Genomic DNA, 57,671 nt, shown 5'->3' on the forward strand with positions numbered 1-57,671 from the left:
AACTAAGCAATGAGGTGGGGAGCCCCTCTACACACGAAGTCAGAAAAACTGCTTCAAGGAGCGGGCGGCTTCCCCAGAAACGATTACCAATGATAAATAATCGTTGAGACTAAACATACAAGGAGCCTCTTCTAGAGGCGATAAGGCGCAGTAAAAAACAAACCGCACCGATACCATTACACAGTTCTCGCCGCCATAGGCGGCTCCCACACCAGAATTCTATCCGGCATGAAAAAGCCGCATCCAATCACATGGCGACGCTAACCGCTTATTCGTACTCTTGATAACCCATCGGTGCTAGGTTTTCAAACTTGGTAAACTGACCGATAAAGGCCAAACGGTTACTACCGATCGGGCCGTTACGCTGCTTACCAATAATAATCTCGGCAATACCCTTATCCGGCGAATCCTCGTTATACACCTCATCCCGATAGATAAACATGATCACATCGGCATCCTGCTCAATCGCACCCGATTCCCGCAAGTCAGAGTTAACCGGCCGCTTATTGGGCCGTTGCTCCAACGCACGGTTCAACTGCGACAATGCCACCACCGGACACTCCAACTCTTTCGCTAATGCCTTAAGCGATCGAGAGATCTCGGAGATCTCCGCGGTACGGCCTTCACTGTTGCCGCCTTTGAGCTGCATCAACTGAAGATAATCCACCATGATCATCGCGATATCGCCATGCTCACGCACAATCCGGCGGGCACGGTTACGCATTTCGGTTGGGCTAATACCGGCGGTATCATCAATAAATAGCGGCTTATCCCGTAACATATTCACAGCGGTCGTCAGACGGGGCCAATCATCCTCTTCCAACTTACCGGAACGCACTTTAGTCTGGTTAATCCGTCCTAAAGAGGAGAGCATCCGTGTCACTAGCTGATCGGCTGGCATCTCCAAACTAAACACCAACACCGGCTTATCCTGCGCCATCAAAGCGTTTTCGACGAGGTTCATTGCAAAGGTGGTTTTACCCATGGATGGACGCGCCGCCACAATGATCAAATCCGAAGGCTGAAGCCCACCAGTCGCATTATCAAGCTCATCAAAGCCCGTGGTGACACCGGTCATCGCCCCTTCCGAGTTAAACAATTCATCGATCTTATCCACAGCCTTCTTCAGCAATGGATTCACGCCAATCGGCCCACCTTCATTCGGTCGGTCTTCAGCGATCTGAAAAATCTTCTGCTCGGCTTCGCTTAGAATATCGGTACCGGCACGCCCTTCAGGCATAAAGGCATTTTCAGCGATCTCATGGGCCACGGTAATCATCTTGCGCAACAACGCACGATCACGCACAATCTCAGCATAGGCACGAATATTGGAAGCACTCGGCGTATTTCGCGCCAGTTCGACCAGATAATCCAACCCACCAGCAGCATCTAGATTACCGGTGCGATCGAGCTCCTCAGAGATGGTTACCACATCGATCGGCTGCATGTTACTGACCAGCTTCTCAATCGTGCGGAATATCAGCCGATGATCGTGACGATAAAACTGATCTTCCAGCACGATCTCTGAAACCGCATCCCAGGCATTATTGTCTAGCATCAGCCCGCCTAGCACCGATTGCTCTGCTTCCTGTGAATGGGGAGGGATTTTCACACCTTCCATATCGGCAGCGTTGGGATCCGGATAGTCCATAAACTCTTTTACCTCAACAAACAAAATACCAGCAACACCATCGCACTGGCCTAAAACGAAAAAAGCACTGCGCAGTATAATACTACGCAGTGCTTTTTAACTCATCTCTGACTTACGCCAGATTAAAGCAATACTTATTCGCCAACAACAATGATGCCGACAATAGCGGTAACTTCAGGGTGAAGCTGAATAGAAACTTCGAATTCACCTGTTGTGCGCAATGCACCTTCTGGCAAACGAACTTCACTTTTCGCAACTTCAATACCAGAAGCACTGATCGCATCAGCGATATCAGAAGTACCGATAGAACCGAACAATTTGCCTTCTTCGCCAGCTTTCGCAACGATAGACAGTTCGATTTCGTTCAGTTGATCAGCACGAGTCTGAGCACTGTTCAGTTTTTCATTTGCAGCAGATTCCAATTCAGCACGACGTGCTTCAAAGGTTTCTAGGTTAGCTGCAGTAGCAGGAACCGCTTTCCCAAAAGGAAGAAGGTAGTTACGACCGTAACCACGCTTCACGGTAACCTTGTCACCCAGGCTACCCAGTTTGCCAATTTTCTCGAGCAGGATAACTTCCATCTCGCAAACCTCTATTTTTACGCTTGCCCATCAACGTTATACACCGATGGGCTGAAACTTGTTTACTCACCTACACACATCGACTTTTATTAAGTCTAAACAGTGCGTAGGTTAACCGTGATTACTGGTGGCTGTCAGTGTATGGCAGCAGTGCTACGTAACGTGCACGTTTGATAGCAGTTGCCAGCTGACGCTGGTAACGAGCTTTAGTACCAGTGATACGGCTAGGAACAATTTTACCGGTTTCAGTAATGTAACCTTTCAGGGTATCCAGATCTTTATAATCGATCTCAGTAACACCTTCAGCGGTAAAACGGCAGAATTTTCTACGACGGAAAAAACGAGCCATGGTATATCTCCTCTAAATAAATATTAAACCGATTACTCGGCAGCAGCTTCAGCAGCCGGTGCATCCGCAGCAGGCGCTTCTGTAGCAGCAGGTGCTTCAGTTGCTGGTGCAGCAGGCTTATCGGAACGCTCTTCACGACGTGGACGACGCTCTTCACGACCTTCAGCAGCTTTAATTGGAGATACATCAGTAACTGCATCTTTGCGACGAACAACAAGGTTACGAATAACCGCATCGTTGTAACGGAAGATGTTAGTTAGCTCGTCCAGAGTTTCCTGAGCACATTCAACGTTCATCAGAACGTAGTGAGCTTTATGGATTTTGTTGATTGGGTAAGCAAGGTGACGACGACCCCAATCTTCCAGACGGTGGATTTGACCTTCAGATTCTTCAATTAGCTTGGTGTAACGTTCAACCATAGCTGGAACCTGTTCACTCTGATTCGGGTGAACCAGAAAAACGATTTCGTAATGACGCATTAATTGCTCCTTACGGGTTATACAGCCTTCAGCCGCATCGAAAAACGGTAGAAAGCAAGGAGTTAAAGTGAGTTCCCTCAATGGCATAGCCAACGGGAGGCGAAATTATACGCGAATAAAGCGAAAACACAAACATTACAACCCTATTCCACCGGTAATAATGTCTGGTTCATTTTGGCGCAATAGAGCTTACGGCTGTGCTTATCTGGATCTTTACGGATCGCCGCCCAACAGCTGTTGGTATCGGCATAACGGGTAAAGTGTTGTCCACTGCGTAGATCGACAAGGTATACCTTGTCGTAAAAGTCATGGGCATTCCAGCGACTCACGTTTAACGAGGTTTCAATACAGGAATAATGCGCGACAATATTGACCCCTTTACGTTGCGCCCTAACATAGTGACGGTAGTAATTTTTACCCCGTTTAGTGCCTCGGACTTGATAACGCACAAAATCACGGCACTGCTCTAACTCGGTAACCCGCTTATCCGTCAGTATGACCGCTTGACTCACCGGCGTCCCTTTATAGGTAAACCGCCCCAATAAATAGATCTCCGACTCGGCAGCCAATGTCCACTGAGATACCAGCAACAACCCCAGCAGCACTCCCTTAAACAGCATATCTATCCTCTTGATCAACCGAGATACCTAGCGAATATTGACATGCGCTTGACGAACTCGCCTATAACCTAATGATTGGCGGTGTAATTTTATCGTCTCAGCCTATCGCAACACAGCGACGATGCAAACCTTGATTCACCCCTTAGTGACTAAAACGGGCACGAAATTCACGGGGCGTTAGGCCCATAATCTGTATAAAGGCTTTACGGAAAGCACTCGCATCCTCATAGCCAACACTCAACGAGATCTGCTCCACAGGGTCTGTTGTGGCTTCCAATGCTTCGCACGCTTTACTAATACGCAACTGCTGTAGGTACTCTTTTGGCTTATACCCAGTGGCTCGAACAAAACGCCGCAAAAACGTACGTTCGGTTAGATGACTATCCACCGCCAGTTGCTTGATGGTTAATGGCTGCTGAAATCCGTTCTGCAGGAAGTGTTGCACCTTGAGTATCACCCTGTCGCCATGATCAAAGGGTGGTAGAAAGCAGCGATAGTAGCGCTGCTCTCGAGGAGCGGTATCAATCACTAACTGCTTACCCAACCGCCGCATCAACGCCGGACTGCCAAATTGAGCCACCAGCTCCAAGCCAAGGTCTAGCCAGGCCATCAACCCACCCGCCGTGATTAGATCTCCATCATTGATCAGAATTTTATTACCATCGACCCGCACTTCGGAGTATTGCTGCGCCAACCGTTCGGTTAACAACCAATGGGTTGTCGCTGGTCGCTGGTTTAGCAGCCCGGTCTGCGCCAAAACAAACGCCCCTGCACATACAGAACAGAGAAGCGCCCCGGCACCATGCATCTCCCGTAACCAGCCCGACAATTGCGGCTGCTCAATGGTGTAAAACTGATCCGTCAGGCAAGGTGGCAAAATAACCACTTGCGGTCTGTCATCCTCACCCGGTAACCCCCCATCGACTCGCTGCACCTCGGTATGCTCTAACAACCGCACGCTAAACTGCAGACTCCCTTGTTGCGCCTGACTTAAACGGCCTGCCAACTCAAACAACTCGCGCAACCCTTCCACCGCAGAGCGCATCACTCCCGGATACAGCAGAATCACAACATTAATGGTTTTCATAGGAATCGATGGTATATGTCATTTTTTGCCTCATATATGTCGAATATGACTAGAGTATAGATTCATCAAGTCATCGATAATAGCGTTATCAACCAACAAGCCTAGGATCTAGCCATGAGCCAACTATCTAACACCGCCTTGCTATTAATCGATTTTCAAAATGACTACTTCCCCGGTGGCAAATGGGAGCTGCATAATATCGATGCCACAGTAGCCAATGGGGCCGCACTACTGACAGCCTTTCGCCAAGAAGGCCTGCCAGTCATACATGTTTACCATGAGTTTGAAAAAGAGGATGCGCCATTCTTTTTACCCAACAGCGATGGTGCAAAGATATACCCTGCCGTCACCCCGATCGAAGGGGAAACGGTGATACTCAAACATTCAGCCAATGCATTTAAAAATACCACCCTGCAAGAGAGCTTCGATGCCCTAGGCGTTGAAAACCTGATTGTCGCCGGAGCCATGAGCAATATCTGTATCGATGCAGGCGTTCGCGCGGCCGCCGATCTAGGTTACAACGTCACGGTGGCACATGACGCTTGCACCACTCGGGACCAAGTCTTCAACGGGGTCACCGTGCCAGCACAACAGACCCATGCCGCATTTATGACATCACTTTCTTTTGCCTATGCCCGTCTTGAGAACACCAAAACCCTATTAACAGAAATCAGCTAATTATTTGATTTGAATCGTCTAAAAGGGCTAAGACAATAAAAATAGGCCTGCTATTCGGGGTATGATTTACCACCTCGAATAGCCAGCCTAAGGCATCACATGTTAAAAAACGCGCTCACACTACTCGCTGTGATCGGTGTGCTCCTTCTAATCGCGACGTCAATTCCGACATCTAACACCCTAGAGCCCTCAGCAACGGTAGATATTCAACCACGGGACGAGCCAAAAAAAATTGGTCTCAACCCCTACAGCCTGCCGCCGGCCGAGATAACCGAAAATCCTCATGCCCTTCTACCTAATGGTAAAACAGCTTTAACTCAGGCAGCTTTTGACGGCGACGCCGAGCGTCTCAATCAACTTTACCAACTGAGTGAAGGACATAACCTCAGCCTACCCGATGCCAACGGCGATAATACCTTAGTTGCGGCAGTGGCCGGTGGTCACCATTCGTTAGCCAGTAAATTGATGGAAAAAGGTGTTATCGTTGACCGCGAGGCGTTCAAGCGCTTATCAAAGACACTGGATTTAACCGATAAAGATGAAGTCCAATGGTGGCTATGGAATCACCTGCCCCTTGCCGACCCTCAGACGCTACAAGCCCTTTATGATCCGTCCGACAGTTCTCTAATGAATGAGATTCTGGCAGCAGGCTACCAACCTTCCCGCGAAGAAGCCGCCGTCATGTTCAATGAATACCTTGATGGGGATGCCTACTTTCAGCTTTACCGTTTGTACCCCGATATGTTTTCCCCGGAAAGTATTGATAACCTGTTTAATCCGGTAAATTACGACAGCGCCTCACCCAAGCAACGCATCATGATGCAAACGCTGTTCACCACCGTTCCCTATACCGAGGACAACAGCTGGGACTTTTTAGAGCTAATAGAGAAGCTGCCCCTCGATCTCGCTATCACCCACCCCGACCACAACCGCGAACAATTCCAGCATCAACTACAAAAGTATTGCGATATGGCAGATCCGAGTGGCGTCGTGCTATTTGATCTCGGTATCAAATGTACATTCGACCACCCGTTTATTAACGCGGTTGACGCGGATAACTATGCGCTGGTTCAACATTATATCGACTCGGGCATTGATCCTAAAAAAACCCGTGCTTATGGCAAATCACCGATGGATATCGCATTGAGTTATAGCTCGGCAGAAACATTAGAGATGGCCAAACTGTTAATCGATAACGGTGCCGCGACGCAAACCGATATTAATAATTTTTACAGTATGATGCATGCCTTTGGGAATGAGTTTGATCACTACCGTCCCTTCGCCACCATCCCGCTGAAGCTAGCCGTTTCGCCAAAGGATGATCTTTATGTCTTGCGCTACTCCAATGAAAAAAAGCGCTATCAATTATCTAAACAAGACGCCACTGGCACCACGCTCTGGGATAAAACACTCGGGGAGAAACGTTTCTTTAATATACTCGACAAACCTGCAGGCCTATATTTTAACGATGGTAAGCTGCTATTGGCGCAAAATCGATTTATTGATGGCCGCCAAAAAACACGTCTAACTCTTTTCAACGAAAAGGGTGAGCAGCTAGAACAGGTTGATGTTTTAGGCACCTTTGAGTCGCTCATCATGCAATCGAAAAGCTACGCACTCACCACCCAACGCACAACTGCACTTTACGGCACCGCGTTACAACCGATAGGCGATATCACCAGTCAACCAGAGGCCTTTATTCCTGCGGTGCCTTTGAAGGACGTCGGTCGGCGCAGCTTTCACCGCCACTTTGCTTACGATATTCAAAAACAAGATTACTATCCGGATCGCACACTGGTACTTTTCCGCCCAAAAACACAGTATTCATCATCCAAACCCGAACGTATGGTTTCCCGCTATCTCGCGTCCATATTGAGCCGCACCGGTGAACTTGCCAAGACATCGCTCATTGGTGGCGGCAATCTAACACCGCTCGATTATGCTGTAAGCGATAACCATGCTTACATTATCTTAGCGAATGCTGTTCATGTGGGAATTGAAAAACGTTCTGCCGATTTTGAAATAGAATCTCGACATTATCTAACGTTCGATGACTCACCTTTCTCTACCACCATCAATAGCATGTCATGTGATACCACCGGCTGCACCCTTCTAGGCAATAGCAACAATAAGCTCGCCTTACTACGAACGATACCTGGGTCTCGACAACAGACGCTCACCATCACCGATATCCGCTATGATTATTCCGACAACGATTCTGATGATAAACCCGGCTGGCTGGTAAACCGAGATAACGAACAAGACTTTATCTCAGGCGTTGAACAACTGCGTTTTGAACAGGCTCAACCCGTCGCCAAAGGCCACGCAATCCTGTTAGATCGCACCCTTGATTTAGTCTCAGGCGCTAACGGCAATATCTATGCTATCGGCAACCATAACAATGATGCCGCCTATGAAGTACTGAACAACAAGGGCGACCTGTTAGGCCATTACGAAATGAACTTCGGCTACGCCCGATCACGTATCAATAAACTTCAACCATTAGCCGATGGTAGGTTACTGATCATCGGACACCTTTATCAGCACTTTAATTTTTTCCGCACTTACGCCGCGTTATTAACCCCTCAAGGCGAACCTATCTGGAGCCGGGTTTATCAGCAGATGGACAGCATGAACGGCCTATTAATCGATGAAGCTAACCATCTGTTCTATAGCATTGATGGTGCACACTCCATCGCAAAACTGTCACTCGAGGACGGCACGATCATGCAGCAGCTAACCACCCCTGAAGGGCTAACACAGCTGTATCGAACCTCTCAGGGACGTATCGTCGGTTTTGGTGAGAAGACATTAAACTACGGCAGTGGCCGACAGGATAAAACCACACAACCTTTTCTTTACTGCCTTGCGCCGGATGAAACAACTTTCAGCACTAAAATGGTAGGCGAACCTGGCGATAACCTGTTATCGGCTGAACCTTGGGAAGATGGCCTTGTCGCTGCTTACATCAAAGATAACGAAGGTTCGGTGAGCTCTAATGCGATATTCGCCCGAATCAATGCCGAAACCTGTCAGATCTCATTCGATTGGAAGCTCTAATGCGCACTCTTACTCTTATCCTCATGCTGCTTACTTCATCGCTTTGGGCAGGCAGCGACGACATTCCCGAAAACCTGTATCACCAGATTCAGGTCAAGCCCTTGGATGGGTTACCCCATTACCCCTCTCTGACATTGGACAACCTACCCGTGCTTAATACCCTCGAATATACCGATGGTTGGCAGCACCCCTTGGATAATATCAACCAAATCAGCGCACTCATCGCCGATGACTCCGGTTATTATATTGCGGGCACCACGCTGCATTCGGAAGATCTCAACGTCCAGTTTAATCGACATGAAATAGATGACCTGCTCGGCAGCTCCTCTTTTATTGCTTCCACGGATAAGGAGCTTTTTTCCGCTAGCACCAATAAAAAAATCGCGGTCAGTCTGTTTCATCTCAACCCGCAAGGCGAACTGCTTTGGGTCAACCGTCTTGAAAATGATATTGTCTCCTCAGGGCCAATGGTTCGTCTACCTGATGGACGAACTCTATTGGCGATGACGCCCCTCATGCTCGATGAAGAAAATGGTTTTTCCTCTTTCCTGTTCTTCATTTCAGCCGATGGCCAGACATTACAACGTCGCGAGCTCCCCAATACACTGATCAACTCATTACTGCTCACCTCGCAAGGCAATATCCTCGCTGGGGTTGTTCGACGTGAGGCCTCAGAAGACCCATCAAGCATGACCCTGCGACAATACGCCTATACTCTCAACGCCGATGGCTCAGTACAGAATGAACTACTCTTAGCCAATCACCCTGGTGCCAATCTCGTTTACAAAGTACTCAGTCTCGCCAAAGAATATGAGGATTCTTTTGTGCTTAGCGGAGGTGACTCTGTCTTCATAATCGACAAAGGAGGAAAACCCTTAGAAAGGTTTTTGCTACGCCCCACGCTGGATCAATATGCCGATTATTACATCAACACCTTTTACCGGGATAACGATAAAAACCTACTGATACAGGGCTTCTATGGCCGAGAAAAAAGTCTACTCGCGGAGATAAAAGTAAATTACCTTCAAAGTGTTACCCGGCCAACAAACCCTGTCGATGAACTGACGCCTTCTTATCAACGCATGCTTGATAACCCATTATTACGGGGTATCTACAATGATATGCTGAGCGATATGCGCCATCAAATACGCGAACGAAGCACACCGTTCAATGCGGTGCTCACCCATGATAGAGAGTTAATTAACTTAGTTGACCTTCAGGAAGAGAGTACTCAGCACCTCTATACAGGCAGTGTGAGCGAAAATGGGTTGCGATTGATCGAACGCATCTACAACGGAGAACAGCAGTACTATCTGCTCGATAAAGACTCACACCTTCTTATACGGGGGCAGATGCCAACACCTTTCTGCCAACACCTTTGCCTGTTGGACAACAACAGACTGATGTCTTTACAATGGGATGATAAGTTCGGTTACATCTTACACCAAGGTGAGTTTACCTCTATCAACGACTCATCCATTAACACCGCTGAGACAAGTCATCACTAACAACAGGAACCGCCTCGAAAGGGGCGACCCTCATATAATAGGGATGCCGATAAGACGAGTAGCCTTAAAACAGCATCCCCCAGTAATCCCCCCTACAATCTCTATGCTGACCACTATACCGAACAACAAAAAGCCGCTGATGAAAGCGGCTTTTTCTTATTTACCTTAGATCTCGTGAGCAAAGACGTTTATTCGACTTCAATGATCTCAAAGCTGTGCGTAATTTCGACGCCGCCTTTTTCCAGCATCAACGACGCCGAACAGTATTGCTCGGCCGATAGTTTCACCGCACGTTCGACTTTTTTCTCATTCAAGCCACGCCCAGAGACAATAAACTTCACATGAATCTTAGTGAAAACCGCTGGCACTGTGTCGGCCCGTTCGGCTTCTAGCTCAGCAACACAATCAACCACATCTTGACGGGTTTTCTTTAAAATACCGACCACATCATAGGAGGTGCAGCCTCCAAGCCCCAACAGTAAGAGCTCCATCGGCCGTGGGCCCTGCTTCTGCTCGGCATCAATGGTGACATCAAAGCCCGAACCGGTCGTACCTTTGAAACGGACATCGCCATCCCATTTTACTTTTGCTTGCATAATCGTGGCATCTTCTTCAAGTCGTTATTATTGAGCGAACAGTTCAGCTAGTTTCGCGCCCGGATCAGCCGCTCGCATAAAGGTCTCGCCCACCAAAAAGCTATCGACCTTGTGTTCACGCATAGCGATCACATCCGCGCGGGTCTGAATACCGCTCTCCGTCACTACAATACGATCGTCGGGAATCATATCCAGCAGATCAAAGGTATGGCTGAGGGAAACATCAAAACTGTGCAGGTCACGGTTATTGATACCCACCAGACGGTTATCTAACGGCAATGAACGTTCCAACTCTTGCTGGTTATGTACTTCGATCAGCACATCCATACCAAGTTCCGTTGCTAACGCATTTAGATCGGCCATCTGTTGGTCTTGCAGCGCTGCGACAATCAGCAAAATACAGTCAGCGCCCATGGCGCGGGCTTCATAGACCTGATAAGGATCAACAATAAAATCTTTACGGATCACCGGCAACGAACAGGCCTCGCGGGCTTCCATCAGATACGCTTCGCTACCCTGAAAAAAGTCAGCATCGGTCAATACCGATAAGCAGCTCGCACCGCCCGCCTCGTATGACCGAGCGATCTCCGCCGGCACGAATGGGTCACGGATGACACCTTTCGACGGACTCGCTTTCTTCACCTCGGCAATAATCGCTGAACGACCCGCCGCCAATGTCTTGGCTAAATTCGCGGCAAAACCACGAGGATCAAAGGCAGTGCCCTGCTGAGCGGCAATTTTACCTTTCAGATCAGCAATACTGATCGTTGGCTGGCGCTCAGCCACTTCCGCATGCTTACGGGCAATAATTTTTTTCAGTATGGTAGGTGTATCAGTCATCATCAACTCAGCTATTCAGTGACTGACTAAAGTCAGCCAGCTCTTGCATTTTTTTCAGTGCGGCACCGGATTCAATCGCCGCCAATGCCTGTGCAACACCCGCTTTATGGCTGTCGGCCTGACCACTCAGATAAACAGCGGCGCCAGCATTCAGGGCAATCATCGCTGCGGCTTTTTTAGCTGCTCCATCATCAGTACCCGCAAAGGTGTTCTGAATCAGTGCTAACGATTCCGCAGGGCTATCAATCGCCAACCCGATCAAGCTTTGGCTTTCAATCCCAAGGTCTTCAGGTGAGATACTGTATTCACTAATGCTGCCGTCTTTTAATTCTGCCACATAGGTATGGGTGGCTAGGCTGATCTCATCCAGTCCATCCTCCGCATGTACCACCATAATGTGCTCGCCACCCAGTTGCTGCATCACCTCAGCCATCGGCCGACAAAGTTTTTGGCTAAAGACACCTATCACCAACCGCTGTGCGCCGGCGGGATTCGTCATCGGCCCAAGAATATTAAATAGGGTACGGGTGGCCAGTGCGCGACGTGCGCCAATCGCATGTTTCATGGCGCCATGAAAACCGGGGGCAAACATAAAACCAACACCCACTTCATCGATACAACGGGCGACGTCATCAGCACTCAGTTCGAGATTAATACCGGCTTGCTCAAGCAGGTCGGCACTACCGCTGCTTGAAGAAACACCGCGGTTACCATGCTTCGCTACATTGACACCGCAAGCGGCAGCGACAAAGGCACTGGCTGAAGAAACGTTAAACAGATTTGCACCATCACCGCCGGTGCCAACAATATCCACCAAGGGTGTGGCCGTCGCCTTGACCGGCGTGGCCAGCTCTCGCATGACCTGAGCGGCACCGGTGATCTCTTCAATCGATTCGCCTTTCATGCGCAGTGCGATCAGAAAACCAGCAATCTGTGATTCCGAACATTCACCCGTCATCACCTGACGCATAACGTCAACCATTTCGTCGCGACTCAGATCGATATGATCGACCACCCGCGCCAGTGCTTGTTTGATATCCATTGTGTTGTCGTTATCCTCGATTCAAAAAGTTTTGCAGCAGATCATGGCCTTGCTGAGTCAGGATCGATTCAGGGTGAAACTGCACCCCCTCAAGATCCAACTCTTTATGTCGAATACCCATGATTTCGTCCATCGACCCATCTTCGTTCTGGGTCCAGGCGGTGATTTCAAGACAATCAGGCAGGGTCTCTTTATCAATGACCAGCGAGTGATAACGGGTAACAGAGACGGGATTCTCCAGACCTTTAAAAACACCCGTATTATGGTGATAAACCGGTGACACTTTACCGTGCATCACCTGACGGGCGCGTACCACATCACCGCCAAACGCCTGCCCCATGCTTTGATGGCCCAAACAGATACCAAAGATTGGCAGTTTGCCAGCAAAATGCTTAATCGCCTCGACCGAGATACCCGCTTCATTTGGCGTACAGGGCCCAGGAGAGATCACCAACTGATCGGGCTTAAGCGCCTCAATCTGTTTAATCGTAATTTCATCATTACGGTACACCTGAACATCAGCGCCCAGCTCACCCAGATATTGCACGACGTTATAGGTAAACGAGTCGTAGTTATCGATCATTAGCAACATATTTCAGCCAAACCTGTTGAATCAAAACATTTAATAGAGCCGAATATACTACCTGAACTGCTGTCAGGATTATATATCCGCCGTGCGGTATCTCGAGGGATAGCAACCAGAAACTATCCAAAGATAAACGAATGACCTCTGTTTAATCACCGCAGGTCATCCCATGAATAAATATCGCCGCTTAACAGCCTAACCACCGAACAAACCGACGACTAACGCTTACGGTTCAATCGGTGTTTGAATCACGCCAACCCTCAACAGCAATGTTTTTCCAAGGTTAGGGAGACGGAATCGGCAAATCGCAACGCATGTGGCTTATCAATGGTCACGCTGGCAAAGGTGACCCAAGGATGACCGGTCGCTATCTCTAACACATCGCCCACCAGCTTTTCTAATAGCAGAAAATGCCCCTCTTCCACGTGTTGAATAATATCCTTACAAACAACTTTATAGTTAAGTGCTTTTTCAACATCATCACTAATCGCCGCTTTTGCCGCCGGATAGTGAATTTCGATATTAATGACCACATCCTGTAACTTCTCACGCTCTTCAAGGTTAAAGCCTATATAGGTGCGTAATCGCAGGTTCTTAATACGGATGATGGCGTTGCTGACTGATGGCATAAAAGTCCTTTCAATGATTGCTGGAATCTACGTTGTTATATTGATGGATACTCAGTCTAACAGAACACGATAAAGTCACCAGATGACCATAGACTGATGGCCGATCATTTTACTGAGGTGTGCTTCATGCTGTAAATACGGTCTATTATGATGATATCGGCTTCACTGAATAGCCATATGCTGTCGACTTCATTAGAAATCCCAGTGAATGTCGGCTTTACTATAGGTTGTCTGCATGACGACAGGTATGATGAAGCATACCGATGAAAACCCAGAACACTATTCACTCAGAATATCAGCAAAACGCTATTGCCGGACACCACTATGACTGACGAGATCAATTACCAAAACAATCCACTGCACGGTCTCGGCCTAAAAGAGCTGTTAACTCAAATAGTCGATCATTACGGCTTTGAGATTCTCTACGCCTACCTCAACATCAACTGCTTTAAAACCAACCCAAGCATTGAATCCAGTGTTAAGTTTCTTAAGAAGACCGATTGGGCGCGCGAGAAGGTAGAAATCTTTTACCTGTATAAATTTAAAAACCTACCTCGGGTTTCATCTGAGCAGTTTGCCCTATCCCCGAGAGATCGCATTATCCCTGAAGGCCAAACGCCCCGAGAGCCAGCCGAACTCAGCCTCGAAGATGCCGAACGGATGCGAGAAAAACAAGCACTAAAAGCAGCCGAGCATGGCAAAACGAAAAGCTACCGTAGCAGCCGACCTAGCGGCAAGCAGGGCTATTCGAGTAAAGAGGAAAATGCTCGGGACAAACAGGAACGCTGGAAGCCCGAACGAAAAGCACCTGCAGCCAACACATCATCCGATAATGATGATCCATGGGCTAAATGGCGTAAATAAAAAGCGACGTCAATAAAGCTACAACTTAAAAAACCGCCACTAGGCGGTTTTTTGACAGCTATTTAAAAAGCAGCTGCTACTCGAACTGCACCATGACCGCTATAACAGAAGATAGTAGTCAGTCCTGATACGTTTACTCCAGCTATAGCATTTTTAATCTAGTGATATCCGTTCGTCCCATGCGCTGGCATACTGCCCACTCTCTTTTCCCGATACAGTGCACAAACTATGTTATATACCCTGCCGGAACTACTGGCCGTCTTGATCGTCACCTGCGGCATTGCCCTGCAAACTGTCGTGGGCATCGGTTATGGCTTACTGGCTGCGCCCTTACTTTATCTGATCAACCCCGCTTATGTACCCGGCCCAGTCTTGCTCGTCGGTTTTGGTTTAGCCTTAATGATGGTTATACGGGAACGCAATGCCCTGCGCTGGCGACGGGTTACGCCAGCTATCATCGCTAGAATTCCCGGAGCTTGGTGTGGTGCAGCGTTGTTAGTCGCGTTACCACAATATGCCCTCAGCCTCTTTTTCGGTTTTTCCGTCCTCACCGCCGTACTTCTTAGTCTATGGCGGTTCAATATTTCAGTCACGCCAATCAACCTAATCATCGGTGGGTTCTTTTCCGGTGTCGGGGGCACAGCCACCTCCGTAGGCGGACCACCAATAGCGCTGGTTTACCAACAACAGGATAGGATTACCGCACGTAGCGAAATCGCTGCCTTTCTGTTGATCGGCACGCCGATATCCCTGTTAATGCTGATCTATAAAGGCAGCCTCGACTGGCACAGCGCCCAACTGAGTCTAAAAATAGTTCCTGGGCTGTTTCTCGGTTTCTTTTTAGCCCGAAAAATTGATGGTAAGTTATCCACAACCTCAGCAAAACCGATGTTATTAGCCGTTTCCGGCGCCTCTGCGCTGTTAGTCGGCATCAAAGGCTTACTCGGCTGGTTGGCGCTCTAATCCGCATAAATATTAGGGGCCACCGCATTCTTGAAATATAATCCCTACTTTTTAAAGGATAGGACTCTCCTCATGGCTCATATCGGTACACCGTTCTCATCGTCGGCTACTAAAATTTTACTCTGTGGTTCTGGCGAACTGGGCAAAGAAGTGGTGATTGAACTGCAGCGCTATGGCTGTGAAGTTATCGCCTGCGACCGTTATGAAAATGCCCCCGCCATGCAGGTTGCCGATCGTAGTTACACCTTTTCAATGCTCGATGGTGCCGAATTGCGGCGGGTGATTGAACTGGAAAAGCCCGACTATATCGTGCCGGAAATCGAAGCGATCTCCACCGATACCCTCGTTGCCTTGGAGCAGGAAGGCTTCAATGTAGTGCCGACCGCCAATGCTGCGCGACTCACCATGAACCGTGAAGGCATTCGTCGACTAGCCGCCGAAGAGCTTGGTATTCCAACCTCAAACTACCAGTTTGTCGATAACCGCACCGATTTTGAAAACGCCGTGGCTGAGATCGGCATGCCCTGCGTGGTTAAACCGATTATGAGCTCTTCTGGTAAAGGCCAGAGCACCATCAAAACAACGGCCGATATCGACAGCAGTTGGACCTATGCACAGGAAGGCGGCCGAGCTGGCGCAGGGCGGGTTATCGTCGAAGGTTTTGTCGATTTTGATTATGAAATCACTCTGCTGACCATCCGCCATATCCAAGGCACCAGCTTCTGCCTACCGATCGGACACCGCCAAGAAGATGGTGATTATCGCGAATCTTGGCAGCCACAAGCGATGAGCGATAAGGCTCTTGAACGGGCCAAAGAGATCGCCGAAAAAGTCACTGGCTCACTGGGCGGCCGTGGCATTTTCGGTGTCGAACTATTTATCAAAGGTGATGAGGTTTACTTCAGCGAAGTCTCCCCCCGCCCTCATGATACCGGTATGGTGACTATGATCTCTCAAGATCTATCGCAGTTCGCCCTGCACGCTCGGGCAATCTTAGGCCTACCCATCCCTAACATCGTGCAGCACGGCCCATCCGCATCTGCGGTTCTTCTGGTTGAGGGGGAATCAAAACAACTGAGTTTCTCCAATCTGGAGGCTGCGCTGGCGGAACCGGATACTCAGTTACGTCTATTTGGAAAACCCGGCCTCAGCGGCAAACGCCGTATGGGTGTAGCGCTGGCACGGGGAACCGATATCGACAACGCAAAAACAAAAGCGCTGGCCGCTGCGGCAGCCATTCAGGTAGAAATCTAAATAACTAAACCCGTTTCACCACGGGTTAAGCAAGACAGCATCATTCGATGGGGCATTTCGTTTCCCCATCGGGTGGTTTTATTTGGGGTGAAGTGACACAGAGTTCTGAACACTACCAATACACTGCTATACAACTGAGTATGATTGGGCAATTAATTCTTTAAAGTCGCTTTCTTTTAGAATTCTAATATTATGGCCTTTCGCTATTAATTGTTCGGCCTTAATATGTTTCGAGCTTTTTTCTTTACCCGCTAGCTTGGTTATATCTTGATCACCTACTACGAGCAAAGTAGTTTTCTTTGTAATACTAGTACCTATAGTGCATCCAATATCAGCCGCTAAAGCTGCAGCCTCAGCTCTCGGAATAATTAGTGCGCCAGTAAACACGATAACTTCTCCGTATAGCTCGCCTTCGGGGTTTGCTACTTTTTTGATTGATTGCCTAATGGCTCTTTCGTTAAGGCCTATAGGTTTCTTGATATGTATCAGCCATGACTCGAGATCAATACCAGTTTTATTTATAGCCGATATTATGACCTGCCCCGCAGCCTTAGCATCCTCTAATGCGTCGTGATGTTTAAAATCATAACCAATAATTTTACAAACATTCGATAAGCCATACCCTTTCCATGCACACTCTTCCCATGCTCGTCTCGCAACTCGAGCAGAATCTAACCAAGTGACATCTAAATGTTCTAGTGAATACTTTTCAAAAGCACGATACAACGAAACTCGATCGAAATGCGTATGGCTTACACATATGGATCCTGACATAAACTCTTCAAGTACGGCAAAAACTTCTAAAATAGTCGGTGCATTACTTACATCATCGGCTGTAATTCCATGAATACCTATATTGATAGCATCAAAATAATCTTCAGGGTTTACGAGACTTGACCACTCTTTTTCAAGCACACCATCTTTATATTTTGCGAGTCCAATTTGACATATTGAAGCCATATCAGCATTAGCGGTTTCTACATCAATTGCAATAAATTCCATTTTAGCTCCCTATCCCCGAACAATTGATTGTTCATCTATACATGGTATGTCGTAATCTGATAATCACTAAAATGCACCTCAAGCGCTTCAATATCAGAAAAAAATTAACTAACCACGCTAAACATTAATCATACTCAATATCCGCCTGAGTGATCAATTAACCTAAATTCAATACTTAAACGCAAAAAGGCCGATGCGCGAACATCAGCCTTTTAAAAACTAAACAACAGATTAGCTTTTTTTCTGCTCTTCAGCGGTGTCTTCCGATGTATCGTCATTCCCCAATACTTCAGCCAGTGTCTGACGGGATAACTGCCCAGTCATCTGCCCCTCTTCATCGATAACCGGTAGAGAGTACTCCGCATTCAAGGTCTCGGGGATAACCGTTTCTAGCACCGCATCCTGCGAAATGGCATCCAAGTCTTCATATTGAAGAGAATCAAGATCCGCTTTTTTATCGTCTTCAAACGCAGCTTGTAAGGTCTCTTCCGTCAGAACACCCTGATAACCCTCATCATTGATGTGATAACCATAATCACCTTTAAAACCTTTCATCTGTTTTAAAGCTTCTTCGATGGTATCAGCCGTGATACGTGAGGCTGGCGCCTTCATCACGGTCTCGACAGTCAGTGCACGGGCACGGTTTACATCGCGCACAAAGGCTTCGACATAAGCGTCAGCGGGATTGAGCAAAATATCTTCAGGCTCACCCTGCTGTACCATTTCACCATCTTTCAAGATCGCGATACGGTCACCGATACGCAGTGCTTCATCAAGATCGTGGGTGATAAAGATAATGGTTTTGTGCAGTTTTTCCTGTAACTCGATCAGTTGATCCTGCATCTCGGAACGGATCAATGGATCAAGTGCGGAAAAGGCTTCATCCATCAATAGAATTTCAGCATCGGTACACAATGCCCGAGCCAATCCGACCCGCTGCTGCTGCCCACCCGAAAGCTGGGCTGGATACTGCTCTTCATAACCCGCCAAGCCAACCGTGGCTAGCCATTCGGTCGCTTTCGCTTTACTCTCGGCCTTACTGACCCCCTGTATAGAGAGCCCATAAGCAACATTATCGACGACAGATTTATGCGGTAACAATCCAAAGCGCTGAAACACCATCGACATCTTGTGCCGACGGAATTGTTCCAACTCTTTAGGCCCGAGTTTCATGACGTCGGTGCCTTCGACTTCAATAACACCTTCAGTCGGATCGATCAGTCGGTTAAAGTGGCGAATCAACGTGGATTTACCAGAGCCCGACAGCCCCATAATCACGAAAATTTCACCTTTGTTGATGGTCAGATTAATATCTTTAAGACCGAGTGTATGACCCGTTTCCGCTAGAATTTCATCCTTACTTTTACCCTCATGCACCAACGGCATGTATTTCTTAGGGTTATTCCCGAAAAGCTTATACAACCCTTCGATCTTAATCAGCGTCGTCGCGGCAGCTTTTTTACCCGATTCACCCATTATCCATACCCCCTAGGTATCGCTGACTCCGTTTAGCATATGCCTGAGAGACTCGGTCAAAAATGATCGCCAATGCGACAATTGCCAAGCCGTTCAATAAGCCCAACGTAAAGTACTGGTTAGTAATGGATTTCAATACCGGTTGTCCCAACCCTTTAACACCGATCATCGAGGCGATAACTACCATCGATAACGCCATCATAATGGTTTGGTTGATACCCGCCATAATGGTAGGCATGGCCAAGGGTAGCTGGACACCCACCAATCGCTGCATCGAGCTGGCACCATAGGCGGTGGCTGCTTCAAGCACATCTTTATCCACCAGCCGGATACCGAGATTGGTCAAACGAATCACCGGTGGTATCGCATAGATAATAACGGCGATAACCCCTGGAATTTTACCAATACCTAAGAGCATTACGACGGGAATCAAATACACAAACGCTGGCATGGTTTGCATGATATCCAATAGCGGCGTCACCACGGACTGCACCCGATCGGAACGTGCCATCGCGATCCCTATGGGCACCCCTAAGGCGATGGCCATGAAGGTACACACCAAAATAATACTCATGGTGCGCATGGTGTTATCCCACATGCCGAAATAACCGATCATAAAGAACGATATCACCACACCTAAGCTAAGCTTCCATGAACGACTCGAAAGGTAGGCTAGGCCCGCTATAATCGCAATCACTAACCACCAGGGTGTTGCTAATAGCAGTTTTTCAAACCAAACTAAAAACGTTAACAAAGGGTCGAAAAACCCTTCAATCATCTCACCATATTCACGGGAAAAATCACGATACTCGGTATCCAGAAACTTCCGGATATCCCTGAGACTCCCCCGGCTTAGTTGGGGTATCTCACTCAACCAGCTTGCATCAGCCATATATAACCTCTTTCAGAAACAACACTGCCCGATTACTGTAGGCAATCAGGCAGTGATTTTTTAGCATCCAACCGCAATTATTATTGCAGGGCTTGCTTCACTTTTGCAGCCACATCTGCCGAAACCCAAGGCATCCAAAGGTCTTCATGCTCAGTAAGGAAATACTCAGCGGCTACTTCACCATCAGCCTGATTATCTTCCATCCAAGCTAGCAGCGTGTTTAATTGCTTATTCGTCAACGAACGCTTAGACACATATTCATAAGCCGCTGGTACACGGGTAGCAAACTCTTCAGTCGTTAATGTTTGCACCAATGAAGGTGGATACATAGTGACTTTAGGGTTTTCACATTCGTTAGATGATGTACATTTAACGTACTCTTCTTTATCGACACCCGAACCGAAATCGACTTTCACCATTTTGTATTTACCCAGCACCGCGGTAGGTGCCCAGTAGTAACCAAACCATGGTTCTTCACGGGCAAATGCCTTAGCGATAGAACCTGAGAGTCCAGCACCTGAACCGGGATCGATCAGATCAAAACCAACATCTGCCAGATTCAAAGCTTTAAACAGGTTACTTGCACTGATTTGACAGTTCCAACCCGCTGGGCATCCATAGAATGCATATTTACTACGATCTTCTGGGTGTTTAAACAGGGCAGCGTGTTTCTTCACACCTTCGATCGTTGCCAATTCAGGGTACTCTTTGACCAGATATTCCGGTATCCAAAAACCCTCTTCACCACCATCAGACAGTGAGTTACCGGCAAAGCGCAGACGTTTTTCCGCTACACCTTTATCCAGCGCATCACGCATCGCGTTGCTCCACATCTCTGGGGCAATATCAGGCTCGCTCTTTTCGATCATGGAGGTGCCCGTTGGCATGGTATCCCCAGGCACGAGTTCTGCTTCGCAACCGTATCCATGTTCCAAAATGAACTTATCCACATTGGCTATCAATGTTGCAGAGCTCCAATTCATATCTGCAATAGTGACTTTCCCACACTCGTCTGCTGCTTGTACCTGTGTAACGGCCAGCAACATTGCCGATGCAGCAATCAATTTTCTCATGACGCCTCCATGATTTTATTAGTCGAATATAATTTGATCTCAATATATTAGACCTCTAATAGTTAGAACTCAAACTATTTATATGGTTAAATGGTCGAAGTGCTTCTGCTGGTCGTTATCAAAGCTAGTTCCCCGAGCGGGATTCTTCAGCTCTCTATTCGTCTGGCTTTTTCAAGATTTAAAAGGACATTTAGAGACAATGACTGATATTAGCCCCTGCTGGCAGGATGTTCTGATTGAGTTACGAAAAATCATTCGGGCAACAGATCTTCAATCAAAGCGGGTCGTTAAGGCTTGTGGACTGACGATTCCGCAGGTGATGGTGTTACGGGCCATTAAAGAGTTGGGAGACGTAACCGTGAAACGGATCTCTGATGATGTTTCTTTGAGCCAGGCGACAGTCAGCACCATCATGAATCGTCTGGAGGAGCGCAAGTTAGTCGAGCGACTTCGCAGCAGTACTGATCGACGAATCGTCAATGCACGACTAACCGAGGTAGGAGAAGAGGTGTTTCAAACCGTGCCGACGTTACTGCACGAATCCTTTATTACCCGGTTTGAAAACTTAGAGAATATCGAGCAACAGCATATCCTTGCTGCCCTGCAACAGGTGTCAGGTATGATGGATGCAGGCACCCTTGATGCAGCCCCGTTACTCGACATCGCTGCACCAACACGTGAGTTCGGCGAACTCTAGCAGCGTACCGCCATCTCCAGTAGCTGCTGTTCGAGCCCCGCCCAATGGTCGGGCTCCTCACCAATCACTTCAATGCGACTATCCATCACTTCATCCAACGCCTGCACTTTCAGCACTGAATCCATCTGATTAAACGCAAATATGCCTTCGTCGGTAATAAATACCGCTTTCAAGCGTTCGGATTCCAAGCCCATTAACAGTGGCTCTAGATCAGCATAGCGAAACTCGAACTCAGGACTGAAGATCCAGCCACTGCTGTAATAACCCTCACCCTGATTATCTTTACGCAGATAACCGCAGGCCGGGATCTCATCATCGGCCTGATAATGATCATGGTGTTGATGGGATGACTCGGCCGGTACTTTATCCGCACGGTGTTTAGACACGGCTTCCAGCCACGACAGATTCAGCTGACCGTTCGAGCAGCCAACCACCGGCGCCTGACTCTCAAGCTGAGACAGATAATCAGTCAGTTGATCCATTTCCGCTCCTTGGTACAGATCTTCCTTATGCGCCACGACCAGATCAGCCACTTGCAACTGCTGATTAAAAGTATCATGTTCGGTATAGCGAGCATCTGCAAGCTTACGGGCATCCACCAGCGTTATCACCGTGCGTAGATCTAAAACCTCACGATAGTGCGGTTGCTGCAACACCCTGATGACTTCTAAAGGGTGACCTAAGCCCGTCGGTTCAATCAGAATACGATCCGGCTTTGCCTGACGAATTAATTGGCTGAGTGCAACCTGCATCGGAATACCCGCAGCACAACACATGCAACCACCGGGCACCTCTTTCATAAATACGCCGGTTGACTGCTGCTCGTTGGCTAATAGACTGGCATCAATACCGATTTCACCAAACTCATTCACCAGCACAGCCCAACGCTCTTCCACCGGCTTATTCTTTAACAGCTGTTGAATAGCCGTGGTTTTACCCACCCCGAGAAAGCCGGTAATAATGTTGGTCGGTATCTGTGTAAACATCGTCAAACCTTACAAAAATAATTTGTTACAATATAACAAAATCGCTGTCGCATCATAACCCTCAATATCGGTTGATCCGAATAATCCTTAACAACCGCTCAACCATCGAAAGCACTCTATTTTTAAACAACGATTTGTCTACTTTGGAGATAAGCAAAACATAAAAAAACCTCCCGGAGGAGGCTTTTATCAATAGAGATTAAATTTAAAGATTATCTAATCCCTGCTCAACCATCGCGACGGCCTTAAAGATTGCTCGACCTTTGTTCATCGTTTCATCCCATTCGGAATCAGGAACAGAATCCGCCACAATACCGGCGCCAGCCTGAATATGTAGTTCACCATCCTTAATCACCGCCGTACGAATAGCAATCGCGGTATCCATATTGCCATTCCAAGACAGATAACCGACCGCGCCACCATAGACACCCCGCTTAACCGGCTCCAGTTCATCAATGATTTCCATCGCCCGCACTTTAGGCGCACCGCTTAAAGTACCCGCCGGCAGTGTTGCACGTAGCACATCCATCACCGAGACGTCCGGTTTTAAATGCCCTATCACATTCGACACAATATGCATCACATGAGAGTAACGCTCGACCGCCATCTGAGCGGTTAATTCCACCTGACCAATCTGCGATACCCGGCCGACATCATTACGACCAAGATCGATCAACATCAGATGTTCAGCTAACTCTTTCGGATCGGCCAACAACTCTTTCTCTAAGGCAATATCCTCCGCCTCGGTTTCACCCCGAGGGCGGGTTCCGGCAATCGGTCGCACCGTCACTACGCGATCTTCAACCCGTGCCAAAATCTCTGGAGAAGAGCCCACCACATGATGATCTTCAAGGTGCAGAATATACATATAGGGGGAAGGATTAAGACAGCGTAATGCCCGGTAAAGATCCAACGGGCTGCTGGTAAAGGGAATCGTCATCCGTTGTGAGATCACGGTTTGCATCACATCCCCTGAGAGGATGTACTCTTTAATCCGATCGACAGCATCTTTAAATTGCCGCTCACCAAAGCTGGACTTAAATTCCGATTCAGATACCTCGCGACGCTCGCTCGGCGTGGTTTTCTGTTGAGGCACAGAGAAGCGTAACCGTGTGACAAGCTCATCCAAGCGCAACTGTGCTTGAGCCAGCGCATCGTCTTCAGCGGGATCGGTATGGCTAATCAAGATAAGCTTACCGCTGAGATTATCAAAGACTACCACATCATCGGACACCATCAACAGAATATCCGGTGTTCCAATCACATCCGTGGGCGCACTATCCGCCAGGCGTTTTTCGACGTAACGAACACTGTCATAACCAAAATAACCGACTAACCCACCGTTAAAGCGGGGCAGATCAGGCAACTCAGCGACCCGATAACGCGCCTGAAACTGTTCGACAAAATCCAGAGGATCTTCAACCTCAGCCTGCTCAACGACCTCACCATCGGTTTCTACCCGAATACTGTGGCCAAAGACTTTCAGTACCGTCCGACTCGGCAGACCAATAATGGAATAACGCCCCCATTTTTCTCCGCCTTCAACAGACTCCAGCAGATAAGTATAAGGCTGATTGGCGAGTTTCATATAGGTCGACAGGGGTGTATCTAAATCCGCCAATACTTCACGAACGACGGGGATACGGTTGTAATTCTGAGCCGCTAGCTCAGCAAATTGTTCAGGGGTCATGGTGTGTTCTCATAACGACTCTGTTATTGGTAGTACAGAGTTTTGAAATCTATTTCGGCTGTATCGATAACTGATTCAGCCAGCGTAATAACTGATAAGCAGGGCTCAGTTACGCCATCGCCAGCGATCCCCGACATAGTGGGTACACAACTTAATTTCAATAGGGGATAGCAAATCTGACACAGTGATTCCAGACAATCGTTAATTCAGATATCCAACCTTATAGCAGGCCTCTCTTTGAATCAACCGAGTCGTTATTTACAGACTATATTTTTCAGTCTAGAGGCTATTTGATGGGCTTTCCCTGACGCACATTCTCGCATCCCAGAAATAATATCTAGCGCGAATTGAGTACTGCCAAGATGATGGCTAATTTTTAGACAAAAAAAACCCGACCTTGGGAGTCGGGTGAATGATTGGATGAGAGTCCACTTACTTAAGACTAGAGAGCCTTACAACGTACCTAACAGCCTAACTTTGTAACAACTTAACTATGTAACAATAGCGACAACCTTGTAACAACCTTTCTAACAACTCGGTAAACATGAGCCTGAGGGGGAACCTGAGAACTCATGACAAAGCCGATAAGTCACAGTATAGTCAACCCAACTATAAATAAAATACGAATTTACTATGTAAATAGTAAGATTTATTCGATCATTATCCCTATTCAGGTATCACCATGAACTTTAAACATCTGCGCTATTTTCTCGTTGTTGCCCAGGAAGGCAGCATTAATAGAGCCAGTGAGAAGCTCCACCTGACACCTCAAACCATTAGTGGCCAACTAAAGCTGCTTGAACATGAACTGGGCACTGCGCTGTTTAAAAAACGCGGCCGTAACCTCATATTGACAAAGGCTGGACAACACGCCCTCAACTACGCCGAAGACATTTTCCAGCTAGGGGATGAACTACAACAGAGTATTGATAATCCGGCCCCTCATAAGCAGCAACGTTTCAATATTGGTATCGCCGACGTGCTGCCCAAACTGATCACCTACCACCTGCTAGAACCGGCACTGAAGCTCAATGATGCAAGCCGACTAATCTGCGAAGAAGGCCCACTTCCGAGTCTGCTGGCGGATCTCGCCACCCAGAAGCTCGATCTGGTACTGGCTGATCGACCTCTTGATGCTAGCTTTCATATTCGCGGCTATAACCACCTATTAGGCGAATGCGGCCTTAGTTTTTTCGCCACCACCACGGTAGCCGCCACTTATCGAGCTAACTTTCCCGCTTCACTGGAAGGCGCCCCCATGCTTATGCCCTCCGCCGAAACAGAGCGCGGCATGGGGCTGAAACGCTGGTTCGAGCGCTATAAAATTCGTCCGGATATCCGTGTTGAATGTGCCGATACGGCATTAATAGAGGCCTTTGGTCTCTCCGGCGCTGGCATATTTTGCGCGCCAACCGTTATCGAACAGCAGATGACCCGACAATACGGTGTGGAAGTGATCGGTAGGATGGATGATATTCGGGAACGGTTTTATGCGATCTCATTGGAGCGACGAGTGAGTCACCCCGGTGTACTCGCGGTGTGCAATGCGGCAAAAATGGCATTCTTTGATGAGGCGGAACCGTCTGATAAAGCAGTGATCAGCGAGTCAACTGCATCAGATCATCAACAATAATATCCGGCTGATATAGCGAGACGGGCTCGCCATGATTATAACCATAGGTGACCGCAACCACCCGACAACCCGCCGCTTGCGCGGCTTTAATATCACTGCGTGAATCGCCCACCATCAGCGTTTGCTCCACAGCAACACCGATTTTTTCCATCGCATAACGTAACGGAAGAGGATGTGGTTTTTTCTCCGCCAAACTATCGCCGCCGAGGATCACTGAAAAATACTGGCGAAGATCAAACTCATCCATCAGCGTCTGGGTAAAACTCATCGGTTTATTCGTCACTAACCCCATCATAACCTGACGCGCTTGCAAAGCATTGAGAAAGTCTCTCACGCCCGAATAGAGCCGACTTTGCTCCGCACAACAGAGGCCATAATGGTGTAAGAACAACTCAAACGCCCGATCAAACAGTGCGCTATCGTCCTCAGCAGCACCGCTATAGGCAAGCGCCCGTTTGACCAACATCTGTGCACCATTACCCACCCAGTTGCGTACCTGAGTTTCGCCGACTATTGGTCGATCCAGCGCGGCAAGCATCCGATCAATCGCCAAGGTTAGATCAGGAACGCTGTCCAACAGGGTACCATCTAGATCAAACAGTACTAATTGAGGGTACTCACCGTCATAAAGAGAGGTTAATAACATAGCAGTGAGTCGATCCTATTCATCAGCTAATCATGATTTCGGGAAGAGGTTATACTTGCGCTAATTCAGCCCGCATCTTATCGATGGTGGCTTTATAGTCGTCGGTATTAAAAATGGCTGAACCCGCCACAAAGGTATCCGCTCCAGCCGCGGCAATTGCGCCTATATTGGCAATACCAACGCCGCCATCCACTTCGAGGCGAATATCGTAGCCACTTTGTTCAATAATCGCACGGGCCTGTTTTAGCTTATTCAACGTACCCGGAATAAACTTCTGACCGCCAAATCCAGGGTTAACCGACATCAGCAGAATCATATCCACTTTATCGAGCACATAGTCTAGATAGCTCAGTGGAGTCGCTGGATTAAACACCAAGCCTGATTTACAACCACCATCACGAATCATCTGCAACGAACGATCAATATGTTCAGAGCCTTCTGGGTGAAAGGTAATAATACTGGCGCCGGCATCGATAAAGTCGCCGATCAGCCGATCAACGGGTTTCACCATCAAATGTACATCGATAGGGGCTTCAATACCGTGCTTACGTAGCGCCTTACACACCATCGGACCAATCGTTAGGTTTGGCACATAATGATTATCCATCACATCAAAGTGGACATAATCAGCCCCCGCAGCAAGCACATTTTCAACCTCTTCACCCAAGCGGGCAAAGTCTGCAGACAGAATGGATGGAGCAATCTTATAATCAGCCATGAACGACTCTCGGAAAGTAAAAGGTAGAGGATTGGGCTATTGTACTTCGCACGCATCGAAACTCAACCAGCTTTCGCTCTTGCTAATATCGTGCAGCTCTTTAATAATCGAAGCATGAAACTTAAACCCCTGTTTTTCACACTATTTTTAGTCATTAGCACCCTATCATCGGCGGCAGAGACCGATAATGCCAATGATACCGAGGCCAACTCAGCCGACAGCAGCACAACGGAGGCAACCACCGCTAGCCGAGTCATGCCTGATCCCGCACGACAGCAGCAAGCAGATCTAGCGCAAGCACAAAACGCTGAAACCGATGTCGTCTGGTTAGAACTCAACGATCAGAAACAACTGGCGCTGCTACAACGGGCGACCACAGCAACGCCAACCGGTCATGTGATTATGTTCACGGCACCCAGTACTGGGGCAGATTGGCCCGACCTCGTGCATCCGCTTCGCACACAGCTAACAGAATATGGCTGGAACACGCTAAGCCTATCACTGCCACGTCCACCCGCTGCAGCCATCCCTAAACGTACCCTTCCCAACCTGCAGAACAGCAACCAGCTTCAGAGTCCTAGCGACAACGAAACCGCCGATGCCGATCAAACCTCGACTGAAACCGCCGACGCAGCTTCAGTAACTCCCGATGCAGCGGAGACGCCTTCAGCGAATGACCCGATGGTTGAATATACCCAGCAAATAGTCACACTGGGTGACCTCGCCGCCAGTCGTCTGGCCGAGCTACCTGGAGATATCACTATTATTCTCGGTATTGGCGAAGGAGCCGTCTGGGCAATGCACTACTTCAGTCAGGATGAAACCCAAGAAAATCGGTTTCTGGTATTGCTCGATCCCATGCCCGTTACGGATGACAAGGCGCCTTCGCTACTGACAATGATTAAAAACAGCCAGTCGCCGATACTGGACCTCTGGTTTAACGACAACCGTTATCAGCAACAACAGGCGAAATTGCGTATGCATACTGCGCTCAGGAGTGGTAACGAGGGCTATCAGCAGTTTCGTCTAAACCAGCGGGCCAATGCTTCCAAAAAAGAGCCCCTGTGGCTGACGCGGCAACTCAGAGGCATTCTTAAGAATCACCTACAGACATCTCAGCCGCCGGACACAACAACCGCTAATCAAGCCGAACTTACACCCGGCAGCTAAACTCATTGGCCCTATGCAGCGCTCTTTTTACGAGCGGTGCGTATCCGGTCATAGGCCCCCTGAATCTCTTGGGTTTTTTCCTTCGCCAGCTGCATCATATCTTCTGGCAATCCCTTAGCGACTAGCTTATCGGGATGGTGCTGACTCATCAGGCGACGGTAGGCTTTTTTAAGTTCGGCATCCGACACGGATTCATCGACGCCCAAAACACCGTAAGACTCTTTCAACAACTCGTGCTCTGAGACAAAACCGCCCTGATGAGATTGATAGCTATGCTGTTGATAAGAAAACTGCGACTGCATCCGTGCGATCAGCGCAGCCATCTCCGCTTGAGACATCTGCAATAAACCGCAGACTTCGCGAATAATAATGGTTTCAGCTTCACTGACCTGACCATCTGCCATCGCCGCCTGCAACTGAATTTCAACGAACATCAATTTCAGGGGAATACGAAAACGAATCAACGCACTCAGGGGTCGCATGACCTCAGCGATATCAAAATCACTCTCTTTACCCTGAGAAAACAGCGCCATCGCTTCAAGACGTCGCTCTTCACTCAATCCCATACGACCCATCACTTCTCGGGCGTACTGAATCTCGGCTTCACTGACATGACCATCGGCCTTTGCCAATTTACCCATCACGGTAAACGTCGCCCGAAAAAAAGCATCCTGAGGGTTCAGCGCGTTACCTAAGGCATTTTTCAGCGCGGCCGATATCCCTACGCCAATACCCGCCCCCATCAATAAGCCAAATAAGCCACCGCTCAATAGGCCAATAAACCCACCGATAATCAGGGCGGTACGATTTCTACGGATCAACTGACCCAAACTAAAGCCTGCGTTTTCACTTTTAAATGCCATCTACCCGACCTTTATTTATATCTTCACTGACGCCTTGAAGTCGTTCAGGCGTTCCTATATCGCGCCAATACCCCGAAAAGCATTCGCCGCTCACACGACCAGCCTGCATCGCTTTGCGTAACAACGGCGCCAAAGGAAACTTCCCCTCGATACAACCGTCAAAGAGCTCAGGCGAGATGAGACTCATACCACTATACGTTAACTTTGTATCACCCTGCTCAACGACACGCCCCTGCTGCAACTGGAAATCACCTGCTGGATTGTGGGTTGGATTAGCCGTCATCACCAAGTGAGCTTGATCATCCGCCGCCATGCGGTGGGCCACTAAAGCAGCAAACGGATAATTACTAAACACATCCCCATTAACCAAGAGAAAGGGCTCTCCCATATCACTCAACCAAGGCAGTGCTTGAAAGATTCCCCCACCGGTTTCTAACGGTTCGGACTCCGGCGACCAGTGCACCTTAGCCCCCCAGCGCCGGCCATCACCCACAAAAGCTTCGAGCTGCTCACCCAACCAAGCATGGTTGATAACTATCTCCGTGACTCCCGCCGCCACTAATCGTTCAATATGGTATTCAATCAGTGGTTTACCCGCGACTGGCAGCAACGGTTTTGGGGTTGTCAGCGTTAGGGGCCGCATGCGGGTTCCCAAACCCGCAGCCAAGATCATCGCTTTCATCAACTAAACCACTTATCGAGATGCTGAGGATCAAATTGTTCACTAGCATACATCGCTGGCACAACAACCTCCTGCAACCAAGTAGAAAAGGTAAATAGTGCATCATAGCGACCTGCCACTCGAATTATGTAATTAACGGTTCGAGGAATATCCTCAAGATAACCCGCCTTACCATCTCGCAGATACAATCGGGCAAAAATACCCGCAGCCTTCAGATGTCGCTGAGCCCCCATCAAGTCAAACCAGCGATAGAAGGTTTCTCGGTCATATTCTGTCAACGTTCCTTCGGCTAGCAACATCTCAGCAAATTGATCAACCCAACCATACACACGCTTATCTGGCCATTCGATATAGCAATCACGCAGTAACGACACAAGATCATAGGTTATCGGCCCAATCACCGCGTCCTGAAAATCAATCACTCCCGGTGTACCTTCACCATCCACCAGCAGATTTCGCGAGTGATAATCACGGTGCACACACACCTGAGGCTGTGCCAATGCTGATTCAATCAGGTAATCAGATACCTCGGCAAACAGATGTTTCACGCCGGGGCCCACCTCTATCGCTAACAGATCAGCCACTAACCAATCGCGGAACAGATCCATCTCTCGCTGCAACAGAGCGCGATCATAATACGCTAGCGGATAATCAGTGATCTCCTGGCAAGGTTGTATATGGATCAGTGTCTGTAGCGCCTGACGGTAAAGCTCATCCGCACTATCGTCATTTAACTGCCCGAGATAAAGATCATCACCCAGATCAGACAACAGCATATACCCCTGATCAAAATCAACGGCATAAACCCGCGGCGCATGTATTTCCAAGGTTTCCCAAGCGTTGGCAATGCAGACAAACGGATGGCTATCTTCTTTTTCCGGCGGAGCATCCATCAGAATCCAGCTTTGACCGTCGCTTTTAACCCGAAAATAACGCCTAAAACTTGCATCACCAGACACAGGAACGCACTGCCAATCCGCGGCCAAATCTATTTTCAGCTCGGCAAATACCTGCTCAACCCACTGCCTGAGTCCGGTCAGCCTTAGTCCCATATCGATCAATCCCCTAGCCTTGTTATAGCTGAATGTTTTATCATGCCATGCTCAATGGGCTATGTTACTCGAATCAAGGTTTAGCGATAAGAGAAAAGACACTTTTTCTGCGCTTCCTAATGGACAATCTGAATGCCGTTCTCAAGACGTTCTTCCTACACACTGACACTGGCGATTATTGCTGCAGCGCCAACAGCACTCATGGGTGCAGAAACGGATACCAATATCCGTGACGCCCTATGGACCTGCACCATGGAAAATGGCCAAAGCTGGCAATGCGATCACCCCGAAAGGGAGGATGTTCTGCCACCAGCCGTTGACCCTGCGGCACCGACCGTCGCCGCCGAAAGCACCGAGGTCGACGTCGCGCCTGTCGTGACTCAAGTAAACAGAGCAAAACCACAGGTTAATGGTGCTTGGCTCTGCGAGGCGAGCGCTACCGGCGGTTGGGCATGTGCAGGCAATGAGCCAAACTCCCCTGTCGCTACAAGTAAGCCGAGTACCGCCGCAGTCGCAAATACCGTAGCGACTTCAGATACAATTACAGCGTCACCAAAGATCTCTGCGCCTGTCGTAAATCCACCAAAAACGACAGCCGCACTCACAGAATCCCTAGCGACAACCGTCACAGTAACGTCAAAGGTCTCAACACCTGTTGTTCGTCAACCAAATAAAACAGCGAAGCAACAACGCCTAGAGGCTCTGAAAGAGCAAGCCGATCTAAGCGATACCCGTTATGCCAGCCAAGATTGGTATCCCATTACAGGGGCCTCAAGAGCATGTTTTGGTGTCTACATCGAGCCTGACGATGAGATCGCTGCGAATGATAACGAAAATCTCACCGTTGATGCCGACAGTTCCAAAACCGAACTTGGTGGGCTCACACAGCTAGAAGGCAATGTAGAGCTACGGCAACAGGGGCATTTTTTACGCAGTAATTCTGCAGAGGTTGATCAGGTTTCAAATCAGATCACCATGACCGGTGATATCCGTTACCGTGAGCCAGGCTTGTTACTTCGCGGCGCTCAGGCGCAAACCAACGCCCTTACCGGTGAAACAGTCATCAGTGATGCTGACTATATTGTTCACGAGCAATCATTGCGCGGCGAAGCTAAGCGCATTATTCGACTACAAGACAACCGGATACGGATGGAGAAGAGCAGCTATACCACCTGCTCACCCTCAGATGAAAGTTGGCAAATCTCGTCTGACTCTCTAGTCCTCGACCCCAATAAGGGTTTTGGTACCGCACGCCACGCCACATTAGAAGTGGCTGGGACACCGGTATTTTATTTTCCCTATCTCGAATTTCCAATCGACGACCTACGTCACTCAGGCTTTTTATTCCCTTCGTTCGGTTACTCCAACGACGATGGACTCGAGATAGCAACCCCTTACTACTTTAATCTAGCACCCGATTATGATGATACGCTAACACCTAAGATCTACACCGAACGGGGCTTATTGCTGGAAAATGAGTTTCGCCATATGAACAGCTATGGCCAGCAAGCGCTCAGCACCGGGCTGATGTTTGACGATAATGAGGCAGACCGTGATCGCTGGTTAGTCGGTATTGATCATACGGGTTACAAAGGCGCTTGGAGTAGTCAGATAGACTTTAATGCCGTCAGTGATGATGACTACTTCGATGACCTAGGTTCAAGTTTAGAGGTAGATCGTTCCAATCACCTGAACCGGTTAGCAGAGGCCACTTATAGCCAACAAAACTGGGAAGCTACTCTTCGAGCACACAGCTATCAGACTATCAACGATAGTGACTCCCCGTATCAAAAAATGCCACAGTTACAAGTTAAGGGCAGCTATAGTTATGATTTGGGCCAAGAAGTGGTGCTCAGTTATTTGACCGACGCGACCCAGTTTGATCGAGATATCGAAGATCTTACCGGTATCGATCGAGTCACCGGCACCCGCTTCCACGTTCAACCCTCGATTAGTGTACCGATGATCTCATCTTGGGGTTATTTAACGCCGAAACTGAGCTACTGGTTAAGTCAATATGAACTAGAAGATCAAATCGCTGGCGAAGATGACAGCATCAGTCGTGCCACCGGGGTCTTCAGCATTGACTCAGGGCTTTTGTTTGAACGTCAAGCTGGCGACTATACCCAAACACTGGAACCTCGCTTATTTGCCCTCTACAGTGAGAAAGAGGATCAACAAGGTATTCCTGACTTCGATACCGCCGAAGCTGACTTCAGCTATGAAGGTCTCTTCAGAGAGAACCGCTTTACCGGCCTCGATAAAGTTAGTGATAACCAACAGATTACCGCGGGTATCGGCTCGGGCTTTTATCGCGAGGATGGTAGTGAAATGGCACACGTAGGCCTTGCGCAAGCTTACTATTTTGCCGACCGCACCGTGCAACTTAATGGCGATACCAGTGTCGATACTGAGGAGCAATCCAACTTTGCCGCCGAAGTTTACTGGAATCCTTATTCAAAACTTCGCTTTTCAATGGATACCGAACTGGACAGGAACGATCTAAGCCCATTAGAGAGCAACTTCAAAGTACGCTACACTCCGGCGATCAATAAAGTGATCAACCTCAGCTATCGTTATCGGGAAGATGTGCGCGATCAGGTTGAAATGTCATTTATTTGGCCACTCTCACCCGAGTGGACCGCCATGGTACGCTGGCAAGAAGATATGGAAAACTCACAAACGCCCGAAGCATTGCTCGGCCTAGAGTACGCCAACTGTTGTTGGAAAGTTCGGGTTGCTGCACGCCAATGGATAGAGGATGATAGCGATGGTCAGGAAGATACCGCCCTGTTTCTGCAATTTATCCTGAAAGGATTAGGTGCAATTGGTAACGGCAGTAATGCGTTACAAGATATTGTTGGCTTTCAAGAACGTGAAGAGAATGATGACTACTAAGCTCATAAAAAAATTAAAGCCATCACTGGCTGCCCTATTTTTAGGCCTCAGCGTCTCGGCCAGCGCCGCAGATATCCCACTCGACCGAATTGTCGCGATTGTTAACGACGATATCGTTCTACAGAGCGAACTGAGCGAACGGGAGGCGATCATTAAAAGCCGCCTCAACGCACAGGGGCGTGGCCTGCCGGACGAACAAACCCTACAGAACCAAGTACTAGACCGCCTCATACTGGATAATATCCAGTTGCAGCTCGGTAAAGAGCGCGGTATCCGTATCAGTGATAGCGAACTGAATGCCTCGATCGAACGTATCGCCGCCAGCTCAAAGCTGACACTGGATCAATTCCGCCAAGCACTGATCGCCGAAGGGCAGGATTACGCTCAGGTACGTCAACAAATTCGCAATGAGATGCTCATTCAGCGCATTCAGCAACGTATCGTCAACAGCCGTATCAATGTCTCCCAGCAGGAGATTGATAATTTCCTGAGCTCCCATCAAGGTGAACAGGCGAACACCGAAAGCTACAATATCTCGCAAATACTGATCGCCGTGCCACTGCAAGCTACCTCAAAAATGCTGCAAGCGGCGCAGAAGCAAGCCGACAGCATCTCTGCACAGTTAAAAGCGGGTGCCGATTTTGCTGAAACCGCGATCGCCCAATCTAAAGGTCCTAACGCCCTAAAAGGCGGTGAAATTGGCTGGCGCAAACTGAATGAGCTACCTGAAGAGTTCGCGACTGTGATCAAAAAACTCAAACAGGGTGAGTTTAGCGCACCACTTCGTAGCCCCAGCGGTTTCCATATATTAAAGGTCAACGACAAACAGGGCGGCAACGTTCAACTGGTCGACCAGGTTAAGGTGCGTCATATTCTCCTCAGCCCGAATGAGATCCGTTCTGCCGCCCAAACCCGCCGTGAGATCGACGCTATCTACCAGAAACTGCAACAGGGCGTTCCGTTCGAAGAACTGGCTAAGCAGCTCAGTGATGACCCCGCTAGTGGCTCATTAGGCGGCGACCTTGGTTGGGCTCAACCTGGCCAGATGGTGCCTGAATTCGAAGAAGTGATGTTCGATACCCAGAAGGGTGAGATCAGCGCGCCATTCGAATCACGTTTTGGCTGGCACATTCTCAAGGTAGAGGATCGTCGACAGCAGGACATGAGCGAAGAGATGAAAACCAATCAGGCTCGGGCGACCATCCGTCAGCGTAAGTTCAACGAAGAACTGCAAAACTGGCTGCGTGAAATCCGTTCTCAGGCCTATATCGAGCTTAAATAAAACCGATGCAAACCTATAGACTGGCCCTCACACCGGGCGAACCTGCCGGCATTGGGCCGGATCTATGTATTCAGATCGCCCAGCAGGGGCATAACCACCAATTAGTGGTGATTGCCGATCCACTGATGCTGCAGGCACGGGCTCGACAGCTTAATCTGCCGATCACTCTGCTGCCCTATGATGCCGCTGCACCGGTGATTCCGACAGCACCCGGCACCTTATGGATCGAACCGATCAGCTTAGTCAAAACAACGGTCGCCGGGCAACTTAATCCGGCGAATGCCCGTTATATTTTAGACACCCTGACCCGTGCCACTCGAGGCTGCCAAAGCGGAGAATTTGCCGCGCTGGTCACCGCTCCTGTCCACAAAGGGATCATCAATGACGCCGGCATCCCTTTTAGTGGCCATACCGAGTTTCTAGAACAACTGACAGACACCCCAAAAGTAGTCATGATGCTCGCGACCGAAGGGTTACGGGTCGCCTTGGCAACCACGCATCTGCCGTTATCAGAGGTACCGGCGGCCATCACTCAGCCACTATTGGAACAGGTTCTCGAGGTGTTACAGCGGGATCTGCAACAAAGCTTTGGCTTAGATAACCCTAGAATTCTGATTGCCGGACTCAACCCCCATGCGGGTGAAGGTGGCCACATGGGACGGGAAGAGATCGACGTCATTCAGCCGGTTATCGATCGCCTGAGAGACAAAGGTTATAACCTGAGTGATCCACTGCCTGCCGATACACTGTTTACCGATAAACTGCTGAATACCGCCGATGCGGTGCTAGCGATGTATCACGATCAAGGGCTACCCGTCTTGAAATACAAAGGCTTTGGCCGCGCGGTTAATATCACCTTAGGAATGCCGATTATCCGCACCTCGGTTGATCATGGCACCGCGTTAGACCTCGCCGGCACCGGCAAAGCCGATTACGGCAGTCTGCTAACCGCCATCAATTACGCTGCCGAGATGGCAGCCAACCGTCATACCGGAACAGTGAATGAGTAATAAGCCTGCAGGTCATAAAGCACGTAAGCGTTTTGGCCAAAACTTTCTTCAGGATCAAGGCGTTATTCGCCGCATTATCCGAGCCATCGCGCCCAGCGAAACAGAACACCTGATTGAGATAGGCCCAGGCCTCGGTGCTATCACTGAAGAACTGCTGGATCTGTGCCAACGTCTTGATGTCGTAGAGCTCGACCGCGACCTGATTCCGATCCTGCGGACTAAGTTTTTCAGCTATGCGGATAAATTCACCATCCACGAAGGCGACGCCCTGAAGTTCGATTTCAGTACATTGCAACTGCAGGATGAGCAATTACGCGTGGTCGGCAACCTGCCTTATAATATTTCCACCCCGCTTATTTTCCACCTGCTCACCTTTGCTGATCAAATCGAAGATATGCACTTTATGCTGCAAAAAGAGGTGGTAGATCGACTGGCGGCCAAACCCGGCGATAGCGCCTATGGTCGACTCGGCATCATGGCACAATATTACTGTCAGATAGAACCGCTGTTTCTTGTGCCACCCCATGCATTCGATCCTGCCCCCAAGGTGGATTCAGCGATCGTACGCTTGGTTCCCTATAAAGAGCTTCCCCATCAAGCGCAGGATATCAGCAAACTAGAGATCGTCGTCCGTACCGCTTTTGGGCAGCGCAGAAAAACCCTGCGTAATAATCTCAAACCCTTACTGTCGGTCGATGAGATTGCCGCACTCGGTATCGACCCTGGCCTGCGCCCCGAACGACTGGCCTTGACCGACTTTATCCGGATAAGCGATTATCTGAGCAGCCAAAAATCACCCGATAACGAAACCCTATGATCTACTCAGACACGTCTCATAACATCGATATCAACGTCAAAACCGCTTATCTGCCGGAACAATCCGATCCAGAAAAGAAGCGCTTTGTCTTTTCCTACCACATCACCATCACCAACCTTGAGCCGCAACCGGTACAACTGTTGCGCCGCCGCTGGTTAATTGTGGATGGTGATGAGCAGGTTCAGGAAGTCGAAGGCGAAGGCGTTATCGGTGAACAGCCAATTATCGAACCACAAGATAGTTACAGCTATACCAGCGGCACTGTGCTGGCAACTCGGGTAGGCAGTATGCAAGGGCACTACCAGATGAAGACCCATGACGGCGAAACCTTCAATGCCGACATCGAACCCTTCACCCTCGCCTTACCGAACGCACTGCACTAAGGAACCCAGATGGCCACCTACGCAATCGGTGATATTCAGGGCTGCTATGATGAGCTACAGGCTCTGCTGCAGCATATCAACTTTAGCGATAACGACCGGCTTTGGTTGGCGGGAGATCTCGTCAATCGCGGCCCAAAATCACTGGAAACCCTACGCTTTCTGTATCGTATCCGCGACCGAGTAGTGGTCACACTGGGTAATCACGATCTCCACCTGCTGGCAGTCTATAGTGGTGCGATCAAAAGCAAACGATCAGATACCTTTGAGAACCTGTTACAGGCTCCTGATGCCGAGGAGCTGATGCAGTGGTTACGCTCACAGCCCCTTCTGGCAACCGATAACGAACTCGGCTTCACCATGGTGCATGCGGGTATTCCACCCCAATGGTCACTAAAAAAAGCCCATAAACGGGCTCGGGAAGTTGAAACCATTCTACAAAGCACTCTCGCCACTGAATTTTTCAAGCGAATGTATGGCAATCAGCCCAACTGCTGGTCTCCAGATTTAGAAGGCTTCGATCGCCTGCGAACTATCACCAATTACTTTACCCGCATGCGTTTTTGCGATGCTAGCGGGCATATGGAATTTTCTGCCAAGGGCTCACTGTCGAGCCAACCGACCGGCTTCTTACCCTGGTTCAGCCATGAGGGCAAGGTGTTGAAAAAAAGCCGCATCGTCTTTGGCCACTGGGCTGCGTTGGAAGGCAAGGCCGATCGAGCGAACGTTTATGCATTAGATACCGGCTGTGTTTGGGGTGGCAAACTCACCGCCCTACGACTCGAAGACCAACAGCTGTTTTCTGTTAATAGTAAAATGAGGTACGGTAACTGATGGACACCTTTGAATGTATCGATATCCCCCGCGCGGAAACACTTATCGCTGAGGGCGCAGTCGTTGTTGATATTCGCGATCCACAAAGTTATCAACAGAAGCATATTAAAAACGCGATTCACCTCAACAATGAAACCCTACATGATTTCATACAGTCCGCGGATATGGACGACCCGGTGATTGTTTGTTGTTACCACGGTTTCAGCAGTCAATCCGCCGCTGGTTTTTTACTGCAACAGGGCTTTGATCAGGTGTACAGCCTCGATGGTGGATTTGAGCTTTGGCAGGCAAGTCGCCCCGACCTATGCGATAAAAGCTAACGATGCAGATCTATCTAGTCGGCGGCGCGGTTAGGGACCGGTTACTTGATTATCCGATTTACGATCAAGACTGGGTGGTCGTGGGTGCGACGCCTGAAGAGATGCTACAGCAGGGTTTCCGTCCCGTCGGCAAAGACTTTCCAGTATTTCTCCACCCCGATAGCGGTGAAGAGTACGCATTAGCGCGCACGGAACGAAAATCAGGTAAAGGCTATACTGGGTTCCAATACCACGCTAGCCCCGATGTAACCCTAGAAGAGGATCTGATTCGTCGTGACCTAACCATCAATGCGATGGCAATGGACGCTGAAGGGAATATTATCGACCCTTATCATGGCCAACAGGACCTACAACAAAAGCTCCTCCGCCATGTGTCTCCCGCCTTCGCAGAAGATCCGTTGCGTGTACTGAGGGTGGCGCGTTTTCAGGCTCGCTATGCGCCGCTGGGCTTCCATGTCGCCCCAGAAACACTCGCACTGATGCAGCAACTGGCGGCGAGTGATGAACTCGAACATCTCACCGCCGAACGGGTATGGCAGGAGTTTCAACGTGCTCTCAGTGAAGCGGCACCACAGCAGTTTCTCCTGACGCTGCAACAGGCTCATGCACTGCCAGTGCTTTTCCCCGAGCTATTACCCGCGGTAAAGGATTCAACGACTCTCACCGCAATTAGCCAACCGGCTGATACTAAGGTGCGCTTTGCCATTTTAATACGCCGTGCGTTTGCGAATATTCCCGCAGCAGAACGCAGTGAGGCCATCAAAGTATTCTGTGAACGCCATCGAGCTCCCAATGCCTATCGAGATTTAGCATTACAGTTCAGCGGCCAAGCCGAGCAACTCTGTCACTTTACAGAGCTCGATGCGGAGCAACGCCTCGCTCTGGTCAAGGATCTCGATCTTCTACGACGTCAGGAACACCTAGAGTTATTACTGCAGGGCTGTGCACTGATCGACCCTAGCGAACTAGCGGCCAAACATCTGCTACCTCAGCTACTGCTGTCGTTACAGCAGATCAACCCGAAACAACTCATGGCACAAGGGTTTAAAGGTAAGGCACTAGGTGAAGCGATTCACGAGGCTCAGTTACGTCTATGCCAACAACAAATCGACGGACAACAACCATGAAACACCCCGTTGCCCTCATTACCGGCGCCGCACGACGCATTGGCGCGACGATCACCCGTCAACTCTGGCAGCAGGGGTATCGGGTGATCATCCACTGCCACCACTCTCATCATGAGGCAGAACAGCTCGCCAAAGAGCTCAACAGCCTACGCGCCGATAGCGCCACGGTACTGCAAGCGGATCTAAATAGTCACCAACAGGTGACGCAATTAGCGTCTCAAGCTCTCGACTGCTGGAGGCAGATCGATCTACTAATCAACAATGCGTCCTCTTTTTACCCGACACCGCTGGAGGAAAGCACCGAACAACAGTGGGATGAACTGGTCAACAGCAACCTAAAAGCGGCTTACTTTCTCTGCGCCCAGCTAGCCGAATCTTTGACCCAGCAACAGGGCTGCATCATCAATCTCATTGATATCCACGCCCAACGAGCTCTGCCCGGGTATCCGATCTACTCTATCGCCAAAGCGGGTTTACAGATGATGACCTTGAGTCTAGCCAAAGAGCTCGCGCCGCAGGTGCGCGTCAATGGTGTCGCACCAGGACCGATTCTTTGGCCTGAACAGGCAGCAGCGATCAGCTCGACAGAACAAGCTGCCATTGTGGATAAAACACTTTTGAAACGGACAGGAACGCCCGAGGATATTGCCGAGACGGTACTTTTTTTAGCGGGCCAGCGCTTTATTACCGGCCAGATTATCGCGGTTGATGGTGGAAAATCACTCTATAGCCACTAAAAAGGCTGCTCGTTAGCTTGCATCGAGACCCTTGAATCAACTTAACGGCTAATCCACTTAACGGTTAATCATCTAAGCCAATCAAAGGGCTTTCCATCACGGCAGCGATAGCAGCCATCAATTCCCGCTCAACCGGCACAACCTGCCCATCATGACGTACCACCTGCACCATCCCTTTCAACATCCGCTGGCGCAAAAAGGGCGTGGCCATGGCCAATACCGATACGGCAGAGGCAAAGGCTTCTCGCGTACAATCGGCTTGAGGCACTGGCTGGAGTGTATACAGTCCGGCAACACCTGCACCGCGATGAAAGGCCTTAAGAGTGACTTCGTCGTCGGTCTCACCATGATAAGCCAGCATTGAAATCACCATGGCGTATTCATCGGCGATGGTATCGATCTTCTTATGCCGGTTATCCCGCTGCCGATGTGCACCAAAATGCGCATCACAGTAGCGACTCACCAATTGATACAGTACCCATTCAAACAGGTCGATCTGCTGATCGGCCTGTACCACCTGCAATAACAACCGCTTAAAGGCTTTATATTGGCTGGCCGACTGTGCTTTCAGTGCCGGCAGTGTTAGCTCAATCAAGGATAGATATTCCGAGCGAGACAGTGCTTTAAACTGGTCAAGGTAACCCGATAATCGAGTAGAAAGGGCCGCATCCTCAATTTCAATCAGACTAAACTGCTGCTGCCGCACCCCACTATCACCATCCATCAGCAAACCTAACAGAACCACTCGGGCATCATAGGGATCTCTCGCTAACTGATAGAGATTATTCTCGGCCGCGTCGGCAACCGTCTCTGGCGCTGCATAATCCATCAGCTCTGCGCCCACCAATGCTCCGAGAAAGCCTTCAATAACCTGCGGTTGAGGACGATTTGCTTTGATCGTTTTATCCACATCTTGTTCTGTCGACGTTAACGACGGCTGAGGCTGAAGATATTGTCCATCCCAGCGGGGATCGACTTTACGAATGCGCACATCCAAGGGTGGGTGAGTCGACCACAGCCAACTCGGCATTACCGCTGAAAAAAACAGATGACCCGCTTCCTGACACTCGGGATGCTCCAAATGCCCCTGCACCCGACTACCGCCAATCACCTTCAGCGCCCCAGCAATACCTTCTGGGTTACGCGTAAACTGCACGGCCGATGCATCTGCTAAAAATTCCCGCTGACGACTAATGGCCGCTTTAATCATATTGCCCGCCATGACACCACACCAGCCGACCACCATTAAGCCAACCCCTAACAGCACAAGATAACCACGGCTAGAGCTACGCGACTTAGTCGAATCGGCCCACCAACTGGTACGGCTACTGGCAAACACACGGCCCAATTCCGCAAAAAACACCATCCCGTGCAGCATCACCAGCAATCGCATATTGAGCCGCATATCACCGTTGAGAATATGACTAAACTCATGCGCGATAACCCCTTGCAACTGGTCTCGGCTCAGGCTATCTAGTGTCCCTCGGGTGACACAGATCGCCGCATCGGTCAGCCCCAAACCCGCTGCAAACGCGTTGATACCGGCTTCTCGGCGCATCACATAGACCGGCGGTACCGGCACACCCGCCGCAATGGCCATCTCCTCAACCACATTAATCAAGCGGCGCTCAGCAATATCGGTGGTCAAGGGCAACACCTGCTCGCCACCGAGTTGCTCTGCCACCGCACCACCGCCCTGCTTCACATCGAGCCATTTCAACCAGGCAGCAAACATCAGCAGTAGTGCGATCGCCATCGCCACCACTAGAATGCGTTCCCAACTGAGATAATCTAAGAATACCCGATCAGCCAATAAGAGCGGGTCATCATTCACCCAGAGATACCAGGCAAATAGCAGGTTAATCAGGCACACTAAGGCAATATTTAACAGCACAAACAGCAGCAATAAAAGACGGCTACGTTGACGCGCCTGATCCTGAGCAGTATAGAAATTCATCGATAGCGCCGATCGCTAATCCTTATCACGGTTAATCAAAAGCTAACTTTCGGCGCAGCTTGTATCTGTTCACGATCAGCAAATTCCAACAGGGAAGCATCCTTAACATGACCAAAGGTACCCGCGAGGATCACCGGCGGAAAACTCTGTTTATAACTATTGTACTCGGTCACCGCATCGTTAAAGGCTTGCCGAGAAAACGCCACACGGTTCTCTGTCGAGGTTAACTCTTCACTCAGTTGGCGCATATTGGCGTCGGCTTTAAGTTCAGGATAAGCCTCAACCACAATATTCATTTTTCCCAACGCACCTTGCAAGCCGCCCTCAGCTTGCGCCAGTTGAGATAATGCTTGACCGCTACTAGGATCAGCCGCAGCCGCTTTAAGTCCCGCCACCGCCTCATTACGGGCAGCAATGACCGCTTCCAGCGTGCCCCGCTCATGTTCTAGATACGCTTTAGCCGTTTCTACCAGATTCGGGATAAGGTCATAACGCCGCTTAAGTTGCACATCAATCTGCGCAAAGCTGTTCTCAAAACGGTTTTTCAGTGTCACCAAGCGGTTATAGATCGCCACCACATAGAACACCAACGCAGCAACAACGACCAAAAAAATCAGTGAGCCCATACCCATTTTATTCCCCTGTTTGATATCAGTATTGCGGTGTTAGTTAAGCTGAAAGATCGTTCTCTCGCCAGATAAACGGCACTGGATACAATGATTGTTTCTCTTTATCGTAATCTAACCATAGCTGCTGATACGTTTCGGCCAACACCGGATGTCGAGCTTTGGGTGCTAGTTCGGCGAGAGGCCATAGCACAAATGCATTTTCGGTAATTTCCCCACGCGGTAGTGTCACGCCATCGATCGTGCCGATGAGCGCATCATAGGTCAAAATATCCACATCTAAAGTACGGCCGCTAAATTTTTCAGAGGTGCGGCAACGATCGTTGTCATCCTCAATCTTTTTTAACGTTTTGCTCAGTTCGCCGACCGGCAACTCCGTTTTAAAGGAGGCAACGAGGTTGTAAAAATTATCACCCTCAAAACCAACGGGCTCGCTTTCGTATACCGGCGACAAGGCTAGTTTTTCAAAGTGCGCATCCAGCGCATCAAGGCAACGCTTAATATAGACTTCACGTTCGGTATTACTACCGATACTTACAAATACCTCAGCCATCAGAAACGCTCTCCCCGCTCAATAATGACGCCTACATCTCGTGCCATCGGCACTGCTCCGGGCTTACCCAGCTTCAGTTTGAGCCAACGCACACCAAATTCATCCAGCACAATCTGCGCAATCTCTTCAGCCATGGTTTCCACCAATAAAAATTCACTGGTTTCGATAAAGCTAATTAGGCGGTCGGAGACCGTTTTATAATTAAGGGTGCTATCAATATCTTCAGCGGCCGCAGCCTGCTGAATATCTGTCGCCATCTCAATATCCAGACATACTGTCTGACGGATTTCGCGCTCCCAATCGTAGATTCCAATGACGGTCTCTACTTTTAAACCCTCTATGTACACAATATCCAAGACAAAACCCTTACGATCTAGCAATTGATGTCGGATTTTTCACAAATGATTTAAAGCGCCTCTTTAAGCGCTCTCTTTGATCGAGTCCAACCTGTTTTAATAATCATACGCCCTGACACCTGCACCAGTATATATCGACCATCACCCTGCCAAACGAGACGCCGAGAAGAACAATAGCGCCGCTTTAACTGAATGATATGGTTACAGGTTCTTTCACTCGTGAGGCGCATATCCTCTTTACCCCACTGAGCATAGAGACGCGCAATATTATCACCTGCCCTAATCAGACTACCATCTTCCATTCGCAATCCTGCTGAACAAACGTTCGCCAGCAACAACAGCGTTAACAGTATTATTTTATTCATCCTTGAATACCTCTACCGATTTATATCCCTTTCATCCTCAGCTTAAGTACGCTATAAAAAATAGTTCAATCCATAAAACAGCGGAATAGGACTATGATCGAAGCAGGTGCCGCCATCACGTTGAGCGTAATGATCATCGCCTATCTGCTAGGTTCCATTTCCAATGCGGTTATTATTTGCCACTTTATGGGGATTGGTGATCCTCGTCAACTAGGCTCAGGCAACCCTGGGGCAACCAATGTATTGAGGACAGGCAATCGAGCGGCCGCGTTATTAACACTGACCGGCGACCTGAGTAAAGGCATGCTCGCGGTCTCCATCGCACAGTGGATGGATCTCGCGCTATTTGATCAAGCACTGGTGGGTATCTGCGCGTTGATAGGCCATGTGTGGTCGATCTTTTTAGGCTTTAGAGGTGGTAAAGGGGTCGCCACCATGCTCGGTTGCTGTCTATTTCTTGACTATCGACTGGCGCTATTTCAGGTTGCCGTTTGGCTCATTCTGTTAGCCACCCGCCGCATATCCTCACTGGCAGCGGTCTGCATGGCACTCATGAGTCCCCTGTTTTGCTGGGTACTCATCCCGCCATTATTCTTACCAATTTTGATTATGAGCAGCTTGATATTGGCAACCCATCATCAAAATATACGCAACCTACTCAACCGCTGCGAAAATCCGTTGTAACAAAAGTAGGGGGCGGTGAGCTTTGCGAACCGCACCATTCCAAGCACAGTACCATCGCCATTGGTTTCATGGGCACCAACGGTGCGATTCGTGAAGCTCATCAGCACCCTACAGCCACAAGAATCGCGGTGAAGCATCAACCGCACCGATACTGCTACAGATCAACTTAACCTTTTGTGATAGGCTCAAGTGTGTCCATCGGCCAGCGGGGCTGACACTGGATCGACAGATCACTGCTCTGACCCGCCATCAAACGCTGACATCCCGCATAGGCGATCATCGCACCATTATCGGTACAAAACCGTGGCCGCGCATAAAAGAGCGCCGCACGTTCTTTCTTAACCATCTCCTCAAGACGTTCGCGCAAACGCTGATTTGCACTGACACCCCCAGCAATAATCAACTGCTTAAAACCGGTTTGCTGCAGCGCCCGGCGACACTTGATCGCCAAGGTATCAACCACGGCATCTTCAAATGCAGCCGCAATATCACAGCGATCTTTTTCTGCCAAAACACCATCAACTCGCAGATCATTGGAGGTATTCAGAGTAAAGGTTTTTAAGCCACTGAAGCTAAAATCCAGCCCAGGACGATCCGTCATCGGCCGAGGGAAACGAAACCGACTACGATCACCCTGCTCGGCTAAACGTGCCACTTCCGGTCCACCGGGATAGTTAAGCCCGATCATTTTAGCGGCTTTATCGAACGCTTCACCGGCCGCGTCATCTAAGGACTCACCCAGCAGCGTATATTCACCGATGCCATCGACCTGCACTAACTGGGTATGACCACCCGAGACTAGCAGCGCAACAAAGGGAAACGCCGGAGGATGCTCTTCGAGCATCGGCGCTAACAGGTGGCCCTCCATATGATGCACGCCAATCGCAGGCACGCCCCAAGCCAGCGCCATCGCCCGACCGGTCGAAGCCCCCACCATCAGCGCGCCGATAAGACCGGGCCCTGCTGTATAAGCGACCGCATCAATGGCATCCGCCTGCATATCCGCCTGCTGTAAAACCTCTTTCACCAGCGGCAACAGCTTGCGTACATGGTCACGGGATGCCAATTCAGGCACAACGCCACCATATTCCGCATGCACCGCCACCTGACTATAGAGAGCATCACCTAACAACCCCGCTTCACTATCGTAGATGGCTACACCGGTTTCATCACAGGAGGTTTCGATTCCTAACACACGCATTATTAACTGTTCTCACTCATAATCATTGATAAATGCCAGCACGAAAACCGCAGCCCGCTTGAGATCCGGCTATTATCATCCATTTTTACAATCATTTCATCGTATTTAGGCTTTACACTGTCGATCCATAAGAATAAAATACCGGCCCTTATTGGCCAGCTGTGTCTAATACTCAGCGGAACAGACATTAAATTTCTACAGGAAAGGTAAGGTATTATATGCCAGCAGTTAAAGTTAAAGAAAACGAGCCATTTGACGTAGCTCTGCGTCGCTTCAAACGTTCTTGCGAAAAAGCCGGTGTACTGGCTGAAGTGCGTCGTCGTGAATTCTACGAAAAGCCAACTTCAATCCGTAAGCGTAAGGCTGCTGCTGCTGTTAAGCGTCACCTGAAGAAAGTTCAGCGCGAAAACCAGCGCCGCGTACGTCTGTACTAAGATCTTTACTACGCATTAAATAGTCCAATACAGCGAGGAGACCGGTATGTCCGATCTGAAGCAACGCATCAGTATCGAGATGAAAGCAGCCATGCGCGCGAAAGCAAAAGAGCGCTTGGGCACTATCCGGATGATCCTTTCTGAGCTTAAACGCATCGAAGTGGATGAGCGTATTGAATTAGATGATGTACGAGTACTCGCGACGCTAGATAAAATGCAAAAGCAGCGTCGCGACTCGATTGCGCAGTTTAATGCTGCCGGTCGTGATGATCTGGCCGATATTGAGCAACGGGAGCTTCTTGTTATTAAGGAGTTCCTGCCTCAGCCTCTAACAGAAGCAGAACTTGCCACCATTGTTAAGCAAGCCGTTATAGATTCCGGCGCGCAAAACATGCAAGAGATGGGCAAAGTGATGGCTCTGGTAAAACCTCAGGTTCAAGGTCGCGCAGATATGGGCGCTATCAGCCAACTCGTCAAAAACGCATTAAATAGTTAATATCACTGCTGAACCCACCCCTCATCAGCAGGTAGTCTGACACTATGGCCGGACGCATACCACAATCATTTATTGATGACCTTCTTTCACGTGTTAACGTTCTCGATATCGTTGAAGCCCGCGTAAAACTGAAACGCACCGGCAAAAACTATTCTGGCCTCTGCCCGTTCCATAAAGAAAAATCACCCTCATTTACCGTCAACAATGAAAAACAGTTCTATTACTGCTTTGGTTGCGGCGCCGGTGGTAATTCACTCAGCTTTTTAATGGAACACGACCGTCTCAGCTTTCCTGAAGCCGTTGAAGAACTCGCTAAACTGGCGGGTGTTGAAATGCCCAAAGCTGATGGCCCAGTTGATCATCAACGCGAACAGCGGATCAAAGACATCTATGCCCTGCTCGAAGAAGCTTCCAACTTCTACCAGCAACAGCTAAGAGAACACCCCCACAAAGCAGTAGCTGTCAACTATCTCAAAGACCGCGGCCTAACAGGCCAGTTTGCCGCCCGCTTTGGCATTGGGTATGCTCCACCCGGCTGGGACAACATACTTAAAAAACTCGCCAAAGATGAAGCCACTAAAGTCAGGCTAGAGCAAGCCGGCATGCTGATCAAAAAAGAGGATTCCGATCGCTATTACGACCGTTTCAGGGAACGTATTATGTTTCCGATACGCGACATGCGCGGCCGAGTGATCGCCTTTGGCGGGCGCGTGCTGGGCGATGAAAAACCCAAATACCTCAACTCACCGGAAACCGACACCTTTCATAAAAGCCGTGAGCTTTACGGCCTCTATGAAGCTCGCAAGTTCAACCAGTCCCTCGACCGCCTTATTATCGTCGAAGGCTATATGGACGTTGTCGGCTTAGCCCAATATGGCATTGGCTATGCGGTCGCCACACTCGGTACAGCGACTACTGCACAGCACCTCGAACGACTACTTAAGATGGTCCCTGAAGTGATCTTCTGCTTTGATGGCGACGCCGCGGGACGTAAAGCAGCCAAACGAGCTCTCGACACCACCATGCCGGTCATCACCGACGGTAAACAGGCGCGCTTTCTCTTTCTACCCGAAGGCGAAGATCCTGACAGTTTAGTACGCAAGGAAGGCTGTGAAAAATTTGAGCAGCGTTTGAGCGAATCACTACCACTATCAGACTTCTTCTTCAAAACCCTTGAGGACGGCGCCGACATGCTCTCTCTCGATGGTCGCGCCCAATTCAGTAATGAAGCGCTACCACTGATCGATCAGATGCAACCCGGCATCCTCAAACAGATGATGCAGGAAAAGATATCAGAACTGACCGGGCTCAGCCTAGAACAACTTGTCAGCGTCAATAATTTACAAGAAACCACCGTTAGCCACAGCCACGCCCCCAGCCCTGACTACGCCTACGAAGCACCTAATTATCAGGACGATGGTTACTTTGAACAGCCCGAATACACTAGCTACGAGCCCCAATCCTTTAGCAAAAATAAAAAGCCATTTAAAGATTTTGCTAAAGGGAACAAAAAACCCCGCCCAGCACCGCCCGGCGGGTCAGCGGTGCACTTCAACCCAAGCAGCACGGCCGTATCTATCTTACTACACCTACCGTCACTGGCCAGCCAATGCAGTAATCTTGAGATGCTTGCCAGCTCCGATGATAGCGCTGAAATACTGCTCTATCAGCTAGCTACCTACTTACAGGAGCACCCCGGCGTGACACCCGGCATTTTGGCGGTCGACTGGCAGGAGCATGAGCATCTCAAGCCGCTCATTCGGCAACTCAATGAAATTGCCCACCAAACACCGATCATTGATTCGACCAATACCCAACAAGTATTAAGCGATTGCCTTAACCGATTACAAGAACGCCATCTCGATCGTGAGATCCTGAGACTCAAGTCTCAAGGCCATTTGAGCACGGAAGATAAGCAACGGCTTAACCAATTAATCATGCAACAAGCCGGCAGCCGACTAAGAAAAGCACCCGAAAAATAACCATCCGCCTTGAAATTCGCCAAACCACCCCCATAATTGAGCTACAGAGAAAACTCAGACTTATTTTTATCTTTCTGCCCCAGTGCATTGAAAATAGTCTACTTTTATAAGGGAATAACTCTTATAAGCTTAGACAGTCTGTAGAATTCCCCCCCCGAAATCGCTATAATATCGGGCTAATTTTTTTCACTTTTGTCATCACTGAAGGGCAATTATGTCAGATACCTCAAAGCAGCAGTCACGCCTCAAGGAATTGATCGCCAGGGGTAAGGAACAAGGCTACCTTACCTATGCTGAAGTTAATGACCATCTGCCAGAAGATATTGCTGATCCGGACCAGGTCGAAGATATAATCCGTATGATCAACGATATGGGTATCTCGGTCACCGAAGAAGCGCCAGACGCAGAAACCCTGCTGATGACCGAAGGCGACTCCGCGCAAGAAGCCGATGAAGAAGCCGTTGCCGCATTGGCCGCCGTGGAATCAGACGCCGGACGCACCACAGACCCTGTCCGCATGTATATGCGCGAGATGGGTACGGTTGAGCTGCTGACACGTCAAGGCGAGATCGAGATAGCCAAGCGGATCGAAGAAGGTCTACGTGAAGTCATGGCCGGCTTAGCTGCATTCCCGGGCTCCGTTGATGCCATCCTTACCGCCTATGATCACACCGTTGAAGAAGAAGGCCGCCTGAGCGACATCTTCAGTGGTTATATCGATCCTGATGACGGTGTCGAAATCCCATCCGCAGCGCAACAAGCTGAAGCGGCTAGTGATGACGACGATGACGAAGAGAAAGAGCGCGGTCCAGATCCAGAAGAAGCCAGACGCCGCTTTACACTTTTGCGTAGCACCTATACAACTTACGAAAAAGCTGTCGCAAAAGAAGGCCGCAACAGTAAAACCGCCGCTAAAGCGTTTGAAGAATTGGCTGATGCCTTTTCACCGATCAAACTGTCGCCGCGTTATTACGACATGCTGGTCACCAATGTCCGCAGCTCTATCGATCAGATTCGTAAGCAGGAACGGACCATTATGCAGATTTGCACCCAGCGTGCAAAAATGCCCCGTCGCCAGTTTATTAAAGAGTTTCCGGGCAACGAAACCAACAGTGAGTGGCTCGACAACTTACTCAGCGCCGATACGGATTACGCGAAAATACTTCGCCGTCATGAGATCGAACTGCGCCGGGCCCAGAAAAAACTTGTACAGTCAGAAAAAGATATCCACCTGACCCTCAACGAGATGAAAGAGGTTAACCGTCGCATGTCGATCGGTGAAGCCCGCGCCCGTCGAGCGAAAAAAGAGATGGTTGAAGCTAACCTACGTCTGGTTATCTCTATCGCGAAAAAATACACCAACCGTGGTTTGCAGTTCCTCGATCTCATTCAGGAAGGCAACATCGGCTTGATGAAAGCGGTGGATAAGTTCGAATACCGTCGTGGTTACAAGTTTTCCACCTACGCAACCTGGTGGATTCGTCAGGCGATTACCCGTTCAATTGCAGACCAAGCACGTACCATCCGTATTCCGGTACATATGATCGAGACGATCAATAAACTGAACCGAATCTCCCGCCAAATGCTTCAGGAAATGGGCCGCGAGCCGTCTCCAGAAGAGCTGGCCGAACGAATGGATATGCCGGAAGACAAGATCCGCAAGGTATTGAAAATCGCCAAAGAGCCTATCTCCATGGAAACCCCTATCGGGGATGATGAAGATTCCAGCTTGGGCGACTTTATCGAGGATATTACCATTGATTCCCCGGTAGACTCTGCCACCGGTGAAGGCTTACGTGAAGCAACCAAAGACGTTCTATCAGGCCTAACCGCCCGTGAAGCGAAAGTGTTGCGTATGCGTTTCGGTATTAACATGAACACTGACCACACTCTTGAAGAAGTAGGTAAACAGTTTGATGTTACCCGTGAGCGCATCCGTCAGATCGAAGCTAAAGCACTTCGCAAGCTGCGTCACCCAAGCCGCTCAGACCATCTGCGCAGTTTCCTTGACGAACATTAAAATCTTTTAAATCAGACCGTTGCGCCCATAATATCCTGTGGTATTATGGGCGTCCTCTCCCAGAGAGTGGCCTTTACCTTAGTCAACATGGCAGTCTTCCGGCTGACCATTCACCCTAACGTAATCTCAGCCAAATCCCTATGGGGGCCTTTAGCTCAGTTGGTTAGAGCGCTCGACTCATAATCGATCGGTCGCAGGTTCAAGTCCTGCAAGGCCCACCACCCCCTTAAAAACTTCACAGAAAAAAGCTCGACTCACTCGCTAATAGAGATGTATCGGTCGAAGGCTCAAGTCCTGCAAGGCCCACCACCCCTTCAAAACTTCACAAAAAAAACTCGACACACTCTCTAATAGAGATGTATCGGTCGAAGGCTCGAGTCCTGCAAGACCCACCACCCCAAGTATCACCCAAAAGAAAAAAGCTCGACTCACTCTTTAATAGAGCAGTATCGGTCGAAGGTTCAAGTCCTGCAAGACCCACCACCCTAAGCACCACCCAAAAGACAAAGAGCTCGACTCACTCTTTAATAGAGATACATCAATCATAAGCCCAATTCCTGCAAGACCTCAACGCAGTTAAATTAACAAAAGACATTATTTCTCCATGTAGGGTTCCGGTGAGCTTTGCGAACCGCACCATCTGATCAGGTAATTGCTATATAAACCTGACAATATCGCCGCCAGAGGCGACTCCTACAGGAGAATTGGGAGTCTAAGCGTGGAATCCGACAAGGTCGATCAGGCCTCAGCCGAACACACGCAGGATATCGGTGAAGAATGAACCGCACCAATCAACTTAGTCAGGCCATTGTTATACCAGCCTGATAATATCGCCGCCAGAGGCGGCCCCTATCTGAGAATTGAGCGTTATAATCGCTAGCCGGCGTGGGAGCCGCTTCTAGGGGCGATAAGGCGTCAACCGAACACGTAGGATGCCGGTGAGGAATGAACCGCATCGATGGTTCGACACCTAGGCGAAGTGATGAACGAACCGCACCAATGGTGCGATTCGCACAGCTCATCAGCACTCTACCTGTTTAAAAAAGAACTCTTTAATTCGATGGGAGCATACATAGGGTCGACGATTTCATGGTGCGCATCATAACCATCAACAGCTTCAAGCAACAACTTACGCACCATAATGTAATCGTAATGATCCAAGGCATCGATCATCTGATCCAATATGGGCTTGAGTTCATTCCATTTAAGCATCACCTCGCACGCGCGCATAATCATCGGATGCTCGGTCGCTTGAACATTGCCTCCGATTAATAACTCCTCATAGAGCTTCTCGCCATCACGTAGCCCCGTATAGGTAATTCCTATATCACCATCGGGGTTCTTAATATCTTTTACTGACAGCCCTGTCAGGTTGATCATCTGCTTAGCCAAGTTTTTAATTTTTACAGGCTTACCCATATCTAACACAAACACATCACCAGAAGAGCCCATCGAACCTGCCTGAATCACTAATGATGATGCCTCAGGTATCGTCATGAAATAACGGGTAATCTCAGGATGAGTCACTGTCACCGGCCCTCCCTCACTGATCTGCCGACGAAATAAAGGAATAACCGAACCGGAAGAGCCCAATACATTACCAAAGCGTACCATCGCGAAACGTACGCCACCCTGTTCCCGCTGACTCAGCGCTTGTAACACAAGCTCGGCAAACCGCTTACTAGCGCCCATAACATTGGTAGGCCGTACGGCTTTGTCGGTAGAGATCAGCACAAAGTTATCCACACCACAGGCAATGGCGGCCTCTGCCACATTCCACGTACCCATTAAATTATTCCGCACACCAGCAATCATGTTGGCCTCGACCAATGGCACATGTTTATAGGCCGCCGCGTGGTAGATAGTATTCACATGATACTGGCGAAGAACACGTTCAAGATAAGTACGATCCAGCACTGAGCCTAACACCGGAATCACCGTGACGCCGTCAAAGCATAACTGCTTTAACTCTTGTTCAATACTGTAAAGCCCGAACTCTGATTGCTCATAAAGAATGATTATTGATGGGCGTTGATTGATAATTTGACGACACAGCTCAGAGCCAATGGACCCCCCCGCCCCCGTCACTAAAACGCTTTGCTCTAAGATGCAGGCATCGAGCAATGCTTTATCCGGTTGAACCTCTTCACGCCCAAGAAGGTCGGCAATATCCACTTCACGCACATCACTAGTGCTCACCTTACCGCCAGCAATATCCGACAGTGTCGGCAGGGTCAGCACGCGAAGATGAAATACGCTCAACGAATCGACAATCTCTTTACGTCGAAAACGCGATACCGATGGAACAGCCAATAAAACTGAATCGATATCGTAACGTTCAATTAATCCACTAATCTCGGCCGGTTCGTAGACGCGGAGACCATTAATATCCATGCCAATCAAGGTTCGATCATCATCCACAAATGCGATGGGAGCAAACTCTCCGGATTCGCCCAATGCGGTTGCCAGCTGTCGGCCAGCCGAACCAGCTCCGTAGATCAGCACTCGATCTGAATGGTTCTGAGCCTTACTATCGCCACCGGGAAATTGATGCAGAATAATCCAGCGAGCAACCATACGGCTACCCCCGATCACTAACACCGATACCAAGCCAAAAATAAAAATGACCGACCGCGGCGTATTGTAATCTAGCGCCATCATATAGACGGCAACGGCCCAGACTAATACCGATAGAGACACGGCTTTAACAACCGTCCATTGAGCTCGATAACCGATATAGCGAATAATCGCCCGGTACATACCCAGCTTAATAAAAATAGGGATCGCGATCACCGGCGCAATCAGATATGCAGGCCAATGAACAAAATTGACGGCTGTCCAGTCGCCATAACGCAATGCATAGCTAAACCAGCAACAAATAGGCAACACCAGCAGATCAAAAAGAACAAAAATTGCTTTTTTCTGCTGGCGGGTAGAATTTAATAATAACTGCAGCACAATCAGGCCCTACAATAAAACATCATCTAACGCGATCGCCCGCACCCTGACCGATCACAGTCAGTAAAAGATAACGAAAATAATGCTTCAATGATAATCTTTGAATCATCCGATGATCCCACTCAGCTAATAACTGCGGCGTCGACATATCAATCTGATTTACCTGTGCCAATCCAGTAATCCCCGGACGCACATCATAAATACCCAGCGACTCACGAGCAGCCGTTAACTCGGCTTGATTAAACAATCCAGGCCTAGGCCCTACAAGGCTCATATCACCTATAAGCACATTCCAAAGCTGGGGCAATTCATCCAGCTTAGTACGACGTAAGAAAGCACCGAAGGCAGTAATCGATGCTCGATCGGCCAGATGGGTAGCAACGGACGCGGTATCCACCTTCATGGTCCGAAACTTAACCAATGTGAACGGCTGCTTATTGCGCCCAACACGCTGCTGACAAAAAATCGGCGAGCCCGTATCAAACACACCGATGAGAGTTATCAGTAGCAATACAGGCATTCCCAGTATTAAACCGGACAATGACAAAATAATATCCAAAACACGAAACACTTATAGCTACTCCTTCGCAAAACACCGTTTAAGCCCCTCTTCCACTGATATCGGCGGCGTCCAGCCCAGCATATCACGTGTTTTACTGATATCGACCTGTAAAGAACCTAATAAACGATCAACCACTTCTTCCTTACCCAATAAATTAGCACCAAAGCGCAACCAACTTTCTGGAACCGGCAACAACCGCGAAGGCTTACCCATCGCTGTAGCGATGCCTCTTAACAGTTCAGAAGTAGAAAGATCTTCGCCGTCACCAGCGAGAAACACCTGATTCGCCGCCGCAGGGTGATCGATGCAAGTCACAATAAGATCCACGAGGTTATCAAGCGCCACAAATGAACGTTTATTGTGGATAGCCCCAAGAGGCAGCGGAATACCTTTTTCAACTAGCCGCACTAATTTACCGAAATTACCCGGTGCATCAGGCCCATATACCAACGGAGGACGGATAATCACAATCTCCATACCGGTTTCTTTAGCCAGCGCGAGTAGACCCACCTCTGCTTCGTACTTAGATTGCGCATAGGGCTCTTGAGGTGCAGCCACATCTTCAGCGGTAAAAGGAATATGGTTCTGATTGCCATTAACTCCGATAGAGCTAATAAAAATAAAACGTTCAACACCCGAAGAAGCAGCTTGACGAGCTAGGTTGAGAGTTCCATCGACATTAACTCGCGCAAATAGCTTTGAAGTATCGACAGAATATTGACTAATATGAGCAACCCCAGCTGCATGAATAACCACCTTACAATTATATAACAGCTTGAGCCAGCTAGTATCTGCATTTACGTTACCATATTCGACAAACGCAAACCCAGAGTCCAATGTTTTAAATCGAGTCCCTCCTATAACAGAACAATCATTTAGGTCTAATAATTTCTCATAAAGACCACGACCAATAAAACCAGATACACCCGTCAAGAAAATAGTCATATTAAGTATGATAAGCCTTTATAATAAGTTCAACACTATCGACAATCTGCTTTTCATTGAACAGATATAAATCCCCAAACAAACACATATTCTGAAAACCATCCACAGAAACCACTCCATGCTTATTATTAAGATCAATATCCTTTCCAATATCCTCGATTATAGTTACACCTTCAAGAGAAGTGTAAAAAGACCTACCAAGACAAAAGACTTTTTTCCCTTTTTTCAGCCCCTCAAAACCAACAGTTGAATTTATAGTCAAGATAACATCGCACTCATCTAAAGCATCTTCATTTGTTTTATTATTAGCTTCACCCACTCCCTCATAATTATTAACATCTAACGGGTGAGGCCTAATCAGAAAACAGTATTTATCTAAATCAAAGTTTTTTTTAATCCAGTCGACAAATTCATTATTAGAATCAAAAAAAATATTTGATAAAAACTGAGTATCATGTTCCAACTGCAAAGGAACATACACTACATGCTCACCTTTACCAACAATAAAACATCTTTTTTTATTTCGACGAAACATAAAAAATCTTTTAGCATAATATATTACGGAAGGAATCTTATGTACAAAAAACACCTTTTCCCTATCAAACAAAAACAGCCAGTAAATATAAACAACATACATCAAGAAAAATATATTATTTTTAAATTTCATAAAAACTAAAAACAAATCACTAAAATCATACAACTCCAACTTTTTCTCAAAATAATCAAGACCACTTAAATTAAAATCACAATCACCTTTAGAAAAGCTTGACCGTTCATTACACCCTTCCTTATCAAATGAAACAGTACGTCCTCTGATAGGACCAAGCTCAAGATTTATAATATTCACTTCATCTTTAAAAAAAAAATTTAAAATCTGAGCAGGAACCCTTAAGTCATTATAACAAATAATAAATTTAGGACTGTATTTATTCAACAAAAACCTAATGTAATCTATAATATATTTAATCAAAGGATCTTTGTAATCGCCAGAAATATCTATAGAATTAATCTTACAATGCAGTCCCATAAGGTTGTCATTCGACATTTCAAGTTCTGATAAATCTATTTTTTTTTGTTCAAAAGGAGATTCATATAAAACATTCAATCCAGTAGTATATAAGATAGAACCTGGATTAAAACCAACAACAACACATTGCCCAGCTAACCTTTGAGCCAGTTTCATTCCTAAATTCACCGGATAAAAAGAATTAACCGGATCAAATACTAGAACATTATTTCCCATTTTTAATCATACTCAGGCGATGATACACATATCTAATAAAAGGAAAACGAAAAATATTAACAAAAAACAAAAAACCAAGGAACAGATCACTCAGTGATTTGCATTCTTTTAATTTCTTCAAAGAAACGACCGAAATACAAAAAAACAAATACGCTTTATATGAATAAAGCTTACGATTTCTTTTACAAAAATCTATCGAGAATCCAGAATCCAACCCTTTGGAAATATGACCGCCATCAGTTGTCAAATGTCTTTCAATCGTCATATCCTTTATGAACTTTACCTTTCGCTTACATGTAAGATATTTCATTAAAAACAACCAATCTTGATGCCCTTTGACACCAATCGGCCAATAATACCCTTTCACACTTTTTGTTTCCAATATCCAAGCAGAAGTTTGTATTCCTACACCATTAAAATTATCAACAAACAGTAATTTAGAGCCATTATCAATTACCGTAGATTTTTCACTTACACCTAACGGCGCACATTTATAATAAAGATTTTTATCTTTATA

The 57,671-nt window shown here is 48.5% G+C and carries 56 protein-coding genes and 1 tRNA gene (1 of these 57 running past the window's edge); 24 read left to right on the forward strand and 33 right to left on the reverse strand.

Annotated elements, in window-relative coordinates; translation table 11 throughout:
- Positions 1–268 precede the first annotated feature (268 nt).
- The 6 genes from dnaB to EH243_RS03910 all read right to left on the reverse strand — a co-directional run bounded on the left by dnaB (position 269) and on the right by EH243_RS03910 (position 4,767).
- A complete protein-coding gene (gene dnaB, locus EH243_RS03885; protein ID WP_126157341.1) occupies positions 269–1,651 on the reverse strand; it encodes a replicative DNA helicase in 1,383 nt (460 codons plus the stop codon).
- A gap of 134 nt (positions 1,652–1,785) precedes the next feature.
- Positions 1,786–2,232 (reverse strand): 50S ribosomal protein L9, encoded by a 447-nt coding sequence (rplI, locus tag EH243_RS03890; protein ID WP_126157342.1) that lies wholly within the window; start codon positions 2,230–2,232, stop codon positions 1,786–1,788.
- Positions 2,233–2,353: 121 nt separating this feature from the next.
- Positions 2,354–2,581, reverse strand: a complete 228-nt coding sequence (gene rpsR / locus EH243_RS03895; RefSeq protein ID WP_019622438.1) for a 30S ribosomal protein S18 — start codon at positions 2,579–2,581, stop codon at positions 2,354–2,356.
- A 32-nt stretch (positions 2,582–2,613) separates the two neighbouring features.
- On the reverse strand, positions 2,614–3,060 hold the full coding sequence (gene rpsF / locus EH243_RS03900; RefSeq protein WP_126157343.1) for a 30S ribosomal protein S6: 447 nt from the start codon (positions 3,058–3,060) through the stop codon (positions 2,614–2,616).
- Between the two features lie 143 nt (positions 3,061–3,203).
- Complete coding sequence (locus EH243_RS03905) at positions 3,204–3,680, reverse strand: hypothetical protein (protein WP_126157344.1); 477 nt, start codon at positions 3,678–3,680, stop codon at positions 3,204–3,206.
- Positions 3,681–3,822: 142 nt separating this feature from the next.
- Complete coding sequence (locus tag EH243_RS03910) at positions 3,823–4,767, reverse strand: GlxA family transcriptional regulator (RefSeq protein ID WP_126157345.1); 945 nt, start codon at positions 4,765–4,767, stop codon at positions 3,823–3,825.
- Positions 4,768–4,881: 114 nt separating this feature from the next.
- On the opposite strand from EH243_RS03910, the gene EH243_RS03915 reads away from it, so the two are divergent.
- The 3 genes from EH243_RS03915 (at position 4,882) to EH243_RS03925 (ending at position 10,013) form a co-directional block, all read left to right on the forward strand.
- Positions 4,882–5,445 carry a cysteine hydrolase family protein gene (locus EH243_RS03915; protein ID WP_126157346.1) on the forward strand — a complete coding sequence of 188 codons (564 nt, stop codon included), beginning with the start codon at positions 4,882–4,884 and terminating at the stop codon, positions 5,443–5,445.
- Between the two features lie 99 nt (positions 5,446–5,544).
- A complete protein-coding gene (locus EH243_RS03920; RefSeq protein ID WP_126157347.1) occupies positions 5,545–8,505 on the forward strand; it encodes an ankyrin repeat domain-containing protein in 2,961 nt (986 codons plus the stop codon).
- Positions 8,505–10,013 carry a hypothetical protein gene (locus EH243_RS03925; protein WP_126157348.1) on the forward strand — a complete coding sequence of 503 codons (1,509 nt, stop codon included), beginning with the start codon at positions 8,505–8,507 and terminating at the stop codon, positions 10,011–10,013. Before EH243_RS03920 ends, EH243_RS03925 begins: the two co-directional genes overlap by 1 nt.
- 188 nt (positions 10,014–10,201) lie before the next feature.
- Here EH243_RS03925 and EH243_RS03930 read toward each other — a convergent pair whose 3' ends face one another.
- The 5 genes from EH243_RS03930 to folX all read right to left on the reverse strand — a co-directional run bounded on the left by EH243_RS03930 (position 10,202) and on the right by folX (position 13,706).
- Complete coding sequence (locus EH243_RS03930) at positions 10,202–10,609, reverse strand: OsmC family protein (protein WP_126157349.1); 408 nt, start codon at positions 10,607–10,609, stop codon at positions 10,202–10,204.
- A gap of 27 nt (positions 10,610–10,636) precedes the next feature.
- Entirely contained in the window at positions 10,637–11,449 is an 813-nt protein-coding gene (gene trpC / locus EH243_RS03935; RefSeq protein WP_126157350.1) for an indole-3-glycerol phosphate synthase TrpC, read from the reverse strand.
- 7 nt (positions 11,450–11,456) lie between these two features.
- Complete coding sequence (gene trpD / locus EH243_RS03940) at positions 11,457–12,491, reverse strand: anthranilate phosphoribosyltransferase (RefSeq protein WP_126157351.1); 1,035 nt, start codon at positions 12,489–12,491, stop codon at positions 11,457–11,459.
- A 10-nt stretch (positions 12,492–12,501) separates the two neighbouring features.
- Positions 12,502–13,083: an aminodeoxychorismate/anthranilate synthase component II gene (locus EH243_RS03945; RefSeq protein WP_126157352.1), complete on the reverse strand. Its 582-nt coding sequence runs from the start codon at positions 13,081–13,083 to the stop codon at positions 12,502–12,504.
- Between the two features lie 254 nt (positions 13,084–13,337).
- Positions 13,338–13,706, reverse strand: a complete 369-nt coding sequence (folX, locus tag EH243_RS03950) for a dihydroneopterin triphosphate 2'-epimerase (protein ID WP_126157353.1) — start codon at positions 13,704–13,706, stop codon at positions 13,338–13,340.
- A 324-nt stretch (positions 13,707–14,030) separates the two neighbouring features.
- On the opposite strand from folX, the gene EH243_RS03955 reads away from it, so the two are divergent.
- From EH243_RS03955 to purT, 3 genes are all read left to right on the forward strand, one after another.
- Positions 14,031–14,570: a VF530 family protein gene (locus tag EH243_RS03955; protein WP_126157354.1), complete on the forward strand. Its 540-nt coding sequence runs from the start codon at positions 14,031–14,033 to the stop codon at positions 14,568–14,570.
- 228 nt (positions 14,571–14,798) lie between these two features.
- Positions 14,799–15,533, forward strand: coding sequence for a sulfite exporter TauE/SafE family protein (locus EH243_RS03960; protein ID WP_126157355.1), 735 nt, complete (start codon positions 14,799–14,801; stop codon positions 15,531–15,533).
- A gap of 72 nt (positions 15,534–15,605) precedes the next feature.
- Positions 15,606–16,787, forward strand: coding sequence for a formate-dependent phosphoribosylglycinamide formyltransferase (gene purT / locus EH243_RS03965; protein WP_126157356.1), 1,182 nt, complete (start codon positions 15,606–15,608; stop codon positions 16,785–16,787).
- Positions 16,788–16,913: 126 nt separating this feature from the next.
- On the opposite strand, the gene EH243_RS03970 is transcribed toward purT, so the two are convergent.
- The 4 genes from EH243_RS03970 to EH243_RS03985 form a co-directional block, all read right to left on the reverse strand.
- Complete coding sequence (locus EH243_RS03970) at positions 16,914–17,789, reverse strand: exonuclease domain-containing protein (RefSeq protein ID WP_126157357.1); 876 nt, start codon at positions 17,787–17,789, stop codon at positions 16,914–16,916.
- 231 nt (positions 17,790–18,020) lie between these two features.
- Positions 18,021–19,265 carry a quaternary amine ABC transporter ATP-binding protein gene (locus EH243_RS03975; protein ID WP_126157358.1) on the reverse strand — a complete coding sequence of 415 codons (1,245 nt, stop codon included), beginning with the start codon at positions 19,263–19,265 and terminating at the stop codon, positions 18,021–18,023.
- Entirely contained in the window at positions 19,258–20,157 is a 900-nt protein-coding gene (locus EH243_RS03980; protein WP_126157359.1) for an ABC transporter permease, read from the reverse strand. The genes EH243_RS03975 and EH243_RS03980 overlap by 8 nt, the downstream gene beginning before the upstream one ends.
- Positions 20,158–20,237: 80 nt before the next feature.
- Entirely contained in the window at positions 20,238–21,230 is a 993-nt protein-coding gene (locus tag EH243_RS03985; RefSeq protein ID WP_126157360.1) for an ABC transporter substrate-binding protein, read from the reverse strand.
- A 199-nt stretch (positions 21,231–21,429) separates the two neighbouring features.
- Between EH243_RS03985 and EH243_RS03990 the strand changes: the two genes are divergently transcribed.
- Entirely contained in the window at positions 21,430–21,927 is a 498-nt protein-coding gene (locus tag EH243_RS03990) for a MarR family winged helix-turn-helix transcriptional regulator (RefSeq protein WP_126157361.1), read from the forward strand.
- Here the strand turns inward: EH243_RS03990 and EH243_RS03995 are convergent.
- Together EH243_RS03995 and trpE are read right to left on the reverse strand one after the other, a co-directional pair.
- Positions 21,924–22,913 carry a CobW family GTP-binding protein gene (locus EH243_RS03995; RefSeq protein ID WP_126157362.1) on the reverse strand — a complete coding sequence of 330 codons (990 nt, stop codon included), beginning with the start codon at positions 22,911–22,913 and terminating at the stop codon, positions 21,924–21,926. The genes EH243_RS03990 and EH243_RS03995 overlap by 4 nt on opposite strands.
- A 205-nt stretch (positions 22,914–23,118) precedes the next feature.
- Positions 23,119–24,603, reverse strand: coding sequence for an anthranilate synthase component I (gene trpE, locus EH243_RS04000; protein ID WP_126157363.1), 1,485 nt, complete (start codon positions 24,601–24,603; stop codon positions 23,119–23,121).
- Between the two features lie 682 nt (positions 24,604–25,285).
- On the opposite strand from trpE, the gene nhaR reads away from it, so the two are divergent.
- Entirely contained in the window at positions 25,286–26,236 is a 951-nt protein-coding gene (nhaR, locus tag EH243_RS04005; RefSeq protein ID WP_126157364.1) for a transcriptional activator NhaR, read from the forward strand.
- On the opposite strand, the gene EH243_RS04010 is transcribed toward nhaR, so the two are convergent.
- Positions 26,202–26,882 (reverse strand): phosphoglycolate phosphatase, encoded by a 681-nt coding sequence (locus EH243_RS04010; RefSeq protein WP_126157365.1) that lies wholly within the window; start codon positions 26,880–26,882, stop codon positions 26,202–26,204. The two genes, nhaR and EH243_RS04010, sit on opposite strands and share 35 nt — an antisense overlap.
- Positions 26,883–26,931: 49 nt before the next feature.
- Positions 26,932–27,600, reverse strand: coding sequence for a ribulose-phosphate 3-epimerase (rpe, locus tag EH243_RS04015; RefSeq protein WP_126157366.1), 669 nt, complete (start codon positions 27,598–27,600; stop codon positions 26,932–26,934).
- A 114-nt stretch (positions 27,601–27,714) separates the two neighbouring features.
- Between rpe and EH243_RS04020 the strand changes: the two genes are divergently transcribed.
- A complete protein-coding gene (locus EH243_RS04020; protein ID WP_126157367.1) occupies positions 27,715–28,770 on the forward strand; it encodes a DUF3530 family protein in 1,056 nt (351 codons plus the stop codon).
- A gap of 11 nt (positions 28,771–28,781) precedes the next feature.
- On the opposite strand, the gene djlA is transcribed toward EH243_RS04020, so the two are convergent.
- From djlA to EH243_RS04035, 3 genes are read right to left on the reverse strand one after another with little or no spacing between them, the layout of a single operon-like run.
- The gene (djlA, locus tag EH243_RS04025) at positions 28,782–29,633 is read right to left on the reverse strand and encodes a co-chaperone DjlA (RefSeq protein ID WP_126157368.1); all 852 of its coding nucleotides are present in this window, start codon (positions 29,631–29,633) and stop codon (positions 28,782–28,784) included.
- Positions 29,623–30,315 carry an N-acetylmuramate alpha-1-phosphate uridylyltransferase MurU gene (gene murU / locus EH243_RS04030; RefSeq protein WP_126157369.1) on the reverse strand — a complete coding sequence of 231 codons (693 nt, stop codon included), beginning with the start codon at positions 30,313–30,315 and terminating at the stop codon, positions 29,623–29,625. Before murU ends, djlA begins: the two co-directional genes overlap by 11 nt.
- The gene (locus EH243_RS04035; protein WP_126157370.1) at positions 30,315–31,367 is read right to left on the reverse strand and encodes an aminoglycoside phosphotransferase family protein; all 1,053 of its coding nucleotides are present in this window, start codon (positions 31,365–31,367) and stop codon (positions 30,315–30,317) included. The genes murU and EH243_RS04035 overlap by 1 nt, the downstream gene beginning before the upstream one ends.
- Positions 31,368–31,499: 132 nt before the next feature.
- Between EH243_RS04035 and EH243_RS04040 the strand changes: the two genes are divergently transcribed.
- Genes EH243_RS04040 through EH243_RS04080 form a run of 9 tightly spaced genes read left to right on the forward strand, consistent with a single transcriptional unit; the run spans position 31,500 to position 40,772 of the window.
- Complete coding sequence (locus EH243_RS04040) at positions 31,500–34,265, forward strand: LPS-assembly protein LptD (RefSeq protein ID WP_126157371.1); 2,766 nt, start codon at positions 31,500–31,502, stop codon at positions 34,263–34,265.
- Entirely contained in the window at positions 34,252–35,547 is a 1,296-nt protein-coding gene (locus EH243_RS04045) for a peptidylprolyl isomerase (protein WP_241234988.1), read from the forward strand. The genes EH243_RS04040 and EH243_RS04045 overlap by 14 nt, the downstream gene beginning before the upstream one ends.
- 5 nt (positions 35,548–35,552) lie before the next feature.
- Positions 35,553–36,557, forward strand: coding sequence for a 4-hydroxythreonine-4-phosphate dehydrogenase PdxA (gene pdxA, locus EH243_RS04050; RefSeq protein ID WP_126157373.1), 1,005 nt, complete (start codon positions 35,553–35,555; stop codon positions 36,555–36,557).
- Complete coding sequence (gene rsmA, locus EH243_RS04055) at positions 36,550–37,374, forward strand: 16S rRNA (adenine(1518)-N(6)/adenine(1519)-N(6))-dimethyltransferase RsmA (protein ID WP_126157374.1); 825 nt, start codon at positions 36,550–36,552, stop codon at positions 37,372–37,374. Before pdxA ends, rsmA begins: the two co-directional genes overlap by 8 nt.
- Positions 37,371–37,757 carry a Co2+/Mg2+ efflux protein ApaG gene (gene apaG / locus EH243_RS04060; RefSeq protein ID WP_126157375.1) on the forward strand — a complete coding sequence of 129 codons (387 nt, stop codon included), beginning with the start codon at positions 37,371–37,373 and terminating at the stop codon, positions 37,755–37,757. Before rsmA ends, apaG begins: the two co-directional genes overlap by 4 nt.
- 9 nt (positions 37,758–37,766) lie before the next feature.
- Positions 37,767–38,588 (forward strand): symmetrical bis(5'-nucleosyl)-tetraphosphatase, encoded by an 822-nt coding sequence (locus EH243_RS04065; RefSeq protein ID WP_126157376.1) that lies wholly within the window; start codon positions 37,767–37,769, stop codon positions 38,586–38,588.
- Positions 38,588–38,908, forward strand: a complete 321-nt coding sequence (gene glpE / locus EH243_RS04070; protein ID WP_126157377.1) for a thiosulfate sulfurtransferase GlpE — start codon at positions 38,588–38,590, stop codon at positions 38,906–38,908. The genes EH243_RS04065 and glpE overlap by 1 nt, the downstream gene beginning before the upstream one ends.
- Before the next feature lie 2 nt (positions 38,909–38,910).
- Positions 38,911–40,035 (forward strand): tRNA nucleotidyltransferase/poly(A) polymerase-related protein, encoded by a 1,125-nt coding sequence (locus EH243_RS04075; RefSeq protein ID WP_126157378.1) that lies wholly within the window; start codon positions 38,911–38,913, stop codon positions 40,033–40,035.
- A complete protein-coding gene (locus tag EH243_RS04080) occupies positions 40,002–40,772 on the forward strand; it encodes a pteridine reductase (RefSeq protein ID WP_241234989.1) in 771 nt (256 codons plus the stop codon). Before EH243_RS04075 ends, EH243_RS04080 begins: the two co-directional genes overlap by 34 nt.
- A 64-nt stretch (positions 40,773–40,836) precedes the next feature.
- Here EH243_RS04080 and EH243_RS04085 read toward each other — a convergent pair whose 3' ends face one another.
- From EH243_RS04085 to EH243_RS04105, 5 genes are read right to left on the reverse strand one after another with little or no spacing between them, the layout of a single operon-like run.
- On the reverse strand, positions 40,837–42,729 hold the full coding sequence (locus tag EH243_RS04085) for a M48 family metallopeptidase (protein WP_126157380.1): 1,893 nt from the start codon (positions 42,727–42,729) through the stop codon (positions 40,837–40,839).
- A 35-nt stretch (positions 42,730–42,764) separates the two neighbouring features.
- Entirely contained in the window at positions 42,765–43,361 is a 597-nt protein-coding gene (locus EH243_RS04090) for a LemA family protein (protein WP_206441505.1), read from the reverse strand.
- 37 nt (positions 43,362–43,398) lie between these two features.
- Complete coding sequence (gene folK / locus EH243_RS04095) at positions 43,399–43,908, reverse strand: 2-amino-4-hydroxy-6-hydroxymethyldihydropteridine diphosphokinase (RefSeq protein WP_126157382.1); 510 nt, start codon at positions 43,906–43,908, stop codon at positions 43,399–43,401.
- A complete protein-coding gene (gene folB, locus EH243_RS04100) occupies positions 43,908–44,264 on the reverse strand; it encodes a dihydroneopterin aldolase (RefSeq protein WP_126157383.1) in 357 nt (118 codons plus the stop codon). The genes folK and folB overlap by 1 nt, the downstream gene beginning before the upstream one ends.
- Before the next feature lie 50 nt (positions 44,265–44,314).
- The gene (locus EH243_RS04105) at positions 44,315–44,629 is read right to left on the reverse strand and encodes a hypothetical protein (protein ID WP_126157384.1); all 315 of its coding nucleotides are present in this window, start codon (positions 44,627–44,629) and stop codon (positions 44,315–44,317) included.
- 93 nt (positions 44,630–44,722) lie between these two features.
- On the opposite strand from EH243_RS04105, the gene plsY reads away from it, so the two are divergent.
- Positions 44,723–45,313: a glycerol-3-phosphate 1-O-acyltransferase PlsY gene (gene plsY, locus EH243_RS04110; protein ID WP_126157385.1), complete on the forward strand. Its 591-nt coding sequence runs from the start codon at positions 44,723–44,725 to the stop codon at positions 45,311–45,313.
- A gap of 166 nt (positions 45,314–45,479) precedes the next feature.
- On the opposite strand, the gene tsaD is transcribed toward plsY, so the two are convergent.
- Positions 45,480–46,514, reverse strand: coding sequence for a tRNA (adenosine(37)-N6)-threonylcarbamoyltransferase complex transferase subunit TsaD (tsaD, locus tag EH243_RS04115; RefSeq protein WP_126157386.1), 1,035 nt, complete (start codon positions 46,512–46,514; stop codon positions 45,480–45,482).
- A gap of 218 nt (positions 46,515–46,732) precedes the next feature.
- Between tsaD and rpsU the strand changes: the two genes are divergently transcribed.
- From rpsU to EH243_RS04140, 5 genes are all read left to right on the forward strand, one after another.
- On the forward strand, positions 46,733–46,948 hold the full coding sequence (rpsU, locus tag EH243_RS04120) for a 30S ribosomal protein S21 (RefSeq protein WP_019622914.1): 216 nt from the start codon (positions 46,733–46,735) through the stop codon (positions 46,946–46,948).
- A 46-nt stretch (positions 46,949–46,994) separates the two neighbouring features.
- On the forward strand, positions 46,995–47,444 hold the full coding sequence (locus tag EH243_RS04125; RefSeq protein WP_126157387.1) for a GatB/YqeY domain-containing protein: 450 nt from the start codon (positions 46,995–46,997) through the stop codon (positions 47,442–47,444).
- Positions 47,445–47,488: 44 nt separating this feature from the next.
- Positions 47,489–49,426 carry a DNA primase gene (gene dnaG, locus EH243_RS04130; protein WP_126157388.1) on the forward strand — a complete coding sequence of 646 codons (1,938 nt, stop codon included), beginning with the start codon at positions 47,489–47,491 and terminating at the stop codon, positions 49,424–49,426.
- A gap of 214 nt (positions 49,427–49,640) precedes the next feature.
- On the forward strand, positions 49,641–51,446 hold the full coding sequence (rpoD, locus tag EH243_RS04135) for an RNA polymerase sigma factor RpoD (protein ID WP_126157389.1): 1,806 nt from the start codon (positions 49,641–49,643) through the stop codon (positions 51,444–51,446).
- 144 nt (positions 51,447–51,590) lie between these two features.
- Positions 51,591–51,667 (forward strand) — tRNA-Ile (locus tag EH243_RS04140).
- An 808-nt stretch (positions 51,668–52,475) separates the two neighbouring features.
- On the opposite strand, the gene EH243_RS04145 is transcribed toward EH243_RS04140, so the two are convergent.
- The 5 genes in view from EH243_RS04145 to EH243_RS04165 are tightly spaced (at most 22 nt apart) and all read right to left on the reverse strand, a layout consistent with a single transcriptional unit that may run on beyond the window.
- Complete coding sequence (locus tag EH243_RS04145) at positions 52,476–54,404, reverse strand: polysaccharide biosynthesis protein (RefSeq protein WP_126157390.1); 1,929 nt, start codon at positions 54,402–54,404, stop codon at positions 52,476–52,478.
- 22 nt (positions 54,405–54,426) lie between these two features.
- On the reverse strand, positions 54,427–54,975 hold the full coding sequence (locus tag EH243_RS04150) for a sugar transferase (RefSeq protein WP_126157391.1): 549 nt from the start codon (positions 54,973–54,975) through the stop codon (positions 54,427–54,429).
- A 6-nt stretch (positions 54,976–54,981) separates the two neighbouring features.
- A complete protein-coding gene (locus EH243_RS04155) occupies positions 54,982–55,911 on the reverse strand; it encodes a UDP-glucose 4-epimerase family protein (RefSeq protein ID WP_126157392.1) in 930 nt (309 codons plus the stop codon).
- 1 nt (position 55,912) lies between these two features.
- Positions 55,913–57,154: a capsular polysaccharide export protein, LipB/KpsS family gene (locus EH243_RS04160; RefSeq protein ID WP_126157393.1), complete on the reverse strand. Its 1,242-nt coding sequence runs from the start codon at positions 57,152–57,154 to the stop codon at positions 55,913–55,915.
- Positions 57,144–57,671: the 3' portion of a glycosyltransferase family 2 protein gene (locus EH243_RS04165; protein ID WP_126157394.1), read on the reverse strand. It continues 363 nt past the right edge of the window; 528 of the gene's 891 nt are visible here — the last part of the coding sequence; the start codon falls outside the window, past its right edge; its stop codon occupies positions 57,144–57,146. The genes EH243_RS04160 and EH243_RS04165 overlap by 11 nt, the downstream gene beginning before the upstream one ends.

Source organism: Amphritea opalescens, assembly GCF_003957515.1.
Taxonomy (GTDB): Bacteria; Pseudomonadota; Gammaproteobacteria; order Pseudomonadales; family Balneatricaceae; genus Amphritea; species Amphritea opalescens.

Bases quoted from the DNA above. Each gene is read 5' to 3' on its own strand.
- EH243_RS03915 (WP_126157346.1), top strand. From the start codon at position 4,882: ATGAGCCAACTATCTAACACCGCCTTGCTATTAATCGATTTTCAAAAT.
- EH243_RS03970 (WP_126157357.1), bottom strand. From the start codon at position 17,789: ATGGAATTTATTGCAATTGATGTAGAAACCGCTAATGCTGATATGGCT.
- EH243_RS03990 (WP_126157361.1), top strand. From the start codon at position 21,430: ATGACTGATATTAGCCCCTGCTGGCAGGATGTTCTGATTGAGTTACGA.
- nhaR (WP_126157364.1), top strand. From the start codon at position 25,286: ATGAACTTTAAACATCTGCGCTATTTTCTCGTTGTTGCCCAGGAAGGC.
- EH243_RS04085 (WP_126157380.1), bottom strand. From the start codon at position 42,729: ATGAATTTCTATACTGCTCAGGATCAGGCGCGTCAACGTAGCCGTCTT.
- EH243_RS04155 (WP_126157392.1), bottom strand. From the start codon at position 55,911: ATGACTATTTTCTTGACGGGTGTATCTGGTTTTATTGGTCGTGGTCTT.
- EH243_RS03985 (WP_126157360.1), bottom strand. From the start codon at position 21,230: ATGAGAAAATTGATTGCTGCATCGGCAATGTTGCTGGCCGTTACACAG.
- EH243_RS04090 (WP_206441505.1), bottom strand. From the start codon at position 43,361: ATGGGTATGGGCTCACTGATTTTTTTGGTCGTTGTTGCTGCGTTGGTG.
- folK (WP_126157382.1), bottom strand. From the start codon at position 43,908: ATGGCTGAGGTATTTGTAAGTATCGGTAGTAATACCGAACGTGAAGTC.
- glpE (WP_126157377.1), top strand. From the start codon at position 38,588: ATGGACACCTTTGAATGTATCGATATCCCCCGCGCGGAAACACTTATC.
- djlA (WP_126157368.1), bottom strand. From the start codon at position 29,633: ATGGCATTTAAAAGTGAAAACGCAGGCTTTAGTTTGGGTCAGTTGATC.
- EH243_RS04065 (WP_126157376.1), top strand. From the start codon at position 37,767: ATGGCCACCTACGCAATCGGTGATATTCAGGGCTGCTATGATGAGCTA.
- EH243_RS03960 (WP_126157355.1), top strand. From the start codon at position 14,799: ATGTTATATACCCTGCCGGAACTACTGGCCGTCTTGATCGTCACCTGC.
- rpe (WP_126157366.1), bottom strand. From the start codon at position 27,600: ATGGCTGATTATAAGATTGCTCCATCCATTCTGTCTGCAGACTTTGCC.
- apaG (WP_126157375.1), top strand. From the start codon at position 37,371: ATGATCTACTCAGACACGTCTCATAACATCGATATCAACGTCAAAACC.
- rpsF (WP_126157343.1), bottom strand. From the start codon at position 3,060: ATGCGTCATTACGAAATCGTTTTTCTGGTTCACCCGAATCAGAGTGAA.
- EH243_RS04160 (WP_126157393.1), bottom strand. From the start codon at position 57,154: ATGGGAAATAATGTTCTAGTATTTGATCCGGTTAATTCTTTTTATCCG.
- tsaD (WP_126157386.1), bottom strand. From the start codon at position 46,514: ATGCGTGTGTTAGGAATCGAAACCTCCTGTGATGAAACCGGTGTAGCC.
- EH243_RS04045 (WP_241234988.1), top strand. From the start codon at position 34,252: ATGATGACTACTAAGCTCATAAAAAAATTAAAGCCATCACTGGCTGCC.
- EH243_RS04080 (WP_241234989.1), top strand. From the start codon at position 40,002: ATGCCAACAACAAATCGACGGACAACAACCATGAAACACCCCGTTGCC.
- rpoD (WP_126157389.1), top strand. From the start codon at position 49,641: ATGTCAGATACCTCAAAGCAGCAGTCACGCCTCAAGGAATTGATCGCC.
- EH243_RS04075 (WP_126157378.1), top strand. From the start codon at position 38,911: ATGCAGATCTATCTAGTCGGCGGCGCGGTTAGGGACCGGTTACTTGAT.
- EH243_RS04020 (WP_126157367.1), top strand. From the start codon at position 27,715: ATGAAACTTAAACCCCTGTTTTTCACACTATTTTTAGTCATTAGCACC.
- EH243_RS03905 (WP_126157344.1), bottom strand. From the start codon at position 3,680: ATGCTGTTTAAGGGAGTGCTGCTGGGGTTGTTGCTGGTATCTCAGTGG.
- folX (WP_126157353.1), bottom strand. From the start codon at position 13,706: ATGCCATCAGTCAGCAACGCCATCATCCGTATTAAGAACCTGCGATTA.
- purT (WP_126157356.1), top strand. From the start codon at position 15,606: ATGGCTCATATCGGTACACCGTTCTCATCGTCGGCTACTAAAATTTTA.
- EH243_RS03955 (WP_126157354.1), top strand. From the start codon at position 14,031: ATGACTGACGAGATCAATTACCAAAACAATCCACTGCACGGTCTCGGC.
- EH243_RS04010 (WP_126157365.1), bottom strand. From the start codon at position 26,882: ATGTTATTAACCTCTCTTTATGACGGTGAGTACCCTCAATTAGTACTG.
- plsY (WP_126157385.1), top strand. From the start codon at position 44,723: ATGATCGAAGCAGGTGCCGCCATCACGTTGAGCGTAATGATCATCGCC.
- EH243_RS04125 (WP_126157387.1), top strand. From the start codon at position 46,995: ATGTCCGATCTGAAGCAACGCATCAGTATCGAGATGAAAGCAGCCATG.
- EH243_RS03925 (WP_126157348.1), top strand. From the start codon at position 8,505: ATGCGCACTCTTACTCTTATCCTCATGCTGCTTACTTCATCGCTTTGG.
- EH243_RS04035 (WP_126157370.1), bottom strand. From the start codon at position 31,367: ATGGGACTAAGGCTGACCGGACTCAGGCAGTGGGTTGAGCAGGTATTT.
- EH243_RS03995 (WP_126157362.1), bottom strand. From the start codon at position 22,913: ATGTTTACACAGATACCGACCAACATTATTACCGGCTTTCTCGGGGTG.
- pdxA (WP_126157373.1), top strand. From the start codon at position 35,553: ATGCAAACCTATAGACTGGCCCTCACACCGGGCGAACCTGCCGGCATT.
- EH243_RS03980 (WP_126157359.1), bottom strand. From the start codon at position 20,157: ATGGCTGATGCAAGCTGGTTGAGTGAGATACCCCAACTAAGCCGGGGG.
- EH243_RS04040 (WP_126157371.1), top strand. From the start codon at position 31,500: ATGCCGTTCTCAAGACGTTCTTCCTACACACTGACACTGGCGATTATT.
- EH243_RS03910 (WP_126157345.1), bottom strand. From the start codon at position 4,767: ATGAAAACCATTAATGTTGTGATTCTGCTGTATCCGGGAGTGATGCGC.
- rplI (WP_126157342.1), bottom strand. From the start codon at position 2,232: ATGGAAGTTATCCTGCTCGAGAAAATTGGCAAACTGGGTAGCCTGGGT.
- murU (WP_126157369.1), bottom strand. From the start codon at position 30,315: ATGAAAGCGATGATCTTGGCTGCGGGTTTGGGAACCCGCATGCGGCCC.
- trpE (WP_126157363.1), bottom strand. From the start codon at position 24,603: ATGACCCCTGAACAATTTGCTGAGCTAGCGGCTCAGAATTACAACCGT.
- trpC (WP_126157350.1), bottom strand. From the start codon at position 11,449: ATGACTGATACACCTACCATACTGAAAAAAATTATTGCCCGTAAGCAT.
- EH243_RS03945 (WP_126157352.1), bottom strand. From the start codon at position 13,083: ATGTTGCTAATGATCGATAACTACGACTCGTTTACCTATAACGTCGTG.
- dnaG (WP_126157388.1), top strand. From the start codon at position 47,489: ATGGCCGGACGCATACCACAATCATTTATTGATGACCTTCTTTCACGT.
- rsmA (WP_126157374.1), top strand. From the start codon at position 36,550: ATGAGTAATAAGCCTGCAGGTCATAAAGCACGTAAGCGTTTTGGCCAA.
- dnaB (WP_126157341.1), bottom strand. From the start codon at position 1,651: ATGGACTATCCGGATCCCAACGCTGCCGATATGGAAGGTGTGAAAATC.
- trpD (WP_126157351.1), bottom strand. From the start codon at position 12,491: ATGGATATCAAACAAGCACTGGCGCGGGTGGTCGATCATATCGATCTG.
- rpsR (WP_019622438.1), bottom strand. From the start codon at position 2,581: ATGGCTCGTTTTTTCCGTCGTAGAAAATTCTGCCGTTTTACCGCTGAA.
- EH243_RS03975 (WP_126157358.1), bottom strand. From the start codon at position 19,265: ATGGGTGAATCGGGTAAAAAAGCTGCCGCGACGACGCTGATTAAGATC.
- rpsU (WP_019622914.1), top strand. From the start codon at position 46,733: ATGCCAGCAGTTAAAGTTAAAGAAAACGAGCCATTTGACGTAGCTCTG.
- EH243_RS04105 (WP_126157384.1), bottom strand. From the start codon at position 44,629: ATGAATAAAATAATACTGTTAACGCTGTTGTTGCTGGCGAACGTTTGT.
- EH243_RS03920 (WP_126157347.1), top strand. From the start codon at position 5,545: ATGTTAAAAAACGCGCTCACACTACTCGCTGTGATCGGTGTGCTCCTT.
- EH243_RS03930 (WP_126157349.1), bottom strand. From the start codon at position 10,609: ATGCAAGCAAAAGTAAAATGGGATGGCGATGTCCGTTTCAAAGGTACG.